General features: G+C 44.1%; 54 protein-coding genes (2 of these 54 running past the window's edge). 30 read left to right on the forward strand and 24 right to left on the reverse strand.

Going from position 1 to position 57671, the window contains the following annotated elements; all coding sequences use genetic code 11:
* On the forward strand, window positions 1-432 hold the 3' portion of the coding sequence (locus RHM67_RS07570; RefSeq protein WP_322231505.1) for a DUF1345 domain-containing protein. Its footprint begins 258 nt before the window's first position; only the last 432 of its 690 coding nucleotides appear in the window; the start codon falls outside the window, past its left edge; its stop codon occupies window positions 430-432.
* Between the two features lie 127 nt (window positions 433-559).
* Here RHM67_RS07570 and RHM67_RS07575 read toward each other — a convergent pair whose 3' ends face one another.
* A complete protein-coding gene (locus RHM67_RS07575) occupies window positions 560-1864 on the reverse strand; it encodes an MFS transporter (protein WP_322231506.1) in 1305 nt (434 codons plus the stop codon).
* Between the two features lie 170 nt (window positions 1865-2034).
* On the opposite strand from RHM67_RS07575, the gene RHM67_RS07580 reads away from it, so the two are divergent.
* Both RHM67_RS07580 and RHM67_RS07585 read left to right on the forward strand, forming a co-directional pair.
* On the forward strand, window positions 2035-3321 hold the full coding sequence (locus tag RHM67_RS07580) for a DUF2851 family protein (RefSeq protein WP_322231507.1): 1287 nt from the start codon (window positions 2035-2037) through the stop codon (window positions 3319-3321).
* Window position 3322: 1 nt separating this feature from the next.
* The gene (locus RHM67_RS07585) at window positions 3323-3544 is read left to right on the forward strand and encodes a PspC domain-containing protein (protein ID WP_322231508.1); all 222 of its coding nucleotides are present in this window, start codon (window positions 3323-3325) and stop codon (window positions 3542-3544) included.
* Between the two features lie 76 nt (window positions 3545-3620).
* Here the strand turns inward: RHM67_RS07585 and RHM67_RS07590 are convergent, their stop codons facing one another.
* From RHM67_RS07590 to RHM67_RS07615, 6 genes are all read right to left on the reverse strand, one after another.
* A complete protein-coding gene (locus RHM67_RS07590; RefSeq protein ID WP_322231509.1) occupies window positions 3621-4538 on the reverse strand; it encodes a DUF72 domain-containing protein in 918 nt (305 codons plus the stop codon).
* Window positions 4539-4688: 150 nt separating this feature from the next.
* Window positions 4689-5027: an SDR family oxidoreductase gene (locus tag RHM67_RS07595; RefSeq protein ID WP_322231510.1), complete on the reverse strand. Its 339-nt coding sequence runs from the start codon at window positions 5025-5027 to the stop codon at window positions 4689-4691.
* A 344-nt stretch (window positions 5028-5371) separates the two neighbouring features.
* Window positions 5372-6988: an amidase gene (locus RHM67_RS07600; protein WP_322231511.1), complete on the reverse strand. Its 1617-nt coding sequence runs from the start codon at window positions 6986-6988 to the stop codon at window positions 5372-5374.
* Between the two features lie 52 nt (window positions 6989-7040).
* Window positions 7041-7559 (reverse strand): hypothetical protein, encoded by a 519-nt coding sequence (locus RHM67_RS07605; RefSeq protein WP_322231512.1) that lies wholly within the window; start codon window positions 7557-7559, stop codon window positions 7041-7043.
* A 54-nt stretch (window positions 7560-7613) separates the two neighbouring features.
* Window positions 7614-8117 carry a hypothetical protein gene (locus RHM67_RS07610; RefSeq protein WP_322231513.1) on the reverse strand — a complete coding sequence of 168 codons (504 nt, stop codon included), beginning with the start codon at window positions 8115-8117 and terminating at the stop codon, window positions 7614-7616.
* Complete coding sequence (locus tag RHM67_RS07615; protein ID WP_322231514.1) at window positions 8114-9454, reverse strand: ectonucleotide pyrophosphatase/phosphodiesterase; 1341 nt, start codon at window positions 9452-9454, stop codon at window positions 8114-8116. The genes RHM67_RS07610 and RHM67_RS07615 overlap by 4 nt, the downstream gene beginning before the upstream one ends.
* A 167-nt stretch (window positions 9455-9621) precedes the next feature.
* Here RHM67_RS07615 and RHM67_RS07620 point away from each other — a divergent pair, with 167 nt between their 5' ends.
* Entirely contained in the window at window positions 9622-10041 is a 420-nt protein-coding gene (locus tag RHM67_RS07620) for a hypothetical protein (protein ID WP_322231515.1), read from the forward strand.
* On the opposite strand, the gene RHM67_RS07625 is transcribed toward RHM67_RS07620, so the two are convergent.
* From RHM67_RS07625 to RHM67_RS07635, 3 genes are read right to left on the reverse strand one after another with little or no spacing between them, the layout of a single operon-like run.
* On the reverse strand, window positions 10038-10172 hold the full coding sequence (locus tag RHM67_RS07625; RefSeq protein WP_322231516.1) for a hypothetical protein: 135 nt from the start codon (window positions 10170-10172) through the stop codon (window positions 10038-10040). The two genes, RHM67_RS07620 and RHM67_RS07625, sit on opposite strands and share 4 nt — an antisense overlap.
* Before the next feature lie 38 nt (window positions 10173-10210).
* Complete coding sequence (locus RHM67_RS07630; RefSeq protein ID WP_322231517.1) at window positions 10211-10972, reverse strand: MBL fold metallo-hydrolase; 762 nt, start codon at window positions 10970-10972, stop codon at window positions 10211-10213.
* Window positions 10969-11232 carry a hypothetical protein gene (locus tag RHM67_RS07635; RefSeq protein WP_322231518.1) on the reverse strand — a complete coding sequence of 88 codons (264 nt, stop codon included), beginning with the start codon at window positions 11230-11232 and terminating at the stop codon, window positions 10969-10971. Before RHM67_RS07635 ends, RHM67_RS07630 begins: the two co-directional genes overlap by 4 nt.
* Before the next feature lie 194 nt (window positions 11233-11426).
* On the opposite strand from RHM67_RS07635, the gene RHM67_RS07640 reads away from it, so the two are divergent.
* On the forward strand, window positions 11427-12560 hold the full coding sequence (locus tag RHM67_RS07640; protein ID WP_322231519.1) for an acyltransferase family protein: 1134 nt from the start codon (window positions 11427-11429) through the stop codon (window positions 12558-12560).
* 112 nt (window positions 12561-12672) lie between these two features.
* On the forward strand, window positions 12673-13734 hold the full coding sequence (locus RHM67_RS07645) for a polysaccharide deacetylase family protein (RefSeq protein ID WP_322231520.1): 1062 nt from the start codon (window positions 12673-12675) through the stop codon (window positions 13732-13734).
* A gap of 155 nt (window positions 13735-13889) precedes the next feature.
* Here the strand turns inward: RHM67_RS07645 and RHM67_RS07650 are convergent, their stop codons facing one another.
* Window positions 13890-14561, reverse strand: a complete 672-nt coding sequence (locus tag RHM67_RS07650) for an outer membrane lipoprotein carrier protein LolA (protein WP_322231521.1) — start codon at window positions 14559-14561, stop codon at window positions 13890-13892.
* Between the two features lie 82 nt (window positions 14562-14643).
* On the reverse strand, window positions 14644-17253 hold the full coding sequence (locus RHM67_RS07655) for an FtsK/SpoIIIE family DNA translocase (protein WP_322231522.1): 2610 nt from the start codon (window positions 17251-17253) through the stop codon (window positions 14644-14646).
* A gap of 83 nt (window positions 17254-17336) precedes the next feature.
* Here RHM67_RS07655 and RHM67_RS07660 point away from each other — a divergent pair, with 83 nt between their 5' ends.
* Window positions 17337-17594, forward strand: coding sequence for a hypothetical protein (locus RHM67_RS07660; RefSeq protein ID WP_322231523.1), 258 nt, complete (start codon window positions 17337-17339; stop codon window positions 17592-17594).
* A gap of 162 nt (window positions 17595-17756) precedes the next feature.
* On the opposite strand, the gene RHM67_RS07665 is transcribed toward RHM67_RS07660, so the two are convergent.
* Window positions 17757-17942: a hypothetical protein gene (locus tag RHM67_RS07665; protein ID WP_322231524.1), complete on the reverse strand. Its 186-nt coding sequence runs from the start codon at window positions 17940-17942 to the stop codon at window positions 17757-17759.
* Window positions 17943-18047: 105 nt separating this feature from the next.
* Complete coding sequence (locus tag RHM67_RS07670; RefSeq protein WP_322231525.1) at window positions 18048-18197, reverse strand: hypothetical protein; 150 nt, start codon at window positions 18195-18197, stop codon at window positions 18048-18050.
* Window positions 18198-18414: 217 nt separating this feature from the next.
* On the opposite strand from RHM67_RS07670, the gene RHM67_RS07675 reads away from it, so the two are divergent.
* Entirely contained in the window at window positions 18415-18621 is a 207-nt protein-coding gene (locus RHM67_RS07675) for a hypothetical protein (protein WP_322231526.1), read from the forward strand.
* On the opposite strand, the gene RHM67_RS07680 is transcribed toward RHM67_RS07675, so the two are convergent.
* Complete coding sequence (locus RHM67_RS07680; RefSeq protein ID WP_322231527.1) at window positions 18618-19478, reverse strand: YitT family protein; 861 nt, start codon at window positions 19476-19478, stop codon at window positions 18618-18620. The two genes, RHM67_RS07675 and RHM67_RS07680, sit on opposite strands and share 4 nt — an antisense overlap.
* A 175-nt stretch (window positions 19479-19653) precedes the next feature.
* Window positions 19654-20415, reverse strand: a complete 762-nt coding sequence (locus RHM67_RS07685; protein WP_322231528.1) for an NUDIX hydrolase — start codon at window positions 20413-20415, stop codon at window positions 19654-19656.
* Between the two features lie 185 nt (window positions 20416-20600).
* On the opposite strand from RHM67_RS07685, the gene bglX reads away from it, so the two are divergent.
* The 7 genes from bglX to RHM67_RS07720 all read left to right on the forward strand — a co-directional run bounded on the left by bglX (window position 20601) and on the right by RHM67_RS07720 (window position 35749).
* Entirely contained in the window at window positions 20601-22910 is a 2310-nt protein-coding gene (bglX, locus tag RHM67_RS07690; RefSeq protein WP_322231529.1) for a beta-glucosidase BglX, read from the forward strand.
* 802 nt (window positions 22911-23712) lie between these two features.
* A complete protein-coding gene (locus RHM67_RS07695) occupies window positions 23713-26970 on the forward strand; it encodes a TonB-dependent receptor (protein ID WP_322231530.1) in 3258 nt (1085 codons plus the stop codon).
* 33 nt (window positions 26971-27003) lie between these two features.
* Window positions 27004-28839 (forward strand): RagB/SusD family nutrient uptake outer membrane protein, encoded by a 1836-nt coding sequence (locus RHM67_RS07700; RefSeq protein ID WP_322231531.1) that lies wholly within the window; start codon window positions 27004-27006, stop codon window positions 28837-28839.
* A 79-nt stretch (window positions 28840-28918) separates the two neighbouring features.
* Window positions 28919-32494 carry a VCBS repeat-containing protein gene (locus tag RHM67_RS07705; protein ID WP_322231532.1) on the forward strand — a complete coding sequence of 1192 codons (3576 nt, stop codon included), beginning with the start codon at window positions 28919-28921 and terminating at the stop codon, window positions 32492-32494.
* A gap of 17 nt (window positions 32495-32511) precedes the next feature.
* Complete coding sequence (locus RHM67_RS07710; RefSeq protein WP_322231533.1) at window positions 32512-33831, forward strand: vanadium-dependent haloperoxidase; 1320 nt, start codon at window positions 32512-32514, stop codon at window positions 33829-33831.
* A 23-nt stretch (window positions 33832-33854) separates the two neighbouring features.
* Window positions 33855-35417, forward strand: coding sequence for a VCBS repeat-containing protein (locus RHM67_RS07715; protein ID WP_322231534.1), 1563 nt, complete (start codon window positions 33855-33857; stop codon window positions 35415-35417).
* Window positions 35418-35596: 179 nt separating this feature from the next.
* A complete protein-coding gene (locus RHM67_RS07720) occupies window positions 35597-35749 on the forward strand; it encodes a hypothetical protein (RefSeq protein ID WP_322231535.1) in 153 nt (50 codons plus the stop codon).
* A 180-nt stretch (window positions 35750-35929) separates the two neighbouring features.
* Here the strand turns inward: RHM67_RS07720 and bla are convergent, their stop codons facing one another.
* Both bla and pgmB read right to left on the reverse strand, forming a co-directional pair.
* Window positions 35930-36655, reverse strand: a complete 726-nt coding sequence (bla, locus tag RHM67_RS07725; protein ID WP_322231536.1) for a subclass B1 metallo-beta-lactamase — start codon at window positions 36653-36655, stop codon at window positions 35930-35932.
* A gap of 1 nt (window position 36656) precedes the next feature.
* Window positions 36657-37307, reverse strand: a complete 651-nt coding sequence (pgmB, locus tag RHM67_RS07730; RefSeq protein ID WP_322231537.1) for a beta-phosphoglucomutase — start codon at window positions 37305-37307, stop codon at window positions 36657-36659.
* Between the two features lie 100 nt (window positions 37308-37407).
* Between pgmB and RHM67_RS07735 the strand changes: the two genes are divergently transcribed.
* Window positions 37408-37773, forward strand: coding sequence for a hypothetical protein (locus RHM67_RS07735; protein WP_322231538.1), 366 nt, complete (start codon window positions 37408-37410; stop codon window positions 37771-37773).
* 123 nt (window positions 37774-37896) lie between these two features.
* Window positions 37897-38427: a ferritin gene (locus tag RHM67_RS07740; RefSeq protein ID WP_252758304.1), complete on the forward strand. Its 531-nt coding sequence runs from the start codon at window positions 37897-37899 to the stop codon at window positions 38425-38427.
* Here RHM67_RS07740 and RHM67_RS07745 read toward each other — a convergent pair.
* Window positions 38424-38678 (reverse strand): (2Fe-2S) ferredoxin domain-containing protein, encoded by a 255-nt coding sequence (locus RHM67_RS07745; protein WP_252758305.1) that lies wholly within the window; start codon window positions 38676-38678, stop codon window positions 38424-38426. The two genes, RHM67_RS07740 and RHM67_RS07745, sit on opposite strands and share 4 nt — an antisense overlap.
* A gap of 184 nt (window positions 38679-38862) precedes the next feature.
* On the opposite strand from RHM67_RS07745, the gene RHM67_RS07750 reads away from it, so the two are divergent.
* The 5 genes from RHM67_RS07750 to RHM67_RS07770 all read left to right on the forward strand — a co-directional run bounded on the left by RHM67_RS07750 (window position 38863) and on the right by RHM67_RS07770 (window position 43317).
* Entirely contained in the window at window positions 38863-39426 is a 564-nt protein-coding gene (locus RHM67_RS07750; protein ID WP_322231539.1) for a thermonuclease family protein, read from the forward strand.
* A gap of 45 nt (window positions 39427-39471) precedes the next feature.
* Window positions 39472-41904, forward strand: coding sequence for a penicillin acylase family protein (locus tag RHM67_RS07755; RefSeq protein WP_322231540.1), 2433 nt, complete (start codon window positions 39472-39474; stop codon window positions 41902-41904).
* A gap of 3 nt (window positions 41905-41907) precedes the next feature.
* Window positions 41908-42246 (forward strand): hypothetical protein, encoded by a 339-nt coding sequence (locus RHM67_RS07760; protein ID WP_322231541.1) that lies wholly within the window; start codon window positions 41908-41910, stop codon window positions 42244-42246.
* Between the two features lie 4 nt (window positions 42247-42250).
* Window positions 42251-42802: a hypothetical protein gene (locus tag RHM67_RS07765; RefSeq protein ID WP_322231542.1), complete on the forward strand. Its 552-nt coding sequence runs from the start codon at window positions 42251-42253 to the stop codon at window positions 42800-42802.
* A 98-nt stretch (window positions 42803-42900) separates the two neighbouring features.
* Window positions 42901-43317, forward strand: a complete 417-nt coding sequence (locus tag RHM67_RS07770) for a hypothetical protein (RefSeq protein ID WP_322231543.1) — start codon at window positions 42901-42903, stop codon at window positions 43315-43317.
* A 123-nt stretch (window positions 43318-43440) separates the two neighbouring features.
* On the opposite strand, the gene RHM67_RS07775 is transcribed toward RHM67_RS07770, so the two are convergent.
* Window positions 43441-44115, reverse strand: coding sequence for a lipid-binding SYLF domain-containing protein (locus RHM67_RS07775; protein WP_322231544.1), 675 nt, complete (start codon window positions 44113-44115; stop codon window positions 43441-43443).
* Between the two features lie 145 nt (window positions 44116-44260).
* On the opposite strand from RHM67_RS07775, the gene RHM67_RS07780 reads away from it, so the two are divergent.
* On the forward strand, window positions 44261-45247 hold the full coding sequence (locus RHM67_RS07780; RefSeq protein ID WP_322231545.1) for an acyl transferase: 987 nt from the start codon (window positions 44261-44263) through the stop codon (window positions 45245-45247).
* Window positions 45248-45311: 64 nt separating this feature from the next.
* On the forward strand, window positions 45312-45965 hold the full coding sequence (locus tag RHM67_RS07785) for a PH domain-containing protein (RefSeq protein ID WP_322231546.1): 654 nt from the start codon (window positions 45312-45314) through the stop codon (window positions 45963-45965).
* Between the two features lie 62 nt (window positions 45966-46027).
* Here the strand turns inward: RHM67_RS07785 and RHM67_RS07790 are convergent, their stop codons facing one another.
* The 3 genes from RHM67_RS07790 to tyrS are packed head-to-tail and all read right to left on the reverse strand — an operon-like array spanning window position 46028 to window position 48295.
* Window positions 46028-46480, reverse strand: a complete 453-nt coding sequence (locus RHM67_RS07790; protein ID WP_322231547.1) for an RES family NAD+ phosphorylase — start codon at window positions 46478-46480, stop codon at window positions 46028-46030.
* Window positions 46480-46974, reverse strand: coding sequence for an antitoxin Xre-like helix-turn-helix domain-containing protein (locus RHM67_RS07795; RefSeq protein WP_322231548.1), 495 nt, complete (start codon window positions 46972-46974; stop codon window positions 46480-46482). Before RHM67_RS07795 ends, RHM67_RS07790 begins: the two co-directional genes overlap by 1 nt.
* A 37-nt stretch (window positions 46975-47011) precedes the next feature.
* Complete coding sequence (gene tyrS, locus RHM67_RS07800; RefSeq protein ID WP_322231549.1) at window positions 47012-48295, reverse strand: tyrosine--tRNA ligase; 1284 nt, start codon at window positions 48293-48295, stop codon at window positions 47012-47014.
* 229 nt (window positions 48296-48524) lie between these two features.
* On the opposite strand from tyrS, the gene RHM67_RS07805 reads away from it, so the two are divergent.
* The 4 genes from RHM67_RS07805 to RHM67_RS07820 all read left to right on the forward strand — a co-directional run bounded on the left by RHM67_RS07805 (window position 48525) and on the right by RHM67_RS07820 (window position 53147).
* Window positions 48525-49202, forward strand: coding sequence for a hypothetical protein (locus RHM67_RS07805; RefSeq protein WP_322231550.1), 678 nt, complete (start codon window positions 48525-48527; stop codon window positions 49200-49202).
* Window positions 49203-49414: 212 nt separating this feature from the next.
* The gene (gene rpsA, locus RHM67_RS07810; RefSeq protein WP_322231552.1) at window positions 49415-51430 is read left to right on the forward strand and encodes a 30S ribosomal protein S1; all 2016 of its coding nucleotides are present in this window, start codon (window positions 49415-49417) and stop codon (window positions 51428-51430) included.
* Window positions 51431-51582: 152 nt separating this feature from the next.
* Window positions 51583-52128 carry a bifunctional pyr operon transcriptional regulator/uracil phosphoribosyltransferase PyrR gene (pyrR, locus tag RHM67_RS07815; protein ID WP_252758316.1) on the forward strand — a complete coding sequence of 182 codons (546 nt, stop codon included), beginning with the start codon at window positions 51583-51585 and terminating at the stop codon, window positions 52126-52128.
* 95 nt (window positions 52129-52223) lie between these two features.
* A complete protein-coding gene (locus RHM67_RS07820; protein WP_322231553.1) occupies window positions 52224-53147 on the forward strand; it encodes an aspartate carbamoyltransferase catalytic subunit in 924 nt (307 codons plus the stop codon).
* 142 nt (window positions 53148-53289) lie between these two features.
* Here RHM67_RS07820 and RHM67_RS07825 read toward each other — a convergent pair whose 3' ends face one another.
* Window positions 53290-54594 carry an NAD(P)/FAD-dependent oxidoreductase gene (locus RHM67_RS07825; protein WP_322231555.1) on the reverse strand — a complete coding sequence of 435 codons (1305 nt, stop codon included), beginning with the start codon at window positions 54592-54594 and terminating at the stop codon, window positions 53290-53292.
* A 291-nt stretch (window positions 54595-54885) separates the two neighbouring features.
* Between RHM67_RS07825 and RHM67_RS07830 the strand changes: the two genes are divergently transcribed.
* A complete protein-coding gene (locus RHM67_RS07830; RefSeq protein WP_322231557.1) occupies window positions 54886-57213 on the forward strand; it encodes a family 65 glycosyl hydrolase domain-containing protein in 2328 nt (775 codons plus the stop codon).
* A gap of 130 nt (window positions 57214-57343) precedes the next feature.
* Window positions 57344-57671: the 5' end (the start) of an alpha-amylase family glycosyl hydrolase gene (locus RHM67_RS07835; protein ID WP_322231558.1), read on the forward strand. 1382 nt of this gene lie beyond the right edge of the window; 328 of the gene's 1710 nt are visible here — the first part of the coding sequence; the start codon lies at window positions 57344-57346; the stop codon falls past the right edge of the window.

Below are 57671 nucleotides of genomic sequence, written 5' to 3' on the forward strand. Positions count from 1 at the left end.
TTTTTGTTTGTAATGGTAGCGTCGCTGGTAAGCCTGATAGCTATTTTACTGCTGTTAAAATCAACCAAAAACCAATCGAACGATGCCGTTGCGGGTTATATTATTTTAGCCATGTCGGCGGTTATTGTTTCCTGGTGGCTGGTGCATACAGTTTTTACTATGCGTTACGCGCACTTATACTATAACAAAGCAGATGGTAACCGCACCCCAATAGGCGGACTTGAATTTCCCGGCGACGAAAAAGAACCGGATTATTTAGACTTTATATATTTCTCCTTCGTGATAGGAATGACCTTCCAGGTATCAGATGTCGAGATCTCCTCCAAACAAATTCGCCGGCTGGTGTGGGCACACGGCTTGATATCTTTCGCATTTAATACGGCTATTGTAGCGTTAAGCATTAATGTGATATCGGGATTGGTATCGAAATAGCAGCCCCACCCAACCCTCCCCGCAAGGGAAGGCTTAATAAAGTGCTAAGAAGTCTCCCCAACCGGGGAGATTATTAACAAAGTGTTTTTTGTGGTGTTCATGAGGGCTACGCCGTTTAGAGGGGGCTTTACTCTTCTATCTTCGAATGCTTCTTGGTATCGTTCATCGTAGTGTACACTACCAGTGACACCAAAATACAACCGGTTACATACCAGTAAAACCAGTTCTCGTGGCCATGCACCTTAAAGCTAAGGGCAATATACTCGGCAGATCCACCAAAAATAGACACTGCTATGGCGTAAGGGAAACCAACCCCCAAAGCACGAATATGCGCCGGGAAAAGTTCGGCTTTTACTACCGCGTTAATGGCGGTATAATTGCTCACCACAAGCAGCGCGAACATGATCAAACCGAATGCTACCCAAAAGTTATGCGTGGCGCTCAGATAAGTGAATATAGGAATTGTGGTTAATGTGCCCAATACCCCAAATGCGGTAAGCATGGGTTTACGGCCAATCCTGTCGGATATTAAACCATACAGCGGTTGTATCAGCATAAAAACAAAAAGCGTAAGGCTGGATATCAGCGTAGCTTCGTTTTTGCTGAAACCGTTAGTGTTCACCAGAAACTTTTGCATGTAGGTAGTAAACGTGTAGAATGCCACCGTGCCGCCCATGGTAAGGCCAATAACCGTTAATACAGCCTTTGGGTGTTCTGCCAGTGCACGTAGCGAACCACGGGCATGCTTGCTCACGCTATCTACTTTTTTATTAAGGGTGACAGATTCCTGCAAACTGCGCCTTAAGTACATGACAATAATGGCCAGCATAGCGCCAATGGCAAAAGGTACGCGCCACCCCCAGGAGTGTAGTTGCTCTTCGGTAAGGAATGCGCGTTGTAATAGTATCAGCACCCCAAGGGCAACCAATTGCCCCATAATTAACGTTACATATTGAAAACTGGAGTAAAAGCCACGGTCTTTTTTGGTGGCCATTTCGCTGAGGTAAGTAGCGCTGGTGCCATACTCGCCGCCAACGCTCAGTCCCTGTATTATGCGGGCCAGTACTAACAAGATAGGGGCTGCAATGCCAATGTGTTTATAGCTTGGCGTTATAGCAATAATTAACGACCCCGCACTCATCAGCAAAACCGAAAAGGTTAGCGCCTTTTTACGCCCATGCTTATCGGCGTAAGTCCCCATCAACCAGCCACCAATAGGCCTCATTAAAAAGCCGATGGCAAAAATACCGGCGGTATTTAAAAGCTGCGCGGTTAAATCGCCCTTTGGGAAAAATGAGCTTGCAAAATACAGCGAGAATGCCGAATAAACATACCAATCGTACCATTCCACCAAATTCCCCAATGAGCCACCTACGATTGACCATACGCGGCTTTGGGTTGTTATTGGGTCAGGAATGGTAGTGGTATTCATATAGTATGGGTTGAAGAGGCAATATAATGAATAAAATCCCTTTTGTCATGCTGAACGTAGTGAAGCATCTAATCGCCGATATGCATAATGCAAACAGATCCTTCACTACGTCCAGGATGACAAGTTTAAATTGGATTGGTAAGGTTCAGACAAAATCCTTATCTTCCCTCATGCTTTTCACCGAAGATTTTTTGCATTACATTTGGAAGTTCCGGCTGTTCGACAGGCTAAACCTGCGCACAACCGGGGGCGAAGAGCTGGAAGTATATTCTGTAGGGATGCATAACAGCCATGCCGGGGCAGATTTCCAGAACGCTCGCATCCGTGTGGGCGAAACTACCTGGGCGGGGAATGCGGAACTGCATATTTCGTCGTCTGACTGGCATAAACATGGGCATACTACCGATAACGCTTACGACAATGTGATCCTGCACGTGGTTTACAGCGATGACCAACCGCTGATCCGTACAGATGGTAAACCTGTGCCAACCCTGGAGTTGAAAGACCGCATCTCGCCCGAACTTTATAATCGCTACCATAACCTGGTATTCGGGAACCAGCAAATTATACCCTGCGAGGGCACAATCGCCACGGTAGACGGCCTCACTATGCAAAACTGGCTTACCCGTATTTTGGTGGAACGATTGGAAAAACGATCGGAAGCGGTAATTGCGGCGTTAGCACTTAACCGAGGCGATTGGGAAGAAACTTTTTACCAGTTCCTTGCTGCTAACTTTGGCTTTAAAACCAATGCCCTCCCGTTCGAGCTGATGGCGAAATCGTTGCCTCAAAGCATCCTGGCCAAAAATAAAAATAACGCCATGCAGATAGAGGCGCTGATCTTCGGGCAAGCGGGTTTCCTTACCGATGACCTGCAAGACGATTATCCCCTCAGCCTAAAAAAAGAGTACCACTACCTCGCCAAAAAATATAGCCTGCAACCCATCGAAAACCACCTGTGGAAATTCCTGCGGATGCGGCCACAAAACTTCCCAACCGTAAGGTTGGCGCAATTTGCAGCGCTGGTGGTGCAATCAAATCATTTGTTCTCTAAAATATTGGAGATCCGCGAGGTGAAAGATTTGCGTGAACTATTCAGCAATATCAAAATAAACGATTACTGGGAAACGCATTACCGGTTCGATAAAGAATCGAAGCCAGCGGGCAAAACTTTTGGACAGGGATCGGTGGATACTATACTGCTCAATACCGTAGTGCTGTTCTTGTTCAGCTACGGTCGGCATATGAAATTGCAGCACTTTGTAAGCCGGGCATTAAAATTGCTGGAGAATATCCCGGCAGAACAGAATACTATTACGGCAGATTTTGCTACCTTAGGAGTGGATATTAAAACCGCGTTTGAGTCGCAGGCCCTGTTGGAGCTAAAAAATACTTATTGCGACTATAAGAAATGCCTGCAATGCGGCGTTGGTATTAAAATATTAAAACCCAACTGATATGTTACAACGGATCATCACCTTTTTTGAGCGCTACTCCTTTGGTGTATGCACCTACCTGGGCGAGCGTTTTAATATTTCTATCGCTAAAATCAGGTTATTCTTCATTTACTCTTCATTTCTCGCAGTTGGTTTCCCGCTGATATTTTACTTCTTCGCCGGTATCGTGCTGGATTTCCGCAACTACGTTAAACGCAGCAGGACAAGTGCTGTAGATATGTAATCGAAACACTCGCGCAAGTTTAGCGCAGCGTAACTTGTGTGAAAATATATTGCAAGCTTTCAATTTGCGCCAGTAATTAACCAAACAACCCTTTTTCTTTTCCAATAAACTGCGGGCGGTGAATCTTCAGATCAAGCTTTTTATTCAGCTTATCTATCACATAATCACATAACTCGGGCGAGTAGCGTTCATCGTGCTGGTGCATAAAAAACCATACGGATTGTAGGCCTTGGGCTTTCCAATCGGCAATGCGGTTAATCCATTCATCGCAGCGGGCGTAGTCGGTGGGGTGCAGGCCGTTGCCCACAAAGCGGATGAAGGCATGTGGGGTAGGCAGCATCATGTGCAGGCAATCGCGGCGGCCGGTAGCGTCTGTAAGTATCGATCCAATATTCAGTCGCTTAAACAGGCTAAAAACCGCGTTAAGGTTTTCGGGCACGGCAAACCAATCTTTGTGCCTTAGTTCTACATAAACGGGTACATCTGTTGGGAGCTGTTCCAGGTAAGCGGTAAGCTCGGGCAGGCTTTTGGGCGTAAAGTTATCGCTCAGCTGCAAAAATAGTGGGCCCAGTTTATCGCCGAAGGCCAAAATGCCCTCGTAATAAGTCGTAGTAATTTCTTCAGCGTTTTTTAACCTGCGGATGTGGCTGATGCTTTGCGAAAACTTTGGGCAAAATTTAAAGTTAGGGTTGGTATCAGCTTTTTGCTTCCATTTGTCAATGATATCCGGGCCGTAAACCTGGTAAAAGGTAGCGTTCAGCTCAATACAGTCGAAATGCTTTACGTATTCATCCAGGAAGTTAGCATCCTTAGTTTTTGGCGGATAGATCTGGCCCACCCATTCCTTACGGCCCCATTTGGCGCAGCCTACGTGTACCTGCAGCGGCTGGCCGTTATCGGCAGCGGCAAGCGTTTCGCGGGTAAAGGCAGGGTCGGTTGGTAAGGTGAAATCTACCAGGGGCAATTCATGTTCGGTAACGCGGCCAAATTCCATATTAATAACTTAGGGTAGCAAGATAAGCTATTAATACAATCGTCATAAAAATTGGTTTACAAAAAAGGATGGACCGATCAAAACCATCCTCTTTTTATTTATTAAAAAGATAAGAACTACTCACCACTCACATAATCAACCACTCACCGGTTATAAAAGCATTCCGCCTGATGCTTCTATCCTTTGCGCGTTGATCCAGCGGGCATCTTCGGTACACAAAAACGCGATTACACCGCCAATATCATCCGACTGGCCCGGCCTCCCCAATGCAGTGATGCTCGATATAAAATCATGCATTTGCGGGTGGCTGTCGAACGCGCGTTTAGTAAAATCGGTTTCTACAATGCCCGGCGCTACCAGGTTGGCGGCAATCCCGCGATTGCCCAGCTTTTTAGCCAGCACCATTATTTTTTCCTCGAAATAAAAGCATGGCGATTTACCCGTGGTTTGTTTGATGGTATTGGTTAAATGGGTAGGGTGGATGTGCAATATCCGGTATCTCCATCATCTCTGTAACGCGCTCCTGCATTACATCATCCAGGTGCTTGTCAACCTCTTTCAGGAAGTCGGCAAAGATCTCGTGCCTGCGGGTAAAATTTTTTGGGGATGGGAGTGGGCATGGCTTTAGTCGGCAGTTTTTAGTTTGCGGTGTGCAGTTATTTAAAATTACTAAATAATGTTTTAATTAACGTAATGTTCCGTAGGAACAACCACTTTGTAGAAAAAGGAAAAAGTTAATTTGTTCCGTTAGGGACTACCCATTGTTTTGCACCTACGGAGCAAATTAAATTGTTATATATAATGCTATAAAGCGGTAGCTCCTAACGGAGCATCTACGCAAACAAATCTTTCCTAAACTTGGGCGCAATCCTTTTCTTCGATGCCTGCTCGTATGCGTATGCCAGCTTGATCAGTTCGCCTTCGGCCCAGGCGGGGCCCACAAAGGATAGGCCCACGGGCAGGTCGTGCCAGGCACCCATGGGCACAGTAACGTGCGGGTATCCGGCCATAGCGGCAGGGCCGGAGAACGAGAAGCCATTATCATAATCGCCATTGATCAGGTCGATACAAACCGCGAAGCCGTTTGTGGGCGCGATCAGAGCATCCAGTTTGTTTTCTTTCAATAAGCCGTCAATCCCCTGCCTACTAATGTTGGTAGTTTTGGCTACAGCCTCCAAATATTCAGGGCTCTTCAAATCGCCTTTTGTTTGGGCCAATTCGGCGGTTTCCTGTTTAAAGAATGGCATCGCTTTTTCTTCATTTTGCTTATTATAGGCAATCACATCGGCCAAAGTTTTAACTTTCGAATTAGCCTTGCTTAGGTATCGGTTAAGGCCATCCTTAAATTCATACAGTAGTACTTTAAACTCCGCATCACCTATAGACTTCAGGCGGCTGTCCAGATCAACTTCTACAATTTCGGCGCCTTGCTTTTTTAGGGTTTCGATAGCTGCTTTCAATAATTTATCAGTAGCGGCAGGCAGCTTTTCAATTTTCACCAGGCCGAGGCGTTTGCCTTTCAATCCGTTCGCGTCAAGATATTTGGTATAATCTTTTTCGGGTTTGTTCTTGATCGTCGCGTCATCGGCTGCATCTACTGCTGCCAGTACGCCAAGCATTATGGCGGCATCCTTAACGGTACGTGCTATTGGCCCGGCGGTATCCTGCGTTTTCGAGATGGGGATAATACCGCTGCGGCTCCATAGGCCAACGGTTGGTTTAATGCCTACCAGCCCGTTTACCGATGATGGTGATACGATAGAGCCATCCGTTTCTGTTCCGATAGAAATTGCGCACAAATTAGCCGCTGTTGCCGAGCCGGAGCCTGCGCTTGAGCCGCTTGGGTTCCTGTCTAGTACGTAAGGGTTTTTGGTTTGCAAACCACGGCTGCTCCACCCGCTGGTTGAGTGTGATGACCGGAAGTTAGCCCACTCGCTAAGGTTGGTTTTACCAAGGATTACAGCACCGGCTTCGCGCAATTTGTGTACGATAAAGGCATCCTGTTTGGCGAAGTTATCAGATAGGGCTAAAGAGCCTGCCGTGGTATGCATATTGTCGCCGGTATCGATATTGTCTTTTATCAGTACAGGGATGCCATGCAGCGGGCCGCGCAGTTTTTTCGCCTTACGTTCCTTGTCCATGTTATCGGCTATGTCCAAAGCGCTTTTGTTAAGTTCGATAACGGCGTTTAGTTTAGGGCCGTTTTTGTCAATGGCGTCAATCCTTTTTAAATAGAGTTCGGTGATGGAGCGGGAAGTATGTTTGCCATCGGCCATTAGTTTCTGCAACTGGTCAATAGTGGTTTCGTTCAGTTCAAAATCATCGGTAAAAACCTCATCGGCTTCCAGGTTTTTATCTGTTGCCGATGGCTTGCACGACGATGCCGCTACAAGGGTAGAAAGGGTTAATCCCGCTAATGAACCGGTTTTTAAAAAGTTTCTTCGTTGCATGGTAAAGGGCGCTGGTTTTGCCCACCACAAGTAACAAAATAAATAGCTATTTTTAAAGCTTCTCTGTAAAAAACATGGGCTTGCCCGGCGTAGGGATAATAAGGTCTGGATTATAATTGGGGACGAGCAGCTGCAATACTTCGGAAGGCATCTTGCCAACATCCATAAAAGTCCAGCTTTTGCCTTTGTCATCACTGATGCCCAGCAGGTAGGTGCGGTTAACATACCGCCCGTTAAACATCTTCATAATTATTATTTCGGGGATGAGGCAATGGATCTGCCCGCCTGCGTTATGTAATTTACCGGGCGCATCCACGTAACCGTCAAATGCAATTACACCTTGCTCTTTAAGGCTGTTGATGCGGGTACTGATCAGTTTTTGCATGGTATCCCTGCCGCCCGAATAAGCTATCAATTTTGGGTAGGTAAGATCGAGCACCGTTTTATAGTCGCCGTTAAAGCTGGCTTTGGCAAAACGGTTGGCCTGTTTTTTTACGATGGTAGTATCCTGCGCGAATGAACAAACCGGGATAAGAAATAGCAACAGTATAAATCGCTTATAACAGGGCATTAAATAAAAGGATTATTTGTGTTTGATAACGTAATTGTACCCCAATAATTGTAATTACAGCTTTGTAGGCACCTGCGGAGTTGGGATAACAAGGTTACTGTTGAAATTTGGGAAAAGTGTTTTTACCGAATTAATAGTGCCACGGTTCAAATCCAGAAAGCTCCAGTTTTTACCGCCATCGCCGCTTACGCAAAGCAGGCTGCTTGTTGTTGCAAAGCGCCCTTGAGGTGTTTTCATCACCAGCGACTCCGGTATTATACAATGGATTTCGTTACCTGCTTTATAAAATTTGCCTGCTGTGCCTATGGTCACTTTTTCAAACACAAAACCTTGAGCCTTCATCTGGTTAATGCCCGTGGTCATCATTTGCAGCATTTTTTCTTTACCGCCGCCCATGGCAACCGCTTTAGGGTAGGTGTGGTCTACAATAGTTTTATAATCGCTTTTAAAAAGGGCGTTTGCAACCACGGTTGCTTGTTGCTTAACAAACGCCGGGTTTTGCGCAAAAACCGAAACAGGGAGTATAAAAAGCACTATTAATTTAAGGGCTAATTTCATTTTTTCGTTTTGTATTTATTTGTTTTGGCACTCAAGAGGGCTACGCCGTTCTTTTTGGATGCTTTTTTGATCAGGACCTTGTTGGCCAATTGGTTTGTACCGTCAATCTTGTCGGTATGTTTAAGGCCCAATATCTCACTAATTAAATTAAAAACCGAAACATTTTCAAATGGGGTTACAACTAAATGCTTTTTAAAGGCCGGCCCCCAGGCAGCAAAGCTGGCGCGCATATCCGGTACAACGGTTGGGTCGTAACCGTGCCATCCGGGATTTATTTTTTTGCTGTTCCACAGGTTAAATACTTTTGGGGCGCGTGGTATCAGCAATATATCGCCAATGTGGTTGTGCCAGTCGTCGGCAGTGCCATAATGTAAATGGGCAGGTACGTTGCTTTTAAGGTATACGTCGTAATCTTTAGCTTCCTTTTTAAGCTCGTTGTAAGTGGCTTGTATGTCGCCTTTGTTTTTGGCGTAAAGCTCCACCAAAATGCCATCGCCGGATATTACAAATTTTGAGGTGTCAATCGCGGCAGGGATGCCAATAGGGTTCTGGTTATCAACTTTTGTCATGCCGTGGTCTGATACAAATACAAAGTTCACGTTCTTTAACCCGGTGGTTTTAACCGATTTTTGCAACTCGTTCACTGCCGAATCCACAAAGTGCACTTCTTTCTCTGCCTCGGGCGATTCGGGGCCGTTTAAATGTGCTGCGTGGTCTACTTGCGGTAGGTAAAAAGTGATCAAATGCGGGCGTTGGGCAGGGGGGAGTTTAAGCCAGTCTACAACGGCGGCAATGCGGTTATGCATGTCTATCTTTTCGTTGTAGATGTAGTAATATGTAGGGCGAACGCCTTGTATGGCAGCTTCTGACGCTACCCAGTAAAAACTGGCCGAAAGCATGTTTTGCTGTTCGGCACGTACCCAAAGCGGCGCGCCGCCATACCAGCTGCTATCTGCAACCTTGGCCTTGTTACTCATCGAATATTTGTCCTTGCGCGCGCGGTCGTAATAAGTATTGTTCACCAGGCCCGAGTGCGAAGGGTATAATCCGCTTACAATCGCATAATGGTTTGGGAACGTTACCGATGGATACGAAGGCATCATATAAGGGGTGCTAATGCCCTCGCTACCCAGCCTGAGTAAATTTTGGGCGTTGTAACGTTTGGCAAAATCATACCTGAAACCATCGGCAGAAATTAAGATCACATAGGGCTTATTTTGCTGCGCTAAGCTGTTTTTACGGTTTGGGACAATGTGTTGGGTGGTATCCTGGCTAAAACCTTTAAACGATATGGCTAGCAATGCCAGCAGTAAAAAGCTATATTTTTTCATGCTCATATTTGAGGATAAAAATAGCTATTTAAGGCTAAGATATTGCGATGTTAACGTTAATGTTGCAGTTGGCGCCTTTTAGTAAAATTATTGTGCCATGACCAATATGAGTGTTAAAACACCTACATTTATATATGGCGCAAAGCAGGGCATACATAACATTCTTAATTACAATGGTTCTGCTGGCTTGTAATACCAATAAACGCAAGATTTACACCAGCGAATGCTCTACAAATATTAAGTTTAAGAAGGTTAGCTACACGCACCTGATAGATAGTGCCAAATACTATGATAAACAATATGTAGAAGTATCCGGAAAGTACGTGGAAGGCAAAAACCAATCTGCACTGGTTAACGACAGCACCTTTACCAATCATGATAACGGCCGCTCGCTGTGGGTGAATTTTACGCAGGATTGCCCGCTTTACCTGGTGGGCAAACACACAGGTTTATTCGAGACGGAAGACGGGGAGTACAACAAAATCAGCGACCGGCACATGACCATCCGCGGCCGCATCGAAATCACCAAAAAATGGCACAAAAACGCCTACAAAGCAACTATAAACGAAGTTAGCTACCTGGAGCTGGATTAATACCTAACCGTAAATTTATTTGTTTCGGTAAAAGTTTTAAGGGTGATGATGGCCGAATTATTATCGCTTTTGAAATGAATGCCTTTTATCGATTTTAGGTAGCCAAATAAGTAGGCAACTCCTATCGGCATTTATAAAATAAATCGTTTAAATAAACAAAACAGGAATACTAAATTTCCAGCTTCAGGCCATCGTAGGCTAAATAGATCCCGGCTGGCAGTTCTATAGATACATCGGCATGTTTGCCCAGGCGGTGGCTAATGTGGGTAAGGTAGGTTTGTTTGGCACCAATATCTCTGGCAAAGGCAATGGCTTCATCCAGTGTAAAGTGCGAGATATGCTTCTCTTTTTGCAATGCGTTTATCACCAGTATTTTTGATCCGCGGATCTTATCCTTCTCTACCTCAGACAGCGTTTTGGCATCGGTGATATACGTGAAATCTTTTATGCGATAACCTTTCACCGGCAATTTATAGTGCATCACCTCAATAGGGGTAAAGTGCACGTCGCCAACATTAAACGGTTCTAAAGTAACAGTGTGCAGGTTTACCTGAGGGATGCCCGGGTAACCTTTGTTATCAAAAATGTAAGGGAACTCGCGGCGAAGAGCAAGCTGTACGCGGTCGTCGGCATAAATGTCCATAGGCATTTGCTGCTTGTAGTTAAACGCGCGGATATCGTCCATACCGGCAACGTGGTCCTTATGCTCGTGGGTAAAAACAATAGCGTCCAGGTGCATCACCTTTTCGCGCAGCATCTGGTACCTAAAATCGGGCCCCGAATCTATGGCGATAACTTTGCCCTCGCCTTCTATCAAAATAGAAGTACGCAGCCGCTTGTCGTGCTTATCTGTTGATAAGCAAACAGGGCAGGTGCATGCAATAACAGGCACACCCTGCGAAGTTCCGGTTCCTAAAAAAGTTATGGTCACAGCTGCAGTGTTGTTTGTTTAAGCTGATGCAAAAATGCAGCCTGTTTATCGTCGAGCAGGTTATAGTCAATTTCAAGCGTACGGGCCAGTTCGGCAACGGCGGCTATTTTACTCTCCAGGTTGGCAAATTTATTTACCACTATAACGCGGCTGCTCAGTAACATACAAGCCCCGGTTTTAAAGTTGCCCTTCTCATACCTCACACGGTAACCCGCTGTTTTAAGCAGCAGCTCCAGTTTTTCGAGCGTATGATTGGTCATGGTGAGCATCTTTTCAAAAATAGTAACATTTAACGTTAAGGCGATAAAATGTTACAAATAGATTGGCAGATCATCCGTAAAACAACTTCTTAAAATTATTTATAAAGCTGTGTTGCCTATTGCAATTCACTTTAATTAATTACTATATTGGTGCAATAAATCTCCTGAATTAATTTAACCAATTGTACCCCATTATGAGCCAAAAGCCCGAACGGTTCCTTTCGCTGGATGTTTTCCGCGGACTAACCATTTGTTTTATGATCATTGTAAACACGCCTGGCAGCGGTGCCACAGCTTACGCGCCGCTTGAACATGCCGCCTGGTTTGGTTTTACACCTACCGACCTCGTGTTCCCATCGTTTCTTTTTGCCGTAGGTAACGCCATGAGCTTTACCATGAAGAAGTTTGACGGGCAAAGTACCGGGAGCGTTTTATATAAGATATTAAAACGCGGGTTACTGATCTGTTTAATTGGGTATTTAATGTCGTGGTTCCCGTTTGTAGACCACGGTGCAAACGGCTGGGCGTTTAGGCCTGTTAGCGGCACGCGCATTTTAGGTGTTTTACAACGCATTGGCCTTTGCTACATATTTGCTTCGCTAATTATTCATTTTGTAAAAAATAAAACCTCGGTTATCGTTATCAGCATATTGCTTTTGGTAGGTTACCAACTATTGTTACTTGGCTTTGGCGACCCCACTGCACCATACGGCATGTTAACCAACGCCGGTACATATCTGGATAAATTTGTAATGGGCGATAGCCACCTTTACCACGGCGAAGGCGTTGCTTTTGACCCTGAAGGCATATTGAGTACACTGCCTGCTATTGTTAACGTTATTGTAGGTTATTATGCTGGTAAATTTATACAGGAAAAAGGTAAGGGTTACGAAACCATCGCCCGGTTGGCATTAATGGGCTGTGTGTTCATCTTTATAGCCCTTACCTGGAACATGAGCTTCCCGATTGGTAAAAAACTATGGAGTAGCCCGTTCACTTTGCTTACCACGGGTATTGATATGGTGATGATAGCTGCCTTTATTTATGTAGTAGAAGTACGCGCCTGGAACAAATATAACTGGACGTCCTTTTTCACCACCGTAGGTAAAAACCCGCTGGCTATTTATATCCTGTCGGAGGTGTTGATCATTTCTTTTTGGATGATAAAAATTGGTGACAAAAACTTTGTAGGCTGGATAAACGATGTGTTTTACCAAAAAATAGCGCCAGGCGCCTTTGGCTCACTGCTTTTTGCTATTACTTACATGCTGCTATGCTGGTGTGTGGGTAAGGTGCTGGATAATAAGAAGATCTATATTAGGGTCTAATAGCCTTACCCCAACCCCCTCCGTCACGATAGCTATCGTGACGGAGGGGGTAAAATATTCTAAAGGTCGGTATGTTCACCGGCCTTTTTTTGATAACCCAAAATTCTTTTGCATGAAAAAACTATCCTTTCTTTCATTCGCCATCGTTTTCACCTTAGCTGCTAACGCCCAGCAACCCCCAACCTATGCCGAAAAATTGGGCTATCCTAAGGGCGCGAGGGTAATTATACTGCATGTGGATGATGCGGGCATGTCGCACGATTCTAACGACGGCGTGATCATGGCGACAAGCGAGGGCGTTGCCAATTCCACCAGTGTGATGATGCCCTGCCCGTGGGTATCCGAGTTTAAAAAGTACCTGGATAAGCACCCAACCCTTGATGCTGGCCTGCATTTGACGTTAACATCTGAATGGGAAAACTATCGCTGGGGGCCGCTTGCGGGCAAAGCCAATGTGCCTGGCCTGGTAGATAAAGAAGGCGTGATGTGGCCGGGCGTTGGCGGCGTTTATTTTACCGCTAAGGCAGATGAGGTGGACAAAGAGATCCGCGCGCAATATGACCGCGCTTTGGCTATGGGTTTTAAACCAACGCACCTTGATTCGCACATGGGGACATTGTTCGCCAAAGAATCTTTTATGGAAAAATACATTCAGTTGGGGATAGAAAAGCAGGTGCCGGTGATGTTTCCGGGGGGCGAAGACCTTTTTTACCGCGCTGAAGCTAAGGCCGCTACCATCGCAGAACTAAAGAAACAAGGCAAATACACCGTAGGTATGGACATTCCCGAACCGGCCGCTTTGGCAAAGGCTAAACAGGTAGGGGAAATGATCTGGAAAAACGGCTTGCCCGTACTGGACGACCTGCACAATAGCAGCTACGACTGGAATATGCCCGATATAGCGCACAAAACCGATAAACAGATCCAACAATGGTACACCGACCATTACATTGAAAGCATAGGCCGTCTTTCGCCGGGATTAACTATGGTTATTATGCACTGCACGCTGCCATCTGCAACATTTAAATATATATCAGACACGGGCCAAAAACGCAAAGGAGACTTACTTGCCATGACCGATCCACGCCTACGCGCTTTCCTCAAACAAAAAGGCTTTATTTTAACCACCTGGCGGGAAGTGATGGAGCGGAGGGTGAAAATAGGGAAGGAGTAATAAAAAAGAGCGAGGTGCGAGGGTCCCGACCAAAGGGAGCTCGTCGCAGATGATCGGTTCGTTAAGCAAAGTCCGCTGTGCATATCTAATAAGATTTCACTCTACGTTTGAAATGACAGCTATTTAACTAATCTCTATTCACTAATCTCTTACAATTACCTCAAATCTACCACCTCAACACCAGGGTAGGTTTTTTTATCGAATACAAAAGCGGTTTCGGCTACTTTGTAATTGGGGGTAAAGGTGCGCAGGGTATAGGTGTATTTGCTTCCGTTCTTATCAAAGATCTGCGCGCTGTAGAGTTGGTTCTTTACCTTGTCTATCATCAGGCGCACTTTAAAAAAAGTCTTTTTGCTGTCTTCGGGGGTAAGGTCAATAACCTGGTAAACCTTGCCTGCTATCTTCTGCTGGCCTGTGTAGATATATTTGTAACCTTTCTCGTACATGGTGAAGATCTTGGCAGGGTTAAACCCCTCCTCGCTGTTATCGGCGGCACTTAGCTGCACTTCGTTGGCATCTTTAAGGTAAGTCCACTGGTTTTTACCATCGCTGATGATATCCTGCGATACGGTTTTGGTGCCTGCCGCGTAGGAGATCACCTTGTATTTATTGGTTTTTGATTTGGCTATCAGCGTACCTGTAAAGGTTTCCTTAACGTTGGCCTGCTGGTTGTCTATCGTTAACGAATAATCGGTTTTAACGGCATCGTAGGTGCGGTACTGCTTGCTAAGTTTGTTCAGTATCAACTTGGCATCCGCATCTTTTTGGGCGAACGCGGTAGCAACAGTAGTGGCAGACAATATCAGGTATAAAAATAATCTTTTCATGTTTTCTCGGGTCGAATTTAAAGCTCACAGGCAATAACCATTATGGCTTATAATGGTTTAGAGTGATGTAAACTAAATTAGTTTAATCGCGTGGTTTTTGCAATGCTTCCAGGTGGCGCTCCAGGCTGTACTCGTCAGGGTAAAGCACATCGCGGGCCTTGCTGCCTTCAAACGGGCCAACAATACCCGCGGCTTCCAGCTGATCAATAATACGGCCCGCACGATTATAACCCAGCTTCATTTTACGCTGGATAAGAGATGTAGAACCTTGCTGATGCAACACTATCAGTCGTGCGGCATCCTCAAACATCGGGTCACGGTCATCCGGGTCAAAATCTTTGGCACTGCTGCCGGCTTCACCTTCACCAACATATTCCGGCAGGAACATTGCCGATGGGTAGCCGCGCTGGTTACCAATAAAGTCAGAAATGCGTTCAACCTCCGGTGTATCCACAAAGGCACACTGCAAACGGATGAGGTCGCTGCCTGTAGAAAGCAGCATATCACCACGCCCTATCAGCTGATCGGCACCACCCGCATCCAATATGGTACGTGAGTCGATTTTAGACAATACCCTAAAGGCCAAACGCGCCGGGAAGTTGGCCTTGATAGTACCCGTAATAACGTTTACCGACGGCCTTTGCGTTGCAATTACCAGGTGGATGCCTACCGCACGGGCAAGCTGCGCTATACGTGCTATAGGCTGCTCCACCTCTTTACCGGCAGTCATCATCAAGTCGGCAAACTCATCAATTACCAGTACAATGAATGGCAGGTAACGGTGTTTCTCGGGGTCGGCTATTTTGCGGTTAACAAACTTGGTGTTATATTCTTTGAGGTTACGTACCTGCGCGTCTTTCAACAAATCATAACGTTGGTCCATCTCAATACAAAGCGAGTTAAGCGTGTTTACCACCTTTTTGGTATCGGTGATAATGGCATCTGCCTCGTCTGGCAGCTTAGCCAAAAAGTGCCTTTCTATTTTGCGGAACAGGGTAAGTTCCACCTTTTTAGGATCGACAAGCACAAATTTAAGTTCGGCAGGGTGCTTTTTATACAGCAGCGACACCAATATGGCGTTGATGCCAACCGATTTACCCTGGCCTGTAGCACCCGCGACAAGTAAGTGGGGCATCTTGGCCAGATCGGCAATAAATACCTCGTTAGAAATAGTTTTACCAAGGGCGATTGGCAAATCCATGGTGTTGTTTTGCCATTTCTCGGTAGCCAGTATCGACCGCATAGAAACCATCTCGGGGTTCTGGTTTGGTACCTCAATACCGATGGTGCCCTTACCCGGCATAGGGGCAATAATACGAATGCCCAAAGCAGCAAGGCTCAGCGCGATATCATCCTCCAGGTTCTTGATCTTCGAGATCCTTACACCCGGCGCAGGGATAATTTCATATAGCGTAACCGTAGGGCCAATGGTGGCTTTTATTTTATCTATCTCGATATTATAGTGGTTAAGCGTCTCAACAATTTTGTTTTTGTTGGCTTCAAGCTCTTCGGAATTTACGGCAATTTTAGATGAACCATAGTTCTCCAACAGGTCGATAGTTGGGTATTTATACGTCGGCAGGTCGAGCTTATGGTCGTACATACCAAACTGATCTACCAGGCTTTTGGCTTTATCATCGTCGCTTTTTTCGATGTTAAGGATAGGCATTGGGCGCTCCACATCAATGGTAAGCGGGATCTCGGTCTCTTCCTGTGGCTCGTGGCTTACCTCGGGTTTTAAAACCACCGGCTGATGGAAAACAGGTGCCTGTTGCAGAGGCTCCTGCTGTAAACGCTCCTGCTGCATAGGCTCGGTAGCCGCGGCTGTACCTTGCGCGGCGAGGATATCTTTTACGCGGTTGCCGCCATTGCGCGGCCATTCAACAGGTAGCGAAATTTCTTCGTCGACCAATTCAACCGGCTCGGGTGATACATCATCTACACCTGCCATTGGGGCAAGTTTTTCTTTACGCTCGGGTAGTTTAAAGTCTATGTTGTAAGCGATTATCAATACTGTCAGCGCCAAAAAAATCAGCACAAAACCGGTACCCGACTGGCCTATTTGCGCGGCTAAAAGGCGGTTGGTCCAAAAGCCGAACTCACCCTCTAAAAAGTGGGGGTAATCCAATATAAAGGCATGGAAAAAGCCCAGCGTTACAGATAGAAATACGATAGCAAAAAGGGTATAGGCCAGCATTTTGCTAACCGAAAATAGTTTTATTTTGAACAACAGGCGGTAGCCGATGATGAAGAATACAAACACGAACAGGAACGACGCCACGCCAAACCACTCGAAGATGAATTGGTTAGATAGCAACGCGCCAAATTTGCCCAGCCAGTTATCAACCATGGGGTTGTTAACGCCGTTCTCTAACAGCTCCTTGGTGGTTTTGAACAGGTTGCCCCAGCCACCGTTGGCTTTAGATACATAGCTTTGGTCCTGCTGCCAGGTGAACAGGTAGGAAGTGAATGCAATGAGGAAAAATACCGATAGCACCAGGCAAAATAGACCCGCTATTTTGATGATACGGCCATCGCGCAGGTCGAAGAGCGGCATGCGCTCGGTCTGCTGTTTCATCGGTCTTTCGCGCTCAGGTTTGGCGCTGCCCGATGAAGGTTTTGAACCAGATTTCCCTGCCTGCGGCTCTTCCCTAAAACTATTTGATTTGAACTGGTTTCCTTTGATCGGCATCCTGAAAATTACACGTTTAATTGCAAATATAAAGTTATTAGATTAAACAGATATTTTTTAATTTTTTAGGAATATTGAATTCAATGAGCCTAACCGACTTAGAGGAATTTATTGCTAATGCCGATACCGCAGCTTTAGAAACTTTGCTTGCCCGTAATCCCGAGCTCGCCAAAGCAAAAACAATCACCATTACTAAAGATGCAGGCACACTGTTGGCGCAGGCTACAGGGCAGTCAGCTTTTCCGTTAGATGCCTCGAAAACTACTGATACTTTTGAATTTGAGAGTGCTCGTATCATAATGGAATTTCGCCCGGATAAGGGTGAGTTTACTTTAAAGTAGGGGGGTGGTAAGTATGTGTTTGTGAAGGAAGAGAAATAACCAGATCGCAATTGCGAAGCAATCTCTTAAAGACAATTATACAGCCTGTATGGTCTCGACCTGCCTAAAGAGATTGCCACGTCGCTATCGCTCCTTACAGCAATGCCGCTGTGGCTGTGAATATTATTCAAACTGCAATTCCCATTTATCCTCGCCGCCGTCAACCACGCGGAAGATGGTTTTTTCTACTGAAGAACCGTCTATAGATGATTCCAAACGTACGGTTTCATGGTCCTGGTATTCGGCTTCGCGGGGCACCATAACAGCTGTAAGGTCTGCAGGGTTGCCGTCAATTTTTATCGTTTTCATAATTGTATCGGTTTATAATAGGTTGAACAGGTCAAGAGCTAATAAGTTTGATTTGTCAGTCTGAGTTTGTCGAAGACTTATTCAATGGCTAATGGTTCGACAGGCTCACCATGACACACTTACATCCATAATGGTTTGGTCGGTAAGGATGTTGGTATCCAGCGTGCCGTTGTTACAACTGGCGTAGATCACTTTATCTCCTTTAAATTGCTGTACCTTTTCCTTTAATATCAGTATGCTTGGCCCCTCAGGCATGGTAGTTGGTTTTTAGGGGAGGGATGCAAATATCAGGCCGAACGGTATGTTTCAAAGCCGTATCATTTCGAACTATAGAGAGAAATCTTGTTATTGATAATAAGTGGTCAACGTGTCTATCGAACAAGATTTCTCCTCGCACCTCGTTCGAATGACAGGGTGGGGTAAATAAATTGATTCCCTGAACTTTACATTAATTTAACCATACATTTACCAAATGCATACAAACGAGCAGGTATTTAAGGTTGCCGATAAAACAGTGGAGTTGTTATATTCTTTAGATGATTACGATAACGAGAAAAATGTTGACGTATTTGTAACCCTCGAAAAAGACGGCCAATCTTATGACTACATAGCCGTTTATACTAAAAAGTCAATCGATAAAGTACCAACCTGGGTTCAAAATAATATTAAAGGGAGTTAATGCCCTTTCTTCTTTTTTAGTAAACCACCGGTGGTATCATCTACGCTTTGCTGTACGATGAATGCCGCGGGGTCTATCCTCAACACTTCTTTCTTAAGCAAAGGTACCTCTAAACGGGTTGCCACGGTAAAAATGATTTCGCGGGGCGAATTGATGTGCCCGTCTTTTCCATAACCGCTTTTACCCTGGTAAACGGTAACACCACGGCCAAGTTTTTGGGTGATAGCCAAACGGATCTCTTCGCCTTTTGTGGATACAATGGTCATGCCGGTGTATTGCTCCAAACCGTTCAGGATAAAATCAATCATCTTGGATGCCGCAAGGTAGGTTAAGATGGAATATAAAGCCGGTATAACACCTAATATAAATACCGCAACGGTAAATATAACTACGTTAAGTATCAATATTACATCACTTACACGTACTATTTGGGTTTTTTTACTTACAAGTAATGCAGCTATTTCGGTGCCATCTAATACAGCACCGCCACGTATTGCCATGCCTATACCTGCACCAATGAACGCGCCACCAAAAATGGCCGTTAGTAACTTATCATGTGTAACATCCGGAAAATCTACAAACGCTATGCAAAGTGATAAACCGGCTATCGCTGCCGCGCTTTTTAATGCAAACAACAAGCCTAATTTTCTATAGCCTAAAATAAGGAAAGGTATATTGATAACAAATATCAACACAGACAGTGGGGTATTAGTACTGGCAGCTAACAGCATAGAAATACCCGTTACTCCGCCGTCAATAAAATGACTGGATAATAAGAAGCCTTTTAGCCCCATACCAGCAGCCAATATCCCTAAAATAATTAATAATGTATCGACAAGTGCGCCTCTGAATTTCATAATGCTATAAACAGTAACCAATAGATGTGGGTTTAAGATAGCAAAAAATATTTAATGGCGCTGGTAAGCCCCACCCCAAACCCTCCGCAAAATGGAGCCCCTCTAAATCTCCCCCGGTAGGGGAGGCTTTATATTTTTTAAACCCTCCCTTCCGGGGAGGGTTTGGATGGGGCTTTTACCACCCACTCTTCAACCCTTCCTTCAACGCCGCCTGGTAATTCTCCAGGTCGAAAGAATAGAGGTAGGGGGCTTTGTGGGCACCGCCTTTGCGGGTTTCTTCCAGCTTTTTCAGGATGCCAAAGCCCAGCATACGGCGCTGAAAGTTGCGGCGGTCAAGCTTTTTATCAAGGATGGTTTCGTAAAATTTTTGCAGCTCCGGCATGGTAAACTCCTTAGGCATCAGGTTATAACCAATGGGCTGATAGTTTAATTGCAGGCGCAGGGTATCTAATGCCTTCCTAAAGATCAGTTCATGGTCCAGTTGAAACTTTGGCAGGTCGTTAAGGTCGCGCCAGGTACACACTTCCGAGAACTCGTCGGGAGTGGGGGTAACGTTAAAAAAATCTACCAAAGCATAATAGCCTATAGATATAAAGCGCTGTCCAAAAAAGTTTTGTTCTTCGGGTAGCATGTTCTTATACATTTCGTTATGGATCTTAGAGCGGTCGGGGTCGCCAAAAACGTGGAACTGCTGTAAAAATATCTCATCAATGCCGGTACGTTCTTTCAGGATACGGTCGGCAGCGTTTTCAATAGGTTCCGGCTTGCGCACAAAGCCACCGGGCAGGTACCAGGCCTCCTCGTTATTACTCTTGAGCATTAAAACCTTCATTTGCCCCTCATGAAAACCAAATACCACGCAGTCTATAGATATATGGTTAAGATATACCTTGCCGGCCTCGGCCCAAAAATCTTCCAGCTGCTGTTTAGTTAACATTTAACGCGTTGATAAAAATTACTTTGATTGTTTAAATTTAATATTTACAATTGTGTACCAATTACACCTTGTGTTGATTGCATTTTAAAAACCAATTATAACTAATAAGTTTTACAGTAATTTAATATTGCAAAAATTAACCTGATTAAATGGTGATAAAACTCACACGCCAAAAAACTCATTTAATGAAAAAATATTTTAACAATAAGCCTTTTGCCATACTTGGCGCTGCCGCATTGTTTTGCATGCCGTTAAATAAAGCCATGGCCCAAAAGCAAACCGAGGCCGCAAAAATGAATGCTTTTGTAAGCGCGTTAATGAAAAAGATGACCGTTGACGAAAAGATAGGGCAGCTTAATCTGGTAACAGGTGGCATGGCTATCACCGGTTCGGTTACTAATAATGGTATTGGCGATGGTGTTAAAAAAGGCAGCATCGGCGGTATTTTTGGTTTATACGGAACCGAGAGTGTTCGCAAAATGCAGGAAACCGCTGTAAAAGGATCGCGCCTGCATATCCCGTTGATATTTGGTTTAGATGTTATCCACGGTCACCGTACTATATTCCCTATCCCGCTGGGGATGTCGGCAACGTGGGATATGGCAATTGTTGAGCATGCCGCGCGCATTGCCGCCAAAGAGGCTACCGCCGAAGGGTTGAACTGGGTATTTTCGCCAATGGTTGATATAGCGCGTGATGCACGCTGGGGCCGCATTTCTGAAGGTGGCGGTGAAGACCCTTACCTGGGTGGCAAAATTGCCGCCGCTATGATAAGGGGCTACCAGGGTACCAGCATGAAAAATGCTGACGCCGTAATGGCCTGTGTAAAACACTTTGCACTTTACGGCGGCGCCGAAGCCGGCCGCGAATACAATACGGTTGACATGAGCCGTATAGCCATGTATAATTATTACCTGCCGCCGTACAAAGCAGCAGTTGATGCGGGTGCAGGAAGCTTCATGAGCTCGTTTAACGTGGTTGACGGTGTGCCTGCTACTACAAATAAATGGCTGCTTACCGATCTGTTGCGCAAGCAATGGGGCTTTAACGGTTTTGTGGTATCAGATTATACCGCGTTAAACGAAACTACTCAGCATGGTATGGGCGATCTGCAAACGGTATCTGCCCTGGCATTAAAAGCGGGTTTGGATATGGATATGGTTGGCGAAGGCTTTTTACTTACGCTAAAAAAATCGTTACAGCAAGGTAAAGTAACCCAGGCAGGTATTGACCTGGCTTGCCGCCGTGTGCTGGAGGCTAAATACAAATTGGGCTTGTTTGATAACCCTTATAAATCTTTAGATCCGCAGCGCGAAAAAACCGAAATAATGACGGATGCAAACCGCAAGGCTGCCCGCGTTACTGCCGAGCATTCTTTTGTGTTGCTTAAAAATGCGAACCAAATCTTACCGCTAAAAAAATCGGGCGGCAGTATTGCATTGGTTGGCCCATTGGCCGATAACAAACGCGACATGTTGGGTACCTGGGTAATTGGGGGCGAGTGGGAAAAATCGGTTAGCGTTATAGAAGGCATCAAGCATATTGTGGGTAACGACGTAAAGATCAACTACGCAAAAGGCAGTAATATTACTGATGATACCACCTTTATGAAACGCCTTAACTTTGGCCCGGGCATGGTATCGTTAGATAAACAATCGCCTGATGATATGATTGAGGATGCGGTTAAAGCTGCAAAAAAATCGGACATCATAGTTGCTGTGGTTGGCGAATCGCAAAGCATGAGCGGCGAATCATCAAGCCGTTCAGATATCAGCATTCCCGAGAGTCAGCAACTGATGCTTAAAGCGCTTGCCAAATTGGGTAAACCTATTGTTATCGTTTTATTTAACGGCCGCCCGCTTACCCTAACCTGGGAGAATGAGCATGTCGCAGCTATATTAGATGTATGGGCACCGGGCACCGAAGCAGGTAACGCCATTGCCGAAGTGTTGTTTGGTAATTACAATCCATCAGGTAAAATAACGGCAACCTTCCCGCGTACGGTAGGGCAGATACCTATTTATTATAACCACTTAAATACAGGCCGCCCTTATTCATCGGGCCCAACTAAGTTTAAATCGAACTATTTAGATATCAGCAACGACCCACTTTACCCGTTTGGTTACGGTTTAAGCTACAGCAAATTTACTTACAGCAACCTTACGCTTAGCAAAACTAAACTAAAAGGTAACGAAACCTTAACCGCTACTGTAACGGTTACCAATAACGGCCCATACACCGGCGAAGAAGTTGTACAGTTATATATAGGTGACCCGGCCGCAAGCATTAGCCGACCGGTAAAGGAGTTAAAAGGGTTCAGGAAAATAAGCCTGCAAAATGGAGAGAAGAAAGAAGTTAGCTTCCCCATCACAACTAACCAACTGAAATTTTACAACAGCCAGTTGAAGTACGACTGGGAGCCCGGCGAATTTGTGATACAGGTGGGCACCAGTTCGGCCGATGTTAAAACCGCGAAAGTAGCTTGGGCCAAATAGTTTAAAAGGTTAGTATCCAAATAAATTAGCCTAAATTTTATTTATATAAAAATTAATGCAATATGCCCTGGTAATATTACCAGGGCATATTTTTTTTATACAAAGGGTGTATTGGGCTATAAAAACCACTTGGTGTAAAACAATGTAAAAAAAGTATAGTGATTTAGTGGAATAACTGTAAAATTAACAGGAATTTAACAAAGCCTTTATTTAAACAGTATACTTCTTAAAAAAATAAAAGAAGTTTTCAAAAATTTTTGAATAAAGCGCTCTTTGGGTTTTTATAAAAAGCAAATGTGGCATTTTACCTAAATAAACGCTTTATAACAAAAATATTACATTACGAATTTGTTAAACTAAATATTGAATTATTAAGATGTGTTTAATAAATGGTTATTTAATTGAAATATTGCAATGATTTATGCAATGGAAAATAAATAATTTATAATTCGTATTAAGTTGCTTGTGTAACCTATACACTCTGTTTATATTAGGGCATACCAATTATAAACCTTTCTTTTTACAGATAGGCAAACACAATTTAACGGATAAACAGAATTGATGAGCATTAAGTATCGTTCAGCAACCGTTAAACGGTATGATATTTTTAACAGGATAGTGTAACTATATGATAAAACTTTTACAAACCCAACGTACTAATAATCCCAGCCCGGCCAGGGGGGCACCATAATCAAAAAAATCTTTTTTGAGGTGGTTGCCATTGTTATCTCACCAAGCATTTCGGCCATCCTCATTAATACGGTCTTAAATCAAATATATTAATCAACTAAATCTCAATCTCATGTTTAAAAGTTTACTCCTTAAGGGAAGAACACTATGCCTGCTACTATGCTGCTTAGTTTCTTCATTGGTAGTTAATGCTCAAACAAAACACACAGGTAAAGTTACCGGTAGCGACGACAAGCTGCCAGTAGTAGGAGCCAGTGTGCGCGTTAAAGGCACTACCATCGGTACACAAACTGATGTTAACGGACAGTTTAGCATCAATGTTAACCCGGGTGACGTATTGGTCATCTCATACCTGGGTTACAAATCAAATGAAGTTACGGTAGGCGCAAGCGAAACATTAAATGTTGCTTTGCAGGCCGGCAATAACTCGTTGAACGAAGTAGTAGTAACAGGCTACACTACGCAACGTAAAAAAGACATTTCCGGTTCGGTAACCACAGTAAACGTTGCAGCTGCAAAATCTGTACCATCTGTAAGTTCAGAAACCATGCTACAAGGCCAGGCGGCCGGTGTTAACGTAATAACACAAGGTGCACCGGGTGCTGGTGCGCAGGTTACCATTCGTGGTTTAAGTAACTTCGGTAGCTCATCTCCACTTTATGTAATTGATGGTTTGCAAACAGGCAGCATGTCAAATGTAAATCCTAACGATATCGAGTCTATCTCTGTATTGAAGGATGCGGGTGCTGCAGCTATTTATGGTGTTAGCGGTGGTAACGGTGTTATTGTAGTAACTACCAAAAAAGGTAAACAAGGTAAAGCAACAATTTCTTATGATGCGTTTTACGGTACTACTCAACCATTAGGCGGTAACGTATTTAATACATTAAATGCCGACCAGTTTGAGCAATTGTTAGTAAAAACAGATCCGGGTAACGCTTTATTAATTGGTAGTAAAATTGCCGATTACGGTTACCAGTCAGGCGGGGGTTCAAAAGGTGTATTTAACCAGGCAAACGCAAGCACGTTCCTGCCAAACTATCACCTGGATAACGATCCTTCGAGAGATTATCTGATCCAAAAATTTGCTAAAGGTGCTGGTACCGATTGGTTCCACGAGATCTTCAAATCTGCGCCAATTCAGCAGCACTCATTAAGCGCAAGCGGCGCGAGCGACAAAAGCGCTTACTTCTTATCTTTAGGTTACACCAACCAACAAGGTACACTTATTGGTACTTACTTTAAAAGATACCAAGCCCGTGTTAACACTACTTTTAGTGTGAAAGACCACATCAGGTTAGGTGAAAACATCAGCTATTCGTATATAACTTCACCTAACGGTGCTGGTGGTTTATCCAATGGTGGTAACCAAAATGAGGGTAACTCAATTTCTGAAACTTACCGTACGCTTCCTATCATCCCGGTACGTGATATTGCCGGTAATTTAGGCGGTACTTATGCAGGCCCTGCCGCATTAGGTAATGCGCTTAACCCGGTAGGTATACAAGAGCGTCAAAAAACCACGCACACTAACCAGTACGGTTTACAAGGTACTGTTTTTGCAGAGGCCGATATCCTAAAACACTTTACTGCACGTACTGCTTACAGTGCTGATATTTCTAACAATTACTATTATAATATTGGCTACCGCCAGTACGATAGCGGTGAGGCACACGGTGGTAATAACAGCTACAGTGAAGGCTCATCATATAATAGCAGCTTTAACTGGAGCAATACTATTAATTACAAACAAGTGTTTGGCAAACACAGCATTAGCGTGTTAGCCGGTTACGAGCAAAGAGGTTCCACAGGCCGCAATATAAACGCGAACGCTATAAACCTTTTCTCTCTTGATCCATTCTACGCAAATATTTCTAACGGGCAGGCTAGCAAAACAACTGCAAATAGCCAGTTCAATAACCTTAACACTATTCAGTCATTATTTGGCCGTTTAGATTATACCTTTAATGACAGGTACATTATTGGCGCAACTGTACGTCGTGATGGTAGTTCAGTTTTTAGTTCCGGCAGAAAATACGGTACATTTCCGGCAGTTTCCGCTGCATGGCGCGTAACTCAGGAAGAATTTGCTAAAGGTTCTACCTGGTTAAACGATCTAAAGATCCGCGGTAGCTACGGTACATCAGGTTACAATGGTAACGTTGGTACAAATAGCGCCTACACCGCATTTGGTGGTGGTCCAGGTTCATCAGCGTACCCAATTACTGGTTCATCAAGCGCGATAACACCAGGTTATTATTTGACTTCTTTAGGTAACGATAAAACGACCTGGGAAACTGATAAAACTTTTAACATTGGTTTTGATGCGTCATTATTCAATCATTTAGATCTGAGTATCGAGTATTACAAAAAAACCATTTCAAATCTTTTGGTAAATGTGCCAATTTCTGCACTTGCAGGTGGTTCTGAAGGCGCATGGCCTGCGGTTAATAACGGTGTTGTGGTTAACAACGGTTTAGACATGAGCGCTACTTACCACGGTAGTACTTCAGGTGTAACTTACTCAATTGGTGCTAACGTAACAACATTAAAAAACAAGATTACAGAACTGGGCGCGCCTTTCTTTGCCTCAGGTATTCGTAACGGTAACGTAGTTTACAACCAGGTAGGTGGTAGCATTGGTCAATTTTACGGTTACAAAGTACAAGGTTACTGGAATACCCAAGCCGAAATTGACGCACTTAACGCAAAGCAAAAACCAGATCTTTTTGGTTCGGTACCGGTTTATCAAACAGACGCAGCCCCTGGCCGCTTCCGCTATGCTGACGTAAACGGTGATGGCCGTATTACTGATGCTGACCGTACCAAAATTGGTAACCCAACTCCAGATTTCACCTATGGTGTTAACTTAAACGTTGCTTACAAAGGCTTTGACTTAGGTGCCATATTATATGGTTCACATGGTGGCGATATCTACAATACAGTTAAATACTGGACTAACTTTTACGGTTCACAAACCGGTAACAAAAGTTTAGACCTGTTAAACAACTCTTGGGATCCTACAAAAACCGCGGCTCAGAACGCAAATGCTAAAGCCCCAATTATTGAAAAAACAACGAATTTTAGTACAGCTGATGCAATCAACTCTTACTACGTAGAAAGTGGTTCATTCCTTAAATTAAAGTCGGTAATAGTTGGTTACACTTTTGCACCAAACTTGCTTAAGAGCGTTGGTGTTGATAAACTTCGTGTTTATGTACAAGGTACCAACCTGTTCACAGCTACAAAATACAGTGGCCTTGATCCGGAGTTACAATCAGCTGACGGACGTAACAGCCAGGGTGTAGATTTAGGTAATTACCCTAACAATGAGCGCAGATTTATTTTCGGCGTAAACCTTAGTTTCTAATAATAACTAACGTAATTTTTAAAGTAAATAGTTATGAAAAAAAGTTTTAAATTAAAAGTCCTTATCCCGGCAACACTCGTATTGCTTGGTGGATCTTATTCATGTAAAAAATACCTTGATCAGGCACCAATTAGCTCTTTGATCCCTTCGGTACTTGCAACACGTACAGGTGTTGATGGTGTATTAATTGGAGCGTACTCCCTTGTTGATGGCGTTTTTAATGGCCAAAGCGGTGCCCCTTGGGAAACCGGTACTGATAACTGGGTATACGGTAGCGTGGTAGCTGGGGATGCCTTTAAAGGTTCTAACCCTGGTGACCAGCCGGCTGCTGCCAATCTGGAGGCTTTCAGCGCAACAGGTTCTAACGATTACCTGGATCACAAATGGCGTATTTGTTACGCCGGTGTGCAACGTGCAAATGACGTTTTGAGGTTGATACCAGCTGTTAAAGATGGTTCTATCACTCCGGATCAGATAAAGCAATACATTGCCGAGGCCCGTTTCCTGCGTGGTTTTTATCACCTGGAAGCTGCAAAAATTTGGAAAATGGTTCCTTATGTTGATGAAACAGTTACCTACTCGGCTAATAATTACTTAGTGACGAATGATAAAACAATTTGGGATAAAATCGAAGCTGACTTTGCAGCAGCTGCAGCAGATCTTCCTGCTACACAGCCTCAAATTGGCCGTGCAAACAAATGGGCTGCTTTGGCTTTCCAGGCTAAAACCCTAATGTACGATCACAAATATCCGGATGCTTTTACCATCTTAAAAGATGTTATTACTAACGGTAAAACAAGCTCAGGAGCATCTTACGCTTTAGGCAAATATGCAAACAACTTTAACCCGTCAACCAAAAATGGTCCCGAAGGTGTATTTGTTGTACAAACATCTGTAAACGATGGTGCAAATGGCTTAAACGGTAACGCGGGTTCTGTATTGAACTTCCCGTCTGGTGGCCCTGCAGGTTGCTGTGGTTTCTTCCAGCCAACGTTTGATTTTGTAAATTCGTTTAAAGTTGACGCTGATGGTTTACCATTAATTGATACTTACCAAAACGATTTCATTAAAAATGACCAGGCTGTATCTGCCGACGTAGCGTTTACCCCAGGTAACGAATTGCTTGATGCAAGGTTAGACTGGTCAGTAGGCCGTCGTGGTATCCCATATCTGGATTGGGGAATTTGCCCGGGTGCTGCCTGGGCACGTGACCAGCCAAACGGTGGCCCGTACCTGCCAATCAAAAACGTTTATTACAAAGCTGCACAAGCAACAACTTCTGATGCTTACGGTGGTTGGGCTGCAAACCAGGCAACTTCTAACAGCTACAACGCTATCCGTTTTGCTGACGTATTATTATGGGCTGCTGAGTGTGCTGTTGAAGCAACCCAACTTTCAGTTGCAGAAGGTTATGTTAACCAGGTACGTGCCCGTGCTGCTGACCAAAGCGGTTGGGTTAAAGGTAAGTTAACTGGTTACACCGGTGGCGATGCTACAAAACCAATTGTTGATAACACCCAGTTTGCTGCTAATTACAAAGTAGGTTTATATACTGGCCAGTTTGCTACAAACGGACAAGTTTATGCCCGCAAAGCAGTTTACTTTGAGCGCAAGATTGAGTTAGGTATGGAAGGACACCGTTTCTTTGACTTATCTCGTTGGGATGCTACTAATGGCGGCCCTGCAGGTACATTCATGTCAACAGAAATTGAGAAATTCCTGAAAAACACCCGTGATTTTGGCCCAACCTTTACATCAGCGGTTATGAAGGTTGCTAAGTTCACTCCAAACAAAAATGAACAATACCCAATACCTCAGTTCCAGATAGATATCTCTAAAGGTACTCTGAAACAAAACAAAGGTTATTAATAGTAAATAACTTATAAAAGAGGGGGGGATTTTTTATCCCTCCCTCTTTTTTTATGAATAAAATTCTTAATATCGCTATATGAAAGCCCTTAAATATCTGCTATTTATTATTGCGCCGCTTTTTGTATTTTCTTGTAAAAAGGCTACCATGTTCGAGCGGATCTCCTCATCGCACTCGGGCATAAAATTTAATAATGAGATAGTTGAAAACGATACCATCAACCCGCTTGATAAGCTAAATATTTATAACGGCGGTGGTGTTGGCATAGGCGATTTTAATAACGATGGCTTACAGGATATTTACTTTGTGGGTAATGCGGTATCAAACCGATTATACCTAAACAAAGGCGATTTTAAATTTGAGGACGTTACCGATAAAGCCGGCGTAGGCGGCAAAGGTGGCTGGGGCCGCGGCGTGGCAGTTGTTGATATAAATAACGATGGCCTTAAAGACATTTACGTATGTAATACCTTACTGAACGATTCCGTTAAAAGGGTAAACTTATTATACATTAACCAGGGACCCGATAAAAACGGCGTACCGATATTTAAAGAAGAGGCAAAGGAGTATGGCCTCAACATAAACGTACACTCCACCATGGCATCGTTTTTTGATTATGATAACGATGGCGACCTTGATATGTACCTAACCGTTAACGAGGCACAATCAACAGATAACACCAGCGCCTTTAGGCCGCTTTTGAAAGATGGTAGCAGCCGCAGCACCGGCAGGCTTTACCGTAACGATTATAATACTACTTTGAAGCATCCGGTTTACACCAATGTATCCAAACAGGCAGGCATCCTGGTCGAGGGGTATGGCCATGCGGCCAGTATTGTAGATATTAACCGCGATGGCTGGAAAGATATTTACGTAACCAACGACTTTTTACCAAACAACATCCTGTACATAAACAACCACGACGGTACGTTTACCGACCGTACACAGGAATACTTTAAACACACTGCCACCAGCGCCATGGGCCAGGATGTGCAGGATATTAATAATGATGGCCTTGCCGATGTTTTTGAACTGGATATGGATCCGGAGGATAACTATCGTAAAAAAATGTTTATGCCCGCCACATCATACCAGCTATACCAAAACTTTGACTTTTACGGCTACCAATACCAATATAACCATAACACTTTACAGTTAAACCAAGGGCCGCGTTTAGGCCAAAACGATTCTATTGGCGCGCCCGCGTTTGCCGAGGTTGCCTTTATGAGCGGCGTGGCGCAAACCGACTGGAGCTGGGGCCCTATGATAACCGATTTTGATAACGATGGCTTTAGGGATATTGTAATAACCAATGGTTACCCACGGGATGTTACCGATCACGATTTTATCACCTTCAGGAACGAATCATTTGCGGTTGCTACTAAAAAGCAGATCCTGCAACAGATCCCTGTGGTTAAAATAGCTAACTACGCGTTTCGCAATAATGGCAACCTGCAGTTTGAGGATGTGACCAAATCATGGGGGATGGATATCCCATCGTTCTCTAACGGAGCAACCTATGCCGATCTGGATAACGATGGCACGCTGGATATGATCATTAATAATATTGATGACGAAGCCTTTGTGTACAAAAATAACTCTCGTGCAAACGATAAAGCCAACAACCATTATTTGCAGGTGCAATTTAAAGGTGGCCCACAGAATAAGGATGGGATAGGTGCCTGGGCTGATATTTATTACGACCATGGCAAACACCAGGTTTACGAGAATACACCGTTCCGCGGGTATTTGTCAACTATTCAAAATATAGCTCATTTTGGCTTAGGTAAAATAGATAAGGTGGATTCGGTAGTGATCAAATGGCAAAACGGCAGGCAGCAAACGCTTACCAATATTAAAGCCGACCAAACCGTAAAGGTTGATATCAATAACGCCAAATCGCCATATAGCTTCGATACGGCTAAGATAAATACACAATCGCTGTTTACCGAAGTTACCAGGGCGGTAGGCATCAACTACAAACATAACGACGTTGACTTTGCCGATTTTAACGTGCAGAAACTGATCCCGCATAAACTATCTGAATACGCGCCCGCTATTGCCGTAGGTGATGTTGACGGCAACGGGTTTGACGACATGGTTGTAGGCGGTACATCAAAATATCCGGCGCAACTGTTTTTACAGCAAGCGGGTGGCAAGTTTATTCAGCGTAACCTTTTAGCATCGGCACAAAGCTTAACTGATAAGTATAAGGACGAAGGTTTATTATTATTTGATGCCGATGGCGATGGCGATTTGGACCTATACGCTGCCAGTGGTGGCTATGAAGATGCCCCCGGCTCAAAATCATACCAGGACAGGATCTACGCTAACGATGGCAAGGGTAACTTTACGTTGCAGATTGGCGCTTTACCTGCCAATTTTACCAGTAAATTATGTGTAAAAGCGGTAGATTATAATAAAGATGGTGCGCTTGACCTGTTTGTATCCGGCAGGGTAAACCCATGGAATTATCCAAAACCGGTATCGAGTTTGATCCTTCGAAACGACAGCAAAAAAGGCCAGATCAAGTTTACAGATGTTACAACAACAGCAGCTAAAGGCTTAAATAATTTAGGTTTGGTGTGCGATGCATCCTTTACCGATTTTGATAACGATGGCTGGCCCGACCTGGTGATAACCGGCGAATGGATGCCGGTTACATTTATGAAAAATGACCACGGCGTATTTAAAAACGTAACCGCAAGTACAGGCGTTGCCGATAAATTAGGCTGGTGGAATACCATTGCCGGCGGTGATTTTGACCACGACGGAGATATTGATTACATTGTAGGCAACACGGGTTTAAATACTTTTTACAAGGCTACTGAGCAATACCCGGCGTACATCACCGCTAAAGATTTTGACAATAATGATAGTTACGATGCCATCCCGTCGGTATTCCTGAAAGACAGGGACGGGGTGATGAAGGAATTTCCCGCGAATACGCGCGAGGATATGGTGAAGCAGATCATCAGCATGAGGGTTAAATTCCAAAACTTTAAATCGTACGCCGTAGCTACAATGGATAGTGTAATAACACCTGAAATGCGCAAGGGGGCGCTTCGTTTAAAAGTTAATGAGCTTAGATCATGTTACCTGCGGAACGACGGGCACGGGAAATTTACCGTAATACCTTTGCCGATAGAAGCGCAAACGTCGCAACTGGCGGGTATTATCATAGATGATTTTGACGGCGACGGCAACCTTGATGTAGCCCTAAGCGGTAACGACTACGGTACCGAAGTAAGCACCGGCCGCTACGATGCCTTTAACGGGTTGCTGTTAAAGGGTGACGGCAAAGGCGGCTTTAAACCGCTAACCATTATGCAAAGCGGCCTTTACATTCCCGGTGATGGTAAGGCGCTGGTTAAATTGCGCGGCGCTAAAGGTGGCTATCTGCTTGCGGCCAGCCAGTACAAGGGCGCGATGAAGGTGTTTGAACTGAAAAAACCTGTGCGCATAGTTAGCCTGCAGCCTTTAGATATGTTTGCCATCATCAAATATAAAAACGGTAAAACAGCAAAACAGGAGTTTTATAATGGAGGATCTTTCTTGTCACAATCCGGCAGATTTTTTAATATTGATGCTTCAATGGCGTCGGTTACTGTAACCAATAATACAGGCCAAAGCAGGAATATACCTCTAAATTAATTTATAGCCGAAAACTCATGAGAAGCCACAAAGTTTTAATTGCAGCCGTGTTTTGCCTTTTGGCAGTAAGCTGTAAACAAAAGCAAAAAATAGCCCTAAAAAGCGATGCAGATGTACTGCATGAGAATGTAGACCAGCTTACCCAGGTAATTATATACGATGTGTTTAGTCCGCCGGTGGCAAGCCGCATTTATGGTTATACCAGTTTGGCGCAGTACGAGGCTATGCGTTTTCAAAACCCAAAATATAATTCAATAGCAGGGCAGCTGCATGGTTTTAAAGCAATCCCTCAACCTAAGAAAGGGTTGAAGTATAACTTTGCACTTGCCGCTACAAAAGCGTTTTTTACCGTGGCGCATAAGGTGACGTTCTCTGTAGATACGCTAAAAAAATATGAGGACAAAGTATTTGCCATGTACGCCAGCAACCTTGATGACAGCACCTTTGCCCGTTCTGTAGCCTTTGGCGAAAGCGTTGGTAAAGCGGTGTTAGCACGTGCTAAAGCCGATAACTACGCCAAAACACGTGGTAAACCAAGGTTTTTGGGCAGCAGCGATAACGGCAAATGGCACCCAACCGCACCCGATTATTTAGATGGTGTTGAGTTTTGCTGGGGCACAATGGAAACGTTTATGGTGAAATCATCATCGGACTTTACTTTGCCGCCGCCGCCGCCTTTTAGCGAGGACAAAAACAGCGAGTACTTTAAACAGAACCTCGCCGTATACGAGAAAAGCAAAAGCCTTACAAAAGAGGAGATAACCATTGCCACGTTTTGGGATGATAACCCTTTTGTGATACAGCATAACGGGCACATGATGTTCGTAAACAAAAAGATAACGCCCGGTGGCCACTGGATTGGTATCGCAACTATCGCCTGTAAAAAAACAAAGGCTGATGCAGTTAAAACCGCGCAAGCCTATGCTTTAACATCAATCGCTTTGTACGATGCTTTTATTTGCGGTTGGCAGGTTAAATACACTACCGAATACATAAGGCCTGTTACGGTTATTAACGATAAAATTGACCATACCTGGTTGCCGTTACTGCAAACCCCGCCATTTCCGGAATATCCAAGCGGGCACAGCGACATCAGCGGCGCATCGGCAGTAATATTAACGCATTTGTTTGGCGATAACTTTTCTTACATGGATACCAGCGACCTGCGTTACATAGGCATGCAGCGCCATTTCGATTCGTTCCTGAAAGCGGCGGACGAAACATCTATCAGTCGTTTTTACGGTGGTCTTCACTACAAAAATAGCGTAGACCAGGGCGCGGCACAAGGCCGAAAAATTGGCGAATACATTTGGAATAATTTAAAATTACAGAACTAAGAAACGGCATCAGCCACACATCCATGAAAATAAAGCAGACCTTCGTATTTACATCTCTTATATTATCAGGGGTTGCATTACTATCATTTAGCACCATATTAGAGGGTTGCAAAAGTAAACCAGCAGGTGCATACACCCTTACCGGCAATGTAATTGCCGATGGGGAACACCTTGTACAGATCCATTGTACAAAATGCCATGCGCTTGTACCTGCCGATGCACTTACTAAAGACGTTTGGCGCATGCACTCGATGCCATCGATGGCGCATTATTTTGGTATAGGTACCTACGGGCAGTCGTTTTATAAACAAACAAGTAACGAAACTAAAGATACCACTTTAATAACCATTGTGGAGTGGCAGGCAATGGTTGATTATTACCAGAAAATTGCGCCCGATACCTTAGCGGCGGCTAAAAAGCCAAGCCCGTTACTAAATGATTGGGCAGGTTTCACCATGAAAAAATCGGCAGCAAATAATAATGTTGCCTTTACCACCATGGTTGCCGCTAACCCGGCCACCGGTAATATTTACACCAGCGATGTTGTTGCAAATACGCTTACCGAATGGGATAGCCAGTTAAAGGTGAAAGCTGTTACCAGCCTGCCATCGCCGGCAGTGCATGCTAATTTCACCAAAGATGCAACTGGTGCCGACCAAGCCATACTATCGTGCATAGGCCGGATAGACCCGGTAGACTTTGCCAGCGGCAAGATCTACAGCGCGAACCTTACCGGTAAGCTAAGCGCCGAAGAAATTGCTATTGATATGCCAAGGCCGGTGCAAACACTAAGTGTCGATCTGGATAAAGACGGTAAAAATGAATTGATCGTTTTAGGACAGGGTTTCACAAAAGGCGGTGTTTTCCTAATCAAATTAGGCGCTAACGGCAAAGCCCAAAAACAATTCACTATTACCGACAGGCCGGGTGCAGTACAAGCCGTAACGGGGGATTTTAACAAAGATGGTTACCCCGACCTGATGGTATTGTTCGGCAGTGGCGACGAAGGTTTGTCCTTGTTTCTGAATGATAAAAAAGGCGGCTTTAAAAGCAGGGAGCTGTTACATTTCCCGCCGGTATACGGTTCAACAAGCTTCCAATTGGCGGATATTGACCATGACGGTAACCTCGATCTGATCTACACTTGTGGCTACAACTTCCGAGATTCGCGCATCCTAAAGCCTTATCACGGCCTGTACATTTACAAAAATACCGGTGATTATAAATTTAAGCAAACTTGGTTTTACCCTATAAATGGTGCAACTAAAGCCATTGCTGCAGATTTTGATAAGGATGGCGACCTGGATATTGCCACCATAGCCTTTTTTGCTGATATGAAGAATAACCCTGCTGAAGAGTTCATTTACTTTGAGCAGAGCAAGCCTATGGAGTTTAAAGCCCATGCGGTGCCCGTTAGCAAATATGGCCGTTGGATGAACATGGACGTTAGCGACATCAACAAAGATGGCAAGCCAGATATAATTTTAGGCAACTATGCAAGCGGTTTCCTGTTCCAGCCAAACTTAACGCCAACCTGGGACGAGCACCAGCCATTCATTGTATTGCAGAACGAGATGAAGAAATAAAATATAGACTTTAATACTATTGGATGATGCTTATGCTACTCAACAGGGTAGGGTAAGCATCGTTTTTGTTTTAGGTAGGCCGTTATCTTGGTTATATTAGCTGGGTAGATGCCAATATGATGGGTGTGTATCATCACCGATTGATTATCGTTAATGATAGCCTTAGAAGGTATGCTGGCATGTGGCAGGAAATACATTTGGCTTGTAGAACCGATTGGGGCAAGTCGACCACCATTGTTAACAAAACAGGTACCCTTTACCAAAAGATAAAATACTTGGGCAAGGTAATTTTTGCCGAGAACGGAAAAAACATCGAGCGCATATCAGACTAAGGCTACCTGGAGTTTGAACAGAACGGCCGAAAGTTTAAAGCGAAAGATAACGGCCACAGAAAAATCAGCTACGAGTTTGATGGCGCGAGCCCGGTTACCGAGTTAGATCTCTACCAAAAGGAATTTGTAGCCGAGGCCGTAACAAAGATCGTTAAAGCGCGGGATAAACTAAAAAACTAACTATTTTGCCGTTACAATTTTCAGCGTATGGCTTAGCTGTTTAGTGCCGCCCTGCCACCCCTGGTGGCCAGGTACAAGGTATTGCGCGGTAGGAAACTTAGTTTTTACATTTTTAATGGCAACGGGCCAATGGTTAAGGTCAGCATCGCCGGTAAAGCCTTTGGTATCGGCGTCTAAGCTTTTAACCAGGCAGCCGCCAAAAAGCACATTGCCCTGTGGCAACCACACTACAATGTTATCACTCGTATGGCCGGCACCGGGATAATAGGTTTGCAGCTTTACGCCGCCAATATTAAAAGTAGTATCACGGGCAAAGGTGTATTGTGGTAATTCGTTTTTTTCTTTTTTAGCAAGGGCATAGGTTTGTTTACTGGCGTAAGTTTTTGCGCCCTGCTTTTTTAATATGTTAAAGCCGGCCACGCAATCGTCATGAAAATGGGTAGCCACACAAAAGATGATCTTTTTATTAAAACGACGTTTAACGCTATCTACCAGTTCTTGTGTTTGCTCATCGCCCCAGGGTGTATTTACCAGTACAACCCCTTTAGGCGTAACCGCAAGTAAACTATTTGCCGGGAAAGGCTCATCGCTGCCAGGCGGGTAACCATAGGATATGCACACATAATAGTTTTTGGTAAGGTGTTTTATCTCAATTTTTTTAACTGCCTTTTGCGCGAAAGCCCCGGCAGTGAATAACAAACAAATTATTAGCGCATGCAATCTCATCTTACAATTCCTCCAATATATTCAACGTAATTTTATCCAACCCGCTTACTACGATCTGTGCCTTGGTCAAGGTATCTGCCGAGCCGATACCCACCGTTTTCATTCCACCGTTTATGGCAGCTTCTATCCCGGCAACGGCATCCTCAAAAACCACGCAATGGGCAGGGCCAACACCAACTGCTTCGGCACCTTTCAGGAATACTTCGGGATTGGGTTTGGGGATGCTTACGCTGTTGCCGTCTACAATAGCATCAAACAGGTGTGTAAGTTCCAGTTTATTGAGGATGGTAGGCGTATTTTTACTGGCAGAGCCGATGGCTGTTTTTAATCCCGCGTCGCGGCAGGTTTGTACAAACTCGCGGGCGCCGGGCAGGATCTCTGCAGGTGTCATCTTGCCGATCATTTCGGTATACCAGGTGTTTTTTTGTGCCGCTAATTCCTCTTTTTCAGCCTCGGTTTTGTTGGTGATGTCGCCCCAGCCCAGAATCAGGTTGAGCGATGCCATACGGCTTACGCCTTTAAGCTGCTCGTTTTGATGCTCTGTAAAATCAAAGCCCATGGTGTTGGCAAGGCGTTTCCAGGCTTGGTAATGGTATACAGCGGTATCAACAATTACGCCGTCGAGGTCAAAAATGCAGGCTTTGATATTCATAGGGTGTAAAGATATAAGTTGCCTTGTTAATAATCATTATAAATAAATTATCCATATTATTTGGATTAATTATAAATAATGGCGTCTTTTGTAAGGTCAAATGGTTACAACTTTAACAACTCCGCAAACCAATATCTGGGCAGATGTATTTGCCACCGCAAAAGGCGCTGTATATCAAAGCGATGCAGATCGTTGCTGGTATGTTGACTTTGCAGGTAAGGTTGCCAAATTTGATTATCGTTGTTTACTTAAGCTAAAAAAAGCGGTTTACAACGTAAATATCGAAGCGAAACTTTTAGACGCTAAAGACCCGGACGTAGAGATCATCTTCATCTGCGCTTGCGACCACACTTATATTCTCACCCTACTACAGATCATCGCCCTTAAAGAACTACTGGAAGGCAGCTTTGTAATGCTGCAATTGAACAGTATTTTGCAAGATCGCCTGTATCGTATTGCAGTTTAGTAATTTAGACTGAATTCATATTGTTTTTATTTTCTTTCACACGGGTATAAACACCTACTATTGTATATTATTTAAGTAGGCACGCTTGTTGTTTTGCTTAAATAGTTCTAAAATAATAACACCATGAAAGATCTAATCCGTATCAGAAGCCTGATCTCTGCCGATGTAGAGTCACTTTTAAACCAGCAAGTTAAAAAAGAAGCAACATCTTCATCTATATATTTAGCCATGGCATCATGGTGTAACCGTAATGGGTTCGATTACTCGTCTGAGTACTTTTTTAAACAAGCCGAAGAGGAAAGACAACACCAGCTTAAATTTTACAAATACATCCTGGATATGGGCGGTAACGCGATATCACCTGATGTAACCGGCATCAAACAAGAATACAACTCGTTCCGCGAGGTATTTGAAGATGCGCTTGACCAGGAAGTTAGCGTAACCCAATCAATCAAAAATATATACGCACGTTGCTTAAGCGAGCAGGATTACGTAACCAACGAATTTTTGAACTGGTTCCTGAAAGAACAGCGCGAAGAAGAGTACAAAGCCCGCCGTGCCCTTGAGCTATTTGAAGTTATTGGCGAAGAAGGTACCGGTAACTGGGAAATTGACAAGCACGTAGGTAAAATAAAATACGACAGCGAAGCTTAATCCTTATTAAGCAAAAGCTTTAAAACATCCTTTTCCGAGTATTCTTTTAACCAAACGTTACCCGGAGAAAATGTACAGACCGGTGCCCAATCGCACCGGTCTGTACATTCAATACGTATCACTTCTATATCTCCGCTGCTGTGCTTGGCAAACTTTTCGGCAGTTTTGTACATGCTTTTGCCGCCTCGTTTAGCACACTTGCTTCCTGTACATACAAACAGCACTTTATCCGGTACAGTGAATTTTCCCATCGCGCATTTTCTTTATAGATAATTAATTTACAAATATCAGCTTTATTTTTGATAGACGCTATTTTTCGTAGAGACGCGATACTTCGCGTCTCTACGAAAAAATAATCTGTAGAGATGCGATACCTCGCGTCTTTTACGCCTATAAACGTTATTGTTAAATAACCCAAATTTCTATCTTCGCTTCATGCTTAAAAAGTCCTTTGTCTTTTGCCTCTTTGTCTTCGCGCTAACATTCGGTTGTAATAAAACCGAAACGCTTTACAAGGTAGTAGGGGTTAAGGATGGCGATACGGTGGTTTTGCTCTCGCCCGATAACCAAAGCATTACGGTGAGGCTGGCCGAAATAGATTGCCCCGAAAAAAGCCAGGCCTTTGGGCAGGCGGCCAAGCAATTTACATCAGACCTGTGCTTTGGTAAAAAGGTAAAACTGATAGGCAACCAAAAAGACCGTTATGGCCGCACCGTAGCACAGGTAGAACTGGAGAATGGCACCAACGTAAACTACGAAATAGTAAAGCAAGGCTTTGCCTGGCAGTACCGCGCTTATTCCAAAAGCATGGAACTGGCCATGTTGGAAAAGCATGCGCGTGAAGCCCGTCTTGGCCTGTGGCAGGATACCAACCCAACGCCGCCCTGGAATTTCAGGAAAGAAGCTAAAACCAAGCGGGTAGAAAAGAAGGCAACTAAAGCCAAACGACCTTATAAAAAGAGAAAGGCCCATAAAAAGCGCGATACGATAGCGTTTTAAAGTAGCGTAGTAATACGTAACTTGCCTGCAAATACATCAACCCGAATGAAAGTATTTAAGGCCATTCTATCTACCATATTTACACTCGCGCTGATCTGGGCGCTGCAAACCAAATTTGGCGATATCCCGCCACTTGGTGAGTTCCTGAACCCATCTACCGGTTTTTGGCAAAATGCCGAGAGCAAGAACATCATCCCCACAGAAGACCTAAAATTAAAAGGCCTGCAAGGCAAGGTTACCGTTAAGTTTGATGAGAACATGGTGCCCCATATTTTCGCAGAGAACGACCACGATCTTTACTACGTACAAGGTTACCTAACCGCCAAAGCCCGCCTTTGGGAAATGGACATCCAAACCCGTAGCGCGGCAGGCAGGCTCTCAGAAATTGTTGGTGCCAAGGCTTTAGATATAGACCGTTACCATCGCCGTATGGGCATGACCTACGGCGCCGAGCATACCCTGCAAGGGATCTTAAAAGACCCTATAATGAGCCAGGTGATCAACGCCTATAGCAACGGGGTGAACGCATATATCAACCAGCTTAAACCCGGGGGATACCCAATAGAATTTAAGTTATTGAACTATGCGCCCGAGGAATGGAAACCAATTAATTCGGCATACCTGTTAAAGCTGATGAGCGAGACATTGGCAGGCGGTTCCAACGAGTTGGCCATGACTAATGTGCTCAATAAATTCGGCGCGAAAATAACCAACGACTTGTTTCCCGACTACCCAACGCACGAAGACCCCATTATCCCCGCAGGGACAAAATGGGATTTTAAACCATTACCCGTTCCTCAGCCCCCCGCAGCTTTTAAAGCACAAATGCTGGCGAGTATGAAAGATAAGGAAAAGATAGAAGGCATCGGCAGTAATAACTGGGCCGTAAGCGGCAGTAAGACAGCGAGTGGTTACCCGATATTGGCGAATGATCCGCATTTGAATTTAACGCTGCCATCCATTTGGTACCAAATGCAAATGACCGCGCCAGGTGTAAATGTTTACGGCGTAACCCTGCCGGGAGCGCCTTGTGTGGTTATCGGCTACAATCAAAAAGTAAGCTGGGGCGTAACAAATGTAGATGCCGATATTTTAGACTGGTACCAGGTTAAGTTTAAAGATGCCAACCGCACCGAATACTGGTATAACAACAAATGGAACAAAGTTACCCGCAAGATAGAAACCATCAAGATCCTCGGCCAAAAACCATTGATAGATACCGTGTTGTACACCCACCACGGCCCGGTAGTTTATGATAATGCCGATATGGCCAAAAAAGGCCGCATTAATGTGCCGGTGGGCAATGCCCTTCGGTGGATAGCGCATGATGAAAGCGATGAGTTTAAAACCTTTTACCTGCTAAACAGGGCAAGCAACTATGCCGATTATCGCAAAGCATTAACTTACTACACCGCCCCTGCGCAAAACTTTATTTTCGCATCCGCAGATAACGATATTGCCATTACGCCAAGCGGTAAACTGCCGTTGAAATATAAAGACCAGGGCAAATTTATTATGGATGGCGGCGACCCGGCTAACGACTGGCAGGGCTGGATCCCATACGAGCAAAACCCAACGGTGAAGAACCCGCAGCGTGGCTTTGTGAGTTCGGCCAATCAATCGTCTACAGATCAAACCTATCCGTACTATATCAACTGGAAGTTTGAAGGCTACGAGCGCGGTAAACGCATAAACGACCGCCTTGGTGCCATGAGCAAGGCCACGGTGGATAGCATGCGCCTTTTGCAAACGGATGATTACAGCATCCGCGCGCAGGATATTTTGCCAACTATGATTAAATATTTAGACGCATCTAAACTGGATGAAACACAATTGGCCGCGTTGGATACGCTAAAGAAATGGGATAAATATTGTGGAGCCAAATCGGTAGGGGCAAGCATCTTTGGCAAGTGGTGGGTTAAGTTTTACACCTTTACCTGGCGGGATAGTTTCGAGGACAAGAAGATTCTTTTATACTCCCCAACCATGGACAGGACAGAAGCCCTGCTGATGAAAGACCCTAACTCCATCTGGTTTAATAACAAGGCTACGCCGGTAAAAGAAACCGCTACGGATATCATCATGGCATCTTATACCGCTGCTATAAACGAGCTGGTGAAAGAGGAGGGCGGCATTGGCAAAACCTGGCAGTGGGGCAATGTAAAGCAATTTGAAGTGAAGCATTTGGGCAATGTGCCGGGTTTAGGTTCTGGCAATTTTGCCAGCGGCGGCACCGGCTCAACAGTAAACGCGCTGATAGATGGTCACGGCCCGTCGTGGCGGATGGTGGTACAGCTTGGTCCGCAGGTTAAGGGGTATGGCATTATCCCGGGCGGGCAATCGGGCAACCCCGGCAGCTTCTTTTATGATGATATGCTAAAAACCTGGCAAGCCGGTAAGCTGAAAGAACTGCTGTTCTTGCAATCGGCCACCCAAAACTCCAACAGAATAAAAAGAACATTAACCTTAAGCAAATAAGCTATGTTATTCCCGGTTATATTATTACTCTCGTTTATTTGCGGTTACCTGTTCCCTTGGTGGGTAAGCTGCATTATGGCATTCGGTGCGGCCATTATTTTCGGCAAAAGATCAAGCTGGGCTTTCTGGTCAGGTTTCTGCGGCATTGCCTTAGCCTGGATAGCCCTGGCCTTACTTAAAAGTTTCCCTAACGAACATATCCTGGCCATCCGCGTGGCACATGTTTTCCACTTGCCAAACTGGGGTTCGCTGCTTGCTGTTACCGCATTAATTGGTGGTTTGGCAGGAGGAATGTCGGCATTGTCGGGTTGGTTGGTGAAAAGGGCGTTTGAGAAGGGGTAGATATATGCAAACATTAGAAACTGTAACCGATATTTCTTTCCCATTTGATTGGGTTAATTTAACTTCTTTCAGAGAAAGCGATGCTAAAAGAGTAGAGATTTATTTAGCCGATAGCGACAAACCTGTTGCCGGACTGATTATTATGTTTACAACATTGTTCTCTGGTATAGAACATGATATACTTGTTTATAGTAAATCATGGTGGGGTTTTTGCCTTGACACCTGGGATATTCATGCCGACATATACAATTACGATTTAGAGAATAAATCAATAGAAACGCAAGGATACCTGGCCATGTTATGTGAGGCTGAAATTCCCGGCAATTATGAGGGCGTATGTAAAGTAAAAAATTGGGAAATGTTTTTATCGACAATTTTGCCATGTATAACAAATCAAATCGCGCCTTATAGTCCTATTTTCTTTTCTAAGCATCATAATATATTTTTTTATTTTCATCATACAGGTAGTATAGGATTATATTATCGTGATGAAGGGAATGAGATGAATAAGCTATTGAAAATAGCTGAGGCCAAGTATGATGTGATATATAATTAATCACCGCTACAGTGCGCGTACCGCTTGTTTAAGGAAACTATTTGTAGATAAAATGGGCAAACCACAAGTGGGATGCTTAATGTAGCATTTGAGATAATATGAAATTTGTTGACACGATAACTATAGACTGGTACGATAACGTTTTAAAATGTTTTTGTAAAGATGTTAATGGCACAACTTATTATTGTAGTGTAATAGCCCTGGATAAAAATGGAGATCAGAAAATATATCTCTGTGTTGATATAGAGTATTTAAAAGGGCATGAAGAGTTGAAATCCATTATTAAAATGGGTTCTTTTAAGGAAAATTGGAACTTGCTTTCTAAGTTGATCAGATTAAAGAAAATCAATACAATATATCTTCTAAAAGCTAAAAATATCGTTACAGCTGATATTCAGTTGATTCCTTATAAAAATAATGGTTCTGTGCCGGTTAAAGTTTTTTTTGGAGAATACCCCTATGATTTAGAAGAAGCAGGGAAAATGGAAAACTGGTGGAGTTATTTTCCTGAATAAATAATCCCACTGGTCGAAGTTTTCAACTTCGTCCCAAAATGCGTTAAGCTTTCAGCTTAACCAACAAAAAAGCCCCAACCATTATCTGGTCAGGGCTGTTAATCATAAATATTATCCTTCTAATTATAAAGCGCCTAAAGCAGCTTTTAACTCGGTAACTGCAGGTGTTTTATCCGAGCCCCTTGCAAAAATATCTGCGGAAGCAGTAGCCTCGCCATAGTAAGCTTCATTAGCGCTTTTATTGATAGCGAGATTAGAACCATTGATGCTGATACCGGCAAACAAACCTTTGCTACGCGAATAAGAGTAAACCTCGGCCTGTAATTTATAATCGGTGCTGGCAGTACTGCTACGGCCAACGGGACCCGCTGCTGCGGATACATCGCCACCAATGGTGAAGTCGCCGCTTTCTACCTTGGCTAAAACGCCCTTGTTGCGGAACACCAAAACCATATCAACCGATTGTACACCAATTTGGAAACCAACACTGCCGCCGGTAAGGGTGATGAATACCGGGTCGCTCCATTTGCCATTGGCCAGTTTAACCATTGCAACTCCTTGTCCGCGTTTACCGCCAATACCGAAACCAGCGTTGATCAGTTTCGGGATAATGACGATACCCTCGTACTCGGCAATCAGTTCATGCGGGATGCTTTCCTTCATCTTACTAAACTCCTTAATAACCTTGGTAGCGTCGTTGATCTTCGCTACGCCTTTCTCGTCGGCAGGTTTGGCAGATGCCAGTATAAAAAATGCGCTTAACAGTAATGGTAAGCTTAAAAATTTTAATGTTTTCATTGTCGTATTTGTTGTGTATTAATGTTGTTATAACTCCAATTCAGAATAATTGTTGCAGATATTTATACGTAGCCGGTTTATATTTACATTCATCTGCACATTACATATCTGCACATCTGCTTATTCGCCTTATCTTTACCGCAGCATGATCAAGCCCGGACAAGAGCAAATATTCGCGATAAATAACGAGGACCGTTTCACAAAAACGGCCTTGCAGGTATTTCAATACCAGGCAGCGAATTGTGGCGTTTACAAGGCGTTTATTGGTGGTTTAAAGGCGGATCCGGGTGCAGTAAAATCCCTTGAAAATATCCCTTTTTTGCCCGTAGAATTTTTCAAAGCACACAATGTAGTGACCTCGGCACAGCCCGTCGATGTGGTTTTTACCAGCTCTGGCACTACAGGGATGATCACCAGCAGCCACCATGTAGCCGATGTAAGCTGGTATGTGGAAAGCTTTCGCCGGGCATTCCAATTGTTTTATGGCGATATAAAAGATTATACCGTATTGGCCTTACTACCAGCCTATTTGGAGCGTGAAGGCTCATCACTCATCTATATGGCGCAGGATTTGATCACACAGTCGGATAACGCGGATAGCGGTTTTTACCTGTATAATCATGAAGAATTACATGCTAAAATACTACAGCAGAATGCCTTAGGTAAACCAACCTTATTGATAGGTGTGACTTTCGCTTTATTGGATTTTATTGATACCTACAAGGTAGATTTCCCGAAACTTATCGTAATGGAAACCGGGGGCATGAAAGGCCGCCGCAAAGAAATGATCCGCGAGGAACTACATGCGTCGCTTTGCGCAGGTTTTGGTGTAAACGCTATCCATTCCGAGTACGGGATGACGGAACTTTTGTCCCAAGCTTACTCAAAAGGAGGGGGCATCTTCAATTGTCCGCCCTGGATGAAGATCATCACCCGCGACACCAATGACCCTTTTACGTTGGTTGGTACGGGCAAAACAGGCGGTGTAAATATCATCGACCTGGCTAATATCAATTCCTGCTCGTTTATAGCTACGCAGGATCTGGGAAGGGTTTATGAAGATGGTTCTTTCGAGGTATTGGGCCGCTTTGATAACTCAGATATCCGCGGTTGTAATTTGCTGATCGCCTAAATCTTAATTTAAAAAGGGTTATATAAATATTCTTACTTTTGCCCCAATCAAGAACATCAATATCATGATAGATAAATTCTTACGCGACGAACAAGACCCCAAGGCCGTTGAAAAAGTATATAGCCGTTTGGTTGACCTGCTTACTACCAGCGAGGAGATTATATACATAGCAGTGCAGAAAAAGCCCATCGTAAACCTTTTTCCGGATTGTATTGCCATTACCAATAAACGCCTGCTTTTCTTTACCCCGGCAAACCTTGGCCTGTCCATTAAGTTTGTTGATTTTGTATGGAAAGATATCATCGACGTTTATACTAAAGAAGAAATTATAGGCGCGGTGTTTAGTGCTAAAACTACCATCGGCACCGAAATGGGTGTAGATTACCTGCCTAAAGTACAGGCCCGTAAACTTTATCAATACGCCCAGGAACGTAAAGAAGCCGAACGCGAGGCCCGCCGCCTGCGCGAACTGGAAGAAAAACGTGCCGAATCGGGTTCGTTAAACATCGATCACGCATCACAGGTAGCCTTCCAGCCGGTAGCACAACAGTCTGTTGCTGCGCCTACCCCGCAACCAGCACCCATTGCCCCGGTAGAAGAGCCAAAGAAAGACGAACTTACCGAAAAACTGAAAAGACTAAAAACCCTGTTCGAGAGCGGTTTGATCTCTCAGGAAGAATACAACCATAAAAAATTGGAGTTACTGAGCGATTTTTAAGATAGTGATCAGAGGTGAGAGATTAGTTAAAAAGGAACTAATCTCTGGTCACAAATCTCTGACTACAACAATCTGTTATCAAAGCTAAAAGGGTGAGTACTAATAATACTCACCTTTTTTATGTCGGTATGCCAAGGGTTAAGCAGGTAATTGTATTCTTCGGGAACCACAGATGATGGCACCTTCATCATCAGGTACTTGGTTTCTTTGATGAATTGATTGCCCAACGTTTTTAATTCCGCGGGAGACGAAGCGTCCTGCCAGTTGGCGGGTAAGGTTTTTACATCAAGTGTTAGTATGTTATGTTCGGGCACTTCAATTTCGGTAATACAAAAATTATTGGGCAATAAAAGAGGAGGTAGGTGCACCAAAACTTCCAGCACTGCCAAAGCGCGTGATGATGCCAGGTAAACCATGGATTTTCCCTCGCTGTTCCAGCGACCGCCGTATAGCCGCGCGCCGGTACCATTCAGGTCTTTAATGTAATTGCAGTTAGCAATACGGTATAGTATCATTAGGCAAAAACGCCGTGCTCTATGCGGCCAAGTTCTTTAAAAACCATATCAAAACCTGCAGATGTATCTAAAAAAGTAACAGGGGCCTCGCCGTTAAATATCAAGCCCGGGGTTTTCATCCAAAGCTTAAATTTATCTATCGAGCCAAAAACTTCTTCGCCGCGGGTGTATAGGCGTACAAGTTCAACGGCCTTTTCAGCATACTCTGTTTTAATGATGGCATCATCCTCGTAACGTTGCAGCGTGCGCTCTGAAATGTGCAGTATGCCGGCTAACTCCTGGATGTTAAGGGATATCTTTTTGGCTAACGCGAGCAGGGCTTTTTTAGGAAAGCCCTGGCGCGCCAGTTTAACGATGTCAAAATCTGATGAGGTGGTTGCAGTTTTTGCGCCTCCTAACAAATTATAAAACGGGGCTGATGATACCTGGGGAATGTACATTGCCATAGGTTCATTAACCTCGTTTTTTGCAGTATGTTTTATTTTGTACGACATTTATACAAATATAACTACCAAATGTCTAAATTCAAAATTATTCTACAACAATTAAAAAATAATTCTTCTTCCCTTTTTGTGCTACTAAGTATTTGTTATTGATGAGTTTATCGCTTGCGTAAACATCATCGGCCGTATTCACTTTTTCTTTGTTGATAGCTACACCGCCACCCTGTATCATTTTGTTGGCCTCGCCTTTTGATGGGAATACAGTAGTTTTTACAGCCAGCAGATCAGATACATTTATACCTGCTTCCAATTCGCTTTTAGCTATGGTAAAGTTTGATACCCCGCTAAATATGGCTAAAAGCTCTTCATCGTTTAGTTCGCTCAAAAACTCGATGCCGGTATTGCCAAACAAAAACTCTGTCGATTTAATAGCTTTCTCAAAACCTGCTTCGCCATGCACGCGAAGAGTGATGTCTTTAGCTAAAGCCTTTTGCAAAACGCGGGTATGTGGCGCTGCGTCATGCTCAGTTTCCATGGCCTCAATAATATCACGCTCAAATAAGGTGAAGATGCGTATATACGCTTTTGCGTCAACATCTGTAGTGTTTAGCCAAAACTGGTAAAACTGGTATGGCGATGTACGTGCAGGGTCAAGCCAAACCGCGCCGCTTTCTGTTTTGCCAAATTTGGTGCCATCTGCCTTTTTAATCAACTGAGTGGTTAAGGCAAAAGCCTCGCCTTGGTCCTTACGGCGGATCAACTCTGTGCCCGTAACAATGTTACCCCACTGATCGCTGCCACCCATTTGTAGTACGCAGTTGTTATGCTTCCACAGATAATAAAAATCGTAGCCCTGTACCAACTGGTAAGTAAACTCGGTGAACGACATGCCGGTATCGCCCTCCAGGCGTTTCTTAACCGAATCCTTAGCCATCATATAATTAACGGTAAGATGCTTACCCACATCGCGGATAAAATCCAGGAAGGTGAAGTTCTTAAACCAGTCGTAATTATTAACCATTTGGGCACTGTTGTCGCCACTGTTAAAATCAAGGAATTTCTCTAATTGCGCCTGTACCGATTTTAGATTGTAGTTCAGCACATCCTCGCTCAGTAAATTACGCTCGGCCGATTTGCCCGATGGGTCGCCCACCATGCCGGTAGCACCGCCAACTAAAGCATAAGGCTTATGGCCCGCGCGTTGGAAGTGGATCAGCGTCATGATCTGGGTAAGGTGGCCCACATGCAGCGAATCGGCAGTGGGGTCAAAACCTATATATCCCGAAGCCATACCTTTATTCAATACTTCTTCGGTGCCGGGCATAATATCGTGCAACATGCCTCTCCAGCGTAATTCTTCAACAAAATTCATATTATAAATGTGCAAATGTGCGAATGTGCAAATATGCAAATTAACAGGCATGTGGCAACTGATAAATTGAACATCTACATATTCGCACATCTGCATATTTGCACATCCTAACTCCTGTTAAAACAGAGTTATCAAACCGTCATTATATTATAATATCTGTAGTTGGGCTTTACGCTTTAGGCCTATTTTTGTATTTTGTTCAAATACATCAGACCTACAAGCGCCCTCTATGAATTTTTTATCGCATTATTATTTTGACCGGGATACCACCAACTGCTACTTTACCTTAGGTACTGTGCTGCCCGATCTTTTGAAAAATGCCGATAAATCCATTATACTGCACCCCGAAAAACTGGTACATGCCGATCCGAAAGTTAATGCCATAATTGAGGGCTGGAACAAGCACTTACTGGTTGACAAATACTTTCACTCAGCCGATTTTTTCCTTACCCATTCGCATGTGCTTAAAAATTTGCTGGCCCCTGTTATAACCGAATCGCCGGTTAAACCCTTCTTTTTGGGACATATCGCTATAGAATTGATCCTGGATAACCTGCTCATCACCACCAACGAAATTACGGTAAGTTATTTTTATGACCATTTGGATAATTGCGAAGATGATGTTATCCGCAAGTTTTTGGTTTTTGCCGGGATGGATAACCCCGATGTATTCTTTAAATTTCATACCGAATTTAAGCGTAGCCGTTACCTTAATACCTATGTTAATATAGAGCAGATTACTTATGCCCTAAAACGAATTTGCATGCGTGTGTGGCGTAACCCTTTTACACCACAGCAAGAGGCCGACATGACCACTATACTGTTAGATTACCGCCTTGGATTGATAGATAGCTTTATGAGCATCTATAATGAGATAGGGGACAAGCTAAATTCGCCGGAGGGATAAACCTTTATAAAGCCCGAGTTTGGAGTCTTATCTCTCAACTAATTAACGCACTTAGCTCATATCTGCGCCCAAGTCTTCACAAAAACTTAAACTTTTTAATAAAAGTGCTTAAAACTCAATAATTAACACTAAAAATATTTTTATCTGTAAAAAATATATCCGTACCTTTGCAATCCCAATTAAGTGTTGGGAAAAAGGAGTAAAATTTATTAATGGCAAAAAAACAAGAAGCAGAAAAAGAATTAAAAGCTAAGGAAGCTGAACTGGGTACAGTTACGGCAACCGCAGAAAAAGAAACAATTGAATCAGAAGCTGATTCAATATCAATCGAAGAGATAAAATCTCAAATTGCAGCTGCACCTACACCAGATCAAGATTTTGACTGGGATGCAGATGACAAAAAATTTGGTAACTACAGCGATAGCGACCGCGAGCAATTAGAAAAACTTTACGACGGAACATTCAGTTCTATCACTAAAGGCGAAATTATCTCGGGTATTGTTGTAAATATCAACAACAAAGATGTGGTATTAAACATCGGATTTAAATCTGACGGTTTGGTATCTGTTTCTGAGTTCCGTGATACACCAGACCTTAAGGTTGGTGATAGCGTTGAAGTATTTGTAGAATCACAGGAAGATGCTAACGGTCAGTTAGTATTGTCTCGTAAACGTGCAAAAACTCAAAAATCATGGGAGCGCATTAATTCGGCACTGGATAATGATGAGATCATCACCGGTTTTGTTAAGAGCAGGACTAAAGGTGGTTTAATTGTGGATATAATGGGCGTTGAAGCCTTTTTACCAGGTTCACAAATTGATATCAAACCTATCAGGGATTATGATATCTATGTGGGCAAAACAATGGAATTTAAAGTTGTTAAGATAAACCACGAGTTTAAAAACGTTGTGGTATCGCACAAAGTGCTTATCGAAGACGATTTGGAAAACCAAAAAACTGAGATCGTGGCCAAACTTGAAAAAGGCCAGGTATTGGAAGGTACCGTTAAAAACATTACCGACTTTGGTGTATTTATTGACCTTGGTGGTGTTGACGGTTTACTACACATTACAGATATATCTTGGGGCCGTATCGAGCATCCGAGAGAAGTTCTTGCATTGGATCAGAAGATCAACGTTGTTGTTCTTGATTTTGATGACGAGAAAAAACGTATCGCTTTAGGTTTAAAACAACTTACCCCACACCCTTGGCAGTCGCTTAATACCGATTTAGTTATTGGTTCAAAGGTTAAAGGTAGAATTGTAACTGTTGCTGATTACGGCGCGTTCTTAGAAATTATCCCGGGTGTTGAAGGTTTGATCCACGTGTCAGAAATGTCATGGTCTCAAAACTTACGTAACCCTCAGGAATTCCTTAAAGTTGGCGACGAAGTTGAAGCACAGGTATTAACCTTAGACCGAGACGAACGTAAAATGAGCTTAGGTATCAAACAATTGACTCCTGACCCATGGCAAAACGCTGGCGAGAAATACGCCATTAGCACTAAACACATCGCTACAGTAAAAAACATGACTAACTTTGGTGTGTTTGTTGAACTGGAAGATGGTATTGACGGTTTGATCCACATCTCTGACCTATCATGGTCTAAAAAAGTAAACCACCCTAACGAATTTACTAAGGTTGGCGAAAAATTAGACGTTATAGTTCTTGAGCTTGACATCGAAAATCGTAAATTGAGCTTAGGCCACAAACAGCTTGAAGAAAACCCTTGGGATACTTTTGAAACTATCTTCACTATCGATTCGATCCATGAAGGTACTGTTATTAAAGTAACTGATAAAGGTGCTATCGTAGCTTTACCTTACGGTGTTGAAGGCTTCTGCCCAACAAAACACCTTGTAAGAGAAGACGGTAAATCTGTAAAAGCTGAAGAAACCGCTGAATTTAAAATCATCGAGTTCAACAAAGAGAATAAACGTATCGTTATTTCACACTCACGTATATGGGAAGAAGCTCGTACTGATGCCCGTGTTCAGGAATTCGAAAACCGTAAAAAAGAAGCAAAATCTGCTAACAACGCGGTTAAGAAAGTGAAAGAATCAGTAGAGAAATCAACTTTAGGTGACCTTAGCGTACTTGCTCAGTTAAAAGAGCAAATGGAAGGTGCAGAAAGCAAAGCGGCTAAAAAAGCCCCTGTTGCTCCTGCTGTTAAAAAAGCAGAACCGGAAGCTGAAGCTCCTGCTGCTGAAGAAACCAAAGAAGTTTAATCTTTTAAAGTTTATATACGAAAGCCTTCCGATTTATCGGGAGGCTTTTTTTGTGGATAGCTTTGTATTTGCGTTTTGATTTTCAAGTAATATTTATTGGCTATTCCACAAATCAGCAAAAAAAATTACCTTTGCCCAAATCCACCCTTACGATGCAAAACTTAACGCTGCTCGACGGTCAAAAATTCCAAATCACTATTCAGCGTTTATGTCGTCAATTGATCGAAAATCACAACGATTTTTCAGGCTCTGTTTTAATTGGCATACAGCCACGCGGCATATACCTGGCTAAGCGCGTAGCCGACGAATTAAGAAAGATTTTACCGGACAGTAAAATAGAACAGGGCGACCTGGACATAACCTTTTACCGCGACGATTTTCGCCGCCAGGGTTCGCCGCTGGTGCCCAACCAAACCAAGATCGATTTTATAATCGAAGGCAAAAAGGTAATTATGATGGACGACGTTCTGTGGACAGGCCGCACCATCCGCGCCGCTATGGATGCCATGCAGGCATTTGGCAGGCCGGAGAAAGTGGAGCTGCTGGCACTGGTCGACAGAAGATACTCTCGACACATCCCGGTTTCTGCAGATTATGTCGGCATCGAGGTGGATTCCATAGCATCACAAAAAGTAGTAGTAAGCTGGAAGGAAACCGACGGCGAGGACAGGATTGTGTTGGTATCGGAGGCGAAGTGATTTTAGATTTACGATTTCAGATTTGAAGTCAACTTTTATACAGAAAAAGCAAATTCGATTCCGATAGCTATCGGGACGACATTCGAAATAAAAATATGGCTCTTAGCACACGTCACCTATTAGGAATTAAAGATTTGAACCTCTCGGATATCGAACTGATATTTGAAACCGCCGATAATTTTAAAACGGTGCTGAACAGGCCGATCAAGAAAGTGCCTTCGCTGCGCGATGTTACTATCGCTAACATCTTCTTCGAGAACTCGACACGTACTCGCCTTTCTTTTGAACTGGCTGAAAAAAGGCTTTCTGCCGATGTGGTGAATTTTTCTGCATCTTCCTCATCAGTTAGCAAGGGCGAAACCCTGATAGATACTGTAAATAACATACTGGCCATGAAAGTGGATATGGTTGTAATGCGCCACCCTTACGCGGGTGCGGGCATCTTCCTGTCTAAACATGTAAAGGCCCAGATCGTAAATGCCGGTGATGGCGCTCATGAGCACCCTACACAGGCCCTGCTTGATGCCTTCTCTATCCGCGAACGTTATGGTGATGTAGCCGGTAAAAAAGTAGTGATAGTAGGGGATATCCTGCACTCGCGCGTGGCGCTGTCAAACATCCTTTGCCTTAAACAATTGGGTGCCGAGGTGATGGTTTGCGGCCCTACCACGCTGATCCCCAAATACATTGGCTCATTAGGCGTTAAGGTTGAGCACAACTTGATTAAAGCATTAAACTGGTGCGATGTAGCCAACATGCTGCGCATCCAGCTGGAGCGCCAGGATATAAAATATTTTCCGAGCCTGCGCGAATACACCATGATGTTTGGCCTAAACAAACAGATATTGGACAGCCTTGATAAAGAGATAACCGTAATGCACCCCGGCCCTATAAACCGCGGCGTTGAAATTACCAGTGATGTAGCCGATAGCAAGCAATCAATCATCCTCGACCAGGTGGAGAACGGCGTAGCCATCCGTATGGCAGTACTGTATTTATTGGCAGGGCAAACGCCATAATCTGTTTTTGTCATCCTGTGAGCGATAGCCAAGGATTTAATCTACAACCTACAAGTAGGCGACATGGCGATGATTAGATGCTTCTCTATCGCTCAGCAAATTTTTACCTTGTAAATGTTATTACTAATTAGGGCAAACCTATCTAATTCTTTAATATTCTCTCCGCTACTTGCAGCCCACTCGTCAAAGCCGCTTCAACAGTGCCCATGGCCGTGCCATCGTAAAGATATTCCCCGGTGAAAAAGATGGTGTCTTCAACAGGTCTATTTAATACCTTGCGTGCTTCGGGCGCATCAACGGTATCATAAGCGTAAGAGCCGCGGGTAAAAGGGTCTGCCGTCCAGTTCATGATGCGGTAGGCGACCAACTTGTTTTTCAATTCTTCAAAATCTATCTTAAAAATATTAGCTAACGATCGCAGGCCTTGTTCCAATACCTCGGTATCGGGCGTGTTGATCTTATCTGCCGCCGCGGGGCCGCCTATCCAGCCGGTTAGTACGGTGGAGTGGTCGGGTACCTGTGTCCACCAGGTTGGGATCTCTTCATCGCTGAACAGGTAGCCCATTTTACCAACGTTTTTACCCGCCATCTGTTGCGTTTTTGCATCTATCCAAAAAGCGTTATCAAACTCAAACAAAAGTTTTATGACCGAGCCAAAGCCCATTTGCTGTATGGCATTGCTATATTTAGGTATCGGCGGGTTAAAGGTTATTGCGCCGCTTTCACCCTCGGCGGCTTTTAGCACACCCAAAGGCATCGCTATCAATAATTGACCGGCTTCGTAAACAGAACCATCTTTTGTAATTGCTTTAACGCTGCCATTTTTCCATTCGATTGTCTTAACCACAGCATTCAGGTAAATTTGCCCGCTTTTGCTTTTGCATTCGTTGCTTAAATAATTTATCATGCTGCAATAACCACCCTTAAGCCTGTGCTGGGCATCTATTTCTTCATGTTCCCATTCCTTGCGCAGGGCAAAGGCACTGGCATCGCGTGGGTCGGCAGTGTCATAACCGGATACATACGCGCATACCGAGCTGCGTAGCTCCTCATATTTATCCCCCGGGAATTCTTCATTCAAAAAATCCCAGATATTGGTATCTTCTTTAAGTGCGTCGAGGCGTTTAATGAGCAGGTCCCAGTCTTTGATCACCATGCTATTCTCCTCGAAATCCCCATTTTGATACCGCCACATTTCGGCATTGGCACTATGGTATTCAATTCCCGCTTCTTTTAATAAATTGATGGTAGTGGGCAGGTCGCCGTGTACAAACTCGGCACCCAGTTCGGTGTTCTTAAAAAACAATTCGTCGCTTAACGTATGGATGCGGCCGCCTGTACGGTTACGCGCTTCCAACACCGTCACTTGCTTGCCTGCGCTGCTAAGGGTACGCGCAGCCATTAAACCGGCGGCCCCAGCCCCAATAATTAAAATGTTGTTTTTCATATACGATAGGTAACGCAATGTAAAAGTATTGGGTGGAAGATGCAAGAGAGCGTTTTGCTCAAGGCGATTTACTCATCCCACTACGCTTCGCTGGCGACCCTCTCTGCTTTGCAAAGAGGGTGACGGGAAAAGGAATAATATTCTAACCCTCTTCCGCTTGCGGAGAGAGGGTGGTCGACCGTAGTAATGACCGGGGTGAGTAAACTTCCTCGTGTAATTTCTATACCTACTTATCCATGTTTCTGCTATTTTAGCGAAACTATTATCGGCAAACATTTTACCCCATAGAGCATGAAACAATATTTTAAGGTTGACGAGTGGAAAATCATCGAAGAAGGGTTCGACCCATCATATAACAAGGTTGCTGAAAGCGTTTTTAGCCTGGGCAACGGACGCATGGGGCAGCGTGCCAATTTTGAGGAAGCCTACAGCGGCGAAACCTTGCAGGGAAACTATGTTGCCGGTGTTTACTATCCCGATAAAACCCGCGTGGGGTGGTGGAAGAACGGTTACCCCGAATACTTTGCCAAGGTTTTGAATGCTGCCAACTGGATAGGGATAGATGTTTGGATAGGCGACGAACAACTCGACCTGGCCAAATGGGAGGTGATCGATTTTATGCGCGAGCTGAATATGCGCGAAGGGTATTTGCAGCGTAACACGCTGGTGAAAAGTCCCAAGGGTAAAGAAATAAGGATAGAGAGTACCCGCTTTTGCAGCATTGTAGATGATGAGGCCGGGGCTATCTCTTATACGGTAACTGCTATTAATTTTACAGGCGATATCAAACTCACCCCGTTTATCGATGGCGATATTATCAATGCAGATTCCAACTATGGCGAGAAGTTTTGGGAAGAGGTTAAGAAAGACGTTGGCGACGATACCGGTTTTGTGCAATTAAGAACTAAAAAGACCGGCTTCGAGGTGGCAACCGCCATGAAAGTATTACTTAATCGGGGTGGTAAGCCTGAAGAGTTTTCATCAAAACCTATCCAAAAAGAAAAGTATATAGGAGCCGAAATAACTGTAAATGCAGTATCAGGGCAGCCGCTTACGCTTTACAAGTATGTAGTAAACCTTTCCTCACAAAATTATAAAGCCGAAGAACTTGCTGATAAAGCAATTGCCCAGGTAACCCGGATCAGCCAAAAATACTTTGCTGTTATGCTGCTGGAGCAAGCAAATGCCTGGGTCGAAAAATGGAAACACAACGATATTATTATAGAAGGCGATGCCGCCGCGCAGCAGGGCATCCGCTTCAACATATTCCAGCTTAACCAAACTTATACCGGTGAGGACGACCGCCTTAATATTGGCCCCAAAGGGTTTACCGGTGAAAAGTACGGCGGTTCTACCTATTGGGATACCGAGGCGTATTGTGTGCCATTCTATTTAGCGACTGCCGAGCAGAAAGTAGCACGCAACCTGCTGTTATATCGCTATAAGCAACTGGGAAAGGCTATAGACAATGCCAAACTATTAGGCTTTAAAGATGGCGCGGCGCTCTACCCCATGGTTACTATGGACGGCACCGAATGCCATAACGAGTGGGAGATAACCTTTGAGGAGATCCACCGTAATGGGGCAATTGCTTTTGCCATTTTTAATTATGTACGATATACGGGCGACGAAGCCTACCTCACCGATTATGGTTTAGAGGTTTTGATCGCTATTTCCCGCTTTTGGGCGCAGCGGATTACCTGGTCGGCCGAAAGGCAGCAGTACGTAATGCTGGGCGTAACCGGGCCAAACGAGTACGAGAATAACGTTAACAATAACTGGTACACCAGCACCATCGCGGTGTGGTGTTTAAAATATACCATCGAGGCTATTGGCAAGGCAAAAGAAGTTAATCAGGCTAAATACAAAGATTTGGTTACTAAAATAACTTTCCGCGAGGAGCAGGAATGCGAGAAATTCGCGGACATCATTTGCAAAATGTATTTCGGGCATGATGATAAGCTTGGCATTTTCTTGCAGCAGGACGGCTATCTCGACAAAGAACAAATCCTGGTAAAAGACCTGCCCGCTTCCGAGCAGCCGCTTGTTAAAAAATGGAGCTGGGACAGGATCCTGCGCTCCATATATATTAAGCAGGCAGATGTATTGCAGGGGCTGTATTTCTTCGAGGATAATTACGATATCGATACCATCCGCCGCAACTATGATTTTTACGAACCGAGGACGGTGCACGAGTCGTCGCTGTCGCCATGCGTACACGCCATATTAGCCGCTAAGCTGGGCGATATTGACCGGGCTTATCAGTTTTACCTCCGCACTTCAAGGTTGGATATAGATGACTATAATGATGATACCGACGATGGCTGCCACATCACATCCATGGCAGGCACCTGGATGGCCGTAGTAGAAGGCTTTGGCGGGATGCGTGTTAAGGATGGTGTGTTATCATTCAATCCGTTATTGCCGCATCAATGGCAGGCGTTCTCTTTCCAGGTTGGGTTTAGGGGCGCATTGCTGAATGTAAGGGTAAGTGGAGATGGGGTAACGGTTAAAAACTTGTCCGATAAAGAGATTGTAATAAAGATCTACGGAAGCGATACGCTTATTAAATCAAATTCAGAAAAACTAACGCCCGTTCAAGTGTCCACGCTTGAATGAAAGATGATTTAAGCATCCACGCTCACGAAAACACGGCAGCGTGGATGCTGCCAAAGCAACTAAAGTCAAGCGTGAACGCTTGACTTGGCGATAAGATTATTGTATAGATAAATCAAACACGGTCAACTAAATGCCCAACCATAAATTAATTATATATCAGTTGCTGCCGCGATTGTTCGGCAATAAAAATACCACCAATAAGTTTTACGGCTCTATAGAAGAGAATGGCGTTGGCAAGCTAAAAAATATTACCGATAAAGCCTTAGTAGAGATCAAAGCGATGGGTTTTAGTCACGTTTGGTATACGGGTGTTATCGAACATGCCACCATGACGGATTATTCCGCCCATGGGATCAAAACAGACGATCCGGATGTGGTTAAAGGTCGTGCGGGGTCGCCCTATGCCATCAAAGATTACTATGATATCGCTACCGACCTTGCAGATGATATAGAGTTCC

It is taken from the genome of Mucilaginibacter sp. 5C4, from assembly GCF_034345625.1.
Classification (GTDB): Bacteria; Bacteroidota; Bacteroidia; order Sphingobacteriales; family Sphingobacteriaceae; genus Mucilaginibacter; species Mucilaginibacter aurantiaciroseus.

Bases quoted from the DNA above. Each gene is read 5' to 3' on its own strand.
- RHM67_RS07745 (WP_252758305.1), bottom strand. From the start codon at position 38,678: ATGGGAAAATTCACTGTACCGGATAAAGTGCTGTTTGTATGTACAGGA.
- RHM67_RS07625 (WP_322231516.1), bottom strand. From the start codon at position 10,172: ATGCCGATAGGAGTTGCCTACTTATTTGGCTACCTAAAATCGATAAAA.
- RHM67_RS07670 (WP_322231525.1), bottom strand. From the start codon at position 18,197: ATGCCTGAGGGGCCAAGCATACTGATATTAAAGGAAAAGGTACAGCAA.
- RHM67_RS07780 (WP_322231545.1), top strand. From the start codon at position 44,261: ATGATCAAGCCCGGACAAGAGCAAATATTCGCGATAAATAACGAGGAC.
- RHM67_RS07660 (WP_322231523.1), top strand. From the start codon at position 17,337: ATGAGCCTAACCGACTTAGAGGAATTTATTGCTAATGCCGATACCGCA.
- RHM67_RS07740 (WP_252758304.1), top strand. From the start codon at position 37,897: ATGAAAGATCTAATCCGTATCAGAAGCCTGATCTCTGCCGATGTAGAG.
- RHM67_RS07675 (WP_322231526.1), top strand. From the start codon at position 18,415: ATGCATACAAACGAGCAGGTATTTAAGGTTGCCGATAAAACAGTGGAG.
- RHM67_RS07825 (WP_322231555.1), bottom strand. From the start codon at position 54,594: ATGAAAAACAACATTTTAATTATTGGGGCTGGGGCCGCCGGTTTAATG.
- RHM67_RS07695 (WP_322231530.1), top strand. From the start codon at position 23,713: ATGTTTAAAAGTTTACTCCTTAAGGGAAGAACACTATGCCTGCTACTA.
- rpsA (WP_322231552.1), top strand. From the start codon at position 49,415: ATGGCAAAAAAACAAGAAGCAGAAAAAGAATTAAAAGCTAAGGAAGCT.
- pgmB (WP_322231537.1), bottom strand. From the start codon at position 37,307: ATGAATATCAAAGCCTGCATTTTTGACCTCGACGGCGTAATTGTTGAT.
- RHM67_RS07820 (WP_322231553.1), top strand. From the start codon at position 52,224: ATGGCTCTTAGCACACGTCACCTATTAGGAATTAAAGATTTGAACCTC.
- RHM67_RS07720 (WP_322231535.1), top strand. From the start codon at position 35,597: ATGTGGCAGGAAATACATTTGGCTTGTAGAACCGATTGGGGCAAGTCG.
- RHM67_RS07795 (WP_322231548.1), bottom strand. From the start codon at position 46,974: ATGTCGTACAAAATAAAACATACTGCAAAAAACGAGGTTAATGAACCT.
- RHM67_RS07575 (WP_322231506.1), bottom strand. From the start codon at position 1,864: ATGAATACCACTACCATTCCTGACCCAATAACAACCCAAAGCCGCGTA.
- RHM67_RS07590 (WP_322231509.1), bottom strand. From the start codon at position 4,538: ATGGAATTTGGCCGCGTTACCGAACATGAATTGCCCCTGGTAGATTTC.
- RHM67_RS07710 (WP_322231533.1), top strand. From the start codon at position 32,512: ATGAGAAGCCACAAAGTTTTAATTGCAGCCGTGTTTTGCCTTTTGGCA.
- RHM67_RS07685 (WP_322231528.1), bottom strand. From the start codon at position 20,415: ATGTTAACTAAACAGCAGCTGGAAGATTTTTGGGCCGAGGCCGGCAAG.
- RHM67_RS07605 (WP_322231512.1), bottom strand. From the start codon at position 7,559: ATGCCCTGTTATAAGCGATTTATACTGTTGCTATTTCTTATCCCGGTT.
- RHM67_RS07615 (WP_322231514.1), bottom strand. From the start codon at position 9,454: ATGAGCATGAAAAAATATAGCTTTTTACTGCTGGCATTGCTAGCCATA.
- pyrR (WP_252758316.1), top strand. From the start codon at position 51,583: ATGCAAAACTTAACGCTGCTCGACGGTCAAAAATTCCAAATCACTATT.
- RHM67_RS07645 (WP_322231520.1), top strand. From the start codon at position 12,673: ATGAAAAAACTATCCTTTCTTTCATTCGCCATCGTTTTCACCTTAGCT.
- RHM67_RS07655 (WP_322231522.1), bottom strand. From the start codon at position 17,253: ATGCCGATCAAAGGAAACCAGTTCAAATCAAATAGTTTTAGGGAAGAG.
- RHM67_RS07755 (WP_322231540.1), top strand. From the start codon at position 39,472: ATGAAAGTATTTAAGGCCATTCTATCTACCATATTTACACTCGCGCTG.
- RHM67_RS07680 (WP_322231527.1), bottom strand. From the start codon at position 19,478: ATGAAATTCAGAGGCGCACTTGTCGATACATTATTAATTATTTTAGGG.
- RHM67_RS07785 (WP_322231546.1), top strand. From the start codon at position 45,312: ATGATAGATAAATTCTTACGCGACGAACAAGACCCCAAGGCCGTTGAA.
- RHM67_RS07805 (WP_322231550.1), top strand. From the start codon at position 48,525: ATGAATTTTTTATCGCATTATTATTTTGACCGGGATACCACCAACTGC.
- RHM67_RS07620 (WP_322231515.1), top strand. From the start codon at position 9,622: ATGGTTCTGCTGGCTTGTAATACCAATAAACGCAAGATTTACACCAGC.
- bglX (WP_322231529.1), top strand. From the start codon at position 20,601: ATGAAAAAATATTTTAACAATAAGCCTTTTGCCATACTTGGCGCTGCC.
- RHM67_RS07750 (WP_322231539.1), top strand. From the start codon at position 38,863: ATGCTTAAAAAGTCCTTTGTCTTTTGCCTCTTTGTCTTCGCGCTAACA.
- RHM67_RS07635 (WP_322231518.1), bottom strand. From the start codon at position 11,232: ATGACCAATCATACGCTCGAAAAACTGGAGCTGCTGCTTAAAACAGCG.
- RHM67_RS07705 (WP_322231532.1), top strand. From the start codon at position 28,919: ATGAAAGCCCTTAAATATCTGCTATTTATTATTGCGCCGCTTTTTGTA.
- bla (WP_322231536.1), bottom strand. From the start codon at position 36,655: ATGAGATTGCATGCGCTAATAATTTGTTTGTTATTCACTGCCGGGGCT.
- RHM67_RS07790 (WP_322231547.1), bottom strand. From the start codon at position 46,480: ATGATACTATACCGTATTGCTAACTGCAATTACATTAAAGACCTGAAT.
- RHM67_RS07640 (WP_322231519.1), top strand. From the start codon at position 11,427: ATGAGCCAAAAGCCCGAACGGTTCCTTTCGCTGGATGTTTTCCGCGGA.
- RHM67_RS07650 (WP_322231521.1), bottom strand. From the start codon at position 14,561: ATGAAAAGATTATTTTTATACCTGATATTGTCTGCCACTACTGTTGCT.
- RHM67_RS07715 (WP_322231534.1), top strand. From the start codon at position 33,855: ATGAAAATAAAGCAGACCTTCGTATTTACATCTCTTATATTATCAGGG.
- RHM67_RS07765 (WP_322231542.1), top strand. From the start codon at position 42,251: ATGCAAACATTAGAAACTGTAACCGATATTTCTTTCCCATTTGATTGG.
- RHM67_RS07830 (WP_322231557.1), top strand. From the start codon at position 54,886: ATGAAACAATATTTTAAGGTTGACGAGTGGAAAATCATCGAAGAAGGG.
- RHM67_RS07600 (WP_322231511.1), bottom strand. From the start codon at position 6,988: ATGCAACGAAGAAACTTTTTAAAAACCGGTTCATTAGCGGGATTAACC.
- RHM67_RS07610 (WP_322231513.1), bottom strand. From the start codon at position 8,117: ATGAAATTAGCCCTTAAATTAATAGTGCTTTTTATACTCCCTGTTTCG.
- RHM67_RS07770 (WP_322231543.1), top strand. From the start codon at position 42,901: ATGAAATTTGTTGACACGATAACTATAGACTGGTACGATAACGTTTTA.
- RHM67_RS07700 (WP_322231531.1), top strand. From the start codon at position 27,004: ATGAAAAAAAGTTTTAAATTAAAAGTCCTTATCCCGGCAACACTCGTA.
- RHM67_RS07665 (WP_322231524.1), bottom strand. From the start codon at position 17,942: ATGAAAACGATAAAAATTGACGGCAACCCTGCAGACCTTACAGCTGTT.
- RHM67_RS07775 (WP_322231544.1), bottom strand. From the start codon at position 44,115: ATGAAAACATTAAAATTTTTAAGCTTACCATTACTGTTAAGCGCATTT.
- RHM67_RS07735 (WP_322231538.1), top strand. From the start codon at position 37,408: ATGGTTACAACTTTAACAACTCCGCAAACCAATATCTGGGCAGATGTA.
- tyrS (WP_322231549.1), bottom strand. From the start codon at position 48,295: ATGAATTTTGTTGAAGAATTACGCTGGAGAGGCATGTTGCACGATATT.
- RHM67_RS07580 (WP_322231507.1), top strand. From the start codon at position 2,035: ATGCTTTTCACCGAAGATTTTTTGCATTACATTTGGAAGTTCCGGCTG.
- RHM67_RS07760 (WP_322231541.1), top strand. From the start codon at position 41,908: ATGTTATTCCCGGTTATATTATTACTCTCGTTTATTTGCGGTTACCTG.
- RHM67_RS07585 (WP_322231508.1), top strand. From the start codon at position 3,323: ATGTTACAACGGATCATCACCTTTTTTGAGCGCTACTCCTTTGGTGTA.